The sequence below is a fragment of the Thermoproteus sp. CP80 genome (assembly GCF_002077075.2).
GTDB lineage: Archaea > Thermoproteota > Thermoprotei > Thermoproteales > Thermoproteaceae > Thermoproteus.
On record NZ_LCWM02000001.1, the window covers coordinates 6,724 to 62,091 of the forward strand.

At 61.7% G+C, this 55,368-nt stretch carries 60 protein-coding genes and 2 tRNA genes (1 of these 62 only partly in view); 28 read left to right on the forward strand and 34 right to left on the reverse strand.

Going from position 1 to position 55,368, the window contains the following annotated elements:
* On the reverse strand, positions 1 to 1,202 hold a 1,202-nt coding region (locus B7L68_RS00040), incomplete at its 3' end, for a zinc ribbon domain-containing protein (protein ID WP_081245635.1).
* A gap of 98 nt (positions 1,203 to 1,300) precedes the next feature.
* Between B7L68_RS00040 and B7L68_RS00045 the strand changes: the two genes are divergently transcribed.
* Positions 1,301 to 1,894, forward strand: coding sequence for a peptidase M50 (locus B7L68_RS00045; RefSeq protein WP_081245636.1), 594 nt, complete (start codon positions 1,301 to 1,303; stop codon positions 1,892 to 1,894).
* 18 nt (positions 1,895 to 1,912) lie between these two features.
* Here the strand turns inward: B7L68_RS00045 and B7L68_RS00050 are convergent, their stop codons facing one another.
* Entirely contained in the window at positions 1,913 to 4,384 is a 2,472-nt protein-coding gene (locus tag B7L68_RS00050) for a M1 family aminopeptidase (RefSeq protein ID WP_081245637.1), read from the reverse strand.
* A gap of 141 nt (positions 4,385 to 4,525) precedes the next feature.
* On the opposite strand from B7L68_RS00050, the gene B7L68_RS00055 reads away from it, so the two are divergent.
* Positions 4,526 to 5,641 carry a PhoH family protein gene (locus B7L68_RS00055; protein ID WP_081245638.1) on the forward strand — a complete coding sequence of 372 codons (1,116 nt, stop codon included), beginning with the start codon at positions 4,526 to 4,528 and terminating at the stop codon, positions 5,639 to 5,641.
* Positions 5,638 to 5,916 carry an acylphosphatase gene (locus B7L68_RS00060; RefSeq protein WP_081245639.1) on the forward strand — a complete coding sequence of 93 codons (279 nt, stop codon included), beginning with the start codon at positions 5,638 to 5,640 and terminating at the stop codon, positions 5,914 to 5,916. The genes B7L68_RS00055 and B7L68_RS00060 overlap by 4 nt, the downstream gene beginning before the upstream one ends.
* Positions 5,917 to 5,924: 8 nt before the next feature.
* On the opposite strand, the gene B7L68_RS00065 is transcribed toward B7L68_RS00060, so the two are convergent.
* Positions 5,925 to 6,518: an A24 family peptidase gene (locus B7L68_RS00065; RefSeq protein ID WP_238136241.1), complete on the reverse strand. Its 594-nt coding sequence runs from the start codon at positions 6,516 to 6,518 to the stop codon at positions 5,925 to 5,927.
* Complete coding sequence (locus B7L68_RS00070) at positions 6,518 to 7,417, reverse strand: bifunctional phosphoglucose/phosphomannose isomerase (protein ID WP_081245641.1); 900 nt, start codon at positions 7,415 to 7,417, stop codon at positions 6,518 to 6,520. Before B7L68_RS00070 ends, B7L68_RS00065 begins: the two co-directional genes overlap by 1 nt.
* Before the next feature lie 24 nt (positions 7,418 to 7,441).
* On the opposite strand from B7L68_RS00070, the gene B7L68_RS00075 reads away from it, so the two are divergent.
* The 4 genes from B7L68_RS00075 (at position 7,442) to cobB (ending at position 11,363) form a co-directional block, all read left to right on the forward strand.
* Entirely contained in the window at positions 7,442 to 9,412 is a 1,971-nt protein-coding gene (locus B7L68_RS00075; protein WP_193432442.1) for a DEAD/DEAH box helicase, read from the forward strand.
* A 14-nt stretch (positions 9,413 to 9,426) separates the two neighbouring features.
* Positions 9,427 to 9,606: a hypothetical protein gene (locus tag B7L68_RS00080; protein ID WP_081245643.1), complete on the forward strand. Its 180-nt coding sequence runs from the start codon at positions 9,427 to 9,429 to the stop codon at positions 9,604 to 9,606.
* Positions 9,607 to 10,218: 612 nt separating this feature from the next.
* Positions 10,219 to 10,560 (forward strand): DUF362 domain-containing protein, encoded by a 342-nt coding sequence (locus B7L68_RS00085; protein ID WP_081245710.1) that lies wholly within the window; start codon positions 10,219 to 10,221, stop codon positions 10,558 to 10,560.
* 38 nt (positions 10,561 to 10,598) lie between these two features.
* The gene (cobB, locus tag B7L68_RS00090) at positions 10,599 to 11,363 is read left to right on the forward strand and encodes an NAD-dependent protein deacetylase (RefSeq protein ID WP_081245644.1); all 765 of its coding nucleotides are present in this window, start codon (positions 10,599 to 10,601) and stop codon (positions 11,361 to 11,363) included.
* Here cobB and B7L68_RS00095 read toward each other — a convergent pair.
* Genes B7L68_RS00095 through B7L68_RS00115 form a run of 6 tightly spaced genes read right to left on the reverse strand, consistent with a single transcriptional unit; the run spans position 11,325 to position 14,802 of the window.
* Positions 11,325 to 11,867, reverse strand: coding sequence for a DUF309 domain-containing protein (locus tag B7L68_RS00095; protein WP_081245645.1), 543 nt, complete (start codon positions 11,865 to 11,867; stop codon positions 11,325 to 11,327). The genes cobB and B7L68_RS00095 overlap by 39 nt on opposite strands.
* Positions 11,868 to 12,200, reverse strand: coding sequence for a hypothetical protein (locus tag B7L68_RS00100; RefSeq protein ID WP_081245646.1), 333 nt, complete (start codon positions 12,198 to 12,200; stop codon positions 11,868 to 11,870). It lies immediately after the preceding gene.
* Positions 12,200 to 12,577 carry a hypothetical protein gene (locus tag B7L68_RS00105; RefSeq protein WP_238136247.1) on the reverse strand — a complete coding sequence of 126 codons (378 nt, stop codon included), beginning with the start codon at positions 12,575 to 12,577 and terminating at the stop codon, positions 12,200 to 12,202. Before B7L68_RS00105 ends, B7L68_RS00100 begins: the two co-directional genes overlap by 1 nt.
* 50 nt (positions 12,578 to 12,627) lie before the next feature.
* Positions 12,628 to 12,765 (reverse strand): hypothetical protein, encoded by a 138-nt coding sequence (locus tag B7L68_RS08815; RefSeq protein ID WP_193432443.1) that lies wholly within the window; start codon positions 12,763 to 12,765, stop codon positions 12,628 to 12,630.
* Positions 12,762 to 12,977 (reverse strand): hypothetical protein, encoded by a 216-nt coding sequence (locus tag B7L68_RS00110; RefSeq protein ID WP_238136242.1) that lies wholly within the window; start codon positions 12,975 to 12,977, stop codon positions 12,762 to 12,764. The genes B7L68_RS08815 and B7L68_RS00110 overlap by 4 nt, the downstream gene beginning before the upstream one ends.
* Before the next feature lie 16 nt (positions 12,978 to 12,993).
* Positions 12,994 to 14,802 carry a phosphoadenosine phosphosulfate reductase family protein gene (locus B7L68_RS00115; protein WP_081245649.1) on the reverse strand — a complete coding sequence of 603 codons (1,809 nt, stop codon included), beginning with the start codon at positions 14,800 to 14,802 and terminating at the stop codon, positions 12,994 to 12,996.
* A 43-nt stretch (positions 14,803 to 14,845) separates the two neighbouring features.
* Between B7L68_RS00115 and B7L68_RS00120 the strand changes: the two genes are divergently transcribed.
* From B7L68_RS00120 to B7L68_RS00135, 4 genes are read left to right on the forward strand one after another with little or no spacing between them, the layout of a single operon-like run.
* A complete protein-coding gene (locus B7L68_RS00120; RefSeq protein WP_081245650.1) occupies positions 14,846 to 15,529 on the forward strand; it encodes an NDP-sugar synthase in 684 nt (227 codons plus the stop codon).
* A complete protein-coding gene (locus B7L68_RS00125; RefSeq protein ID WP_081245651.1) occupies positions 15,519 to 17,243 on the forward strand; it encodes a glutamate--tRNA ligase in 1,725 nt (574 codons plus the stop codon). The genes B7L68_RS00120 and B7L68_RS00125 overlap by 11 nt, the downstream gene beginning before the upstream one ends.
* Positions 17,240 to 18,214 carry a DUF354 domain-containing protein gene (locus tag B7L68_RS00130; RefSeq protein ID WP_081245652.1) on the forward strand — a complete coding sequence of 325 codons (975 nt, stop codon included), beginning with the start codon at positions 17,240 to 17,242 and terminating at the stop codon, positions 18,212 to 18,214. Before B7L68_RS00125 ends, B7L68_RS00130 begins: the two co-directional genes overlap by 4 nt.
* A 59-nt stretch (positions 18,215 to 18,273) precedes the next feature.
* Entirely contained in the window at positions 18,274 to 18,654 is a 381-nt protein-coding gene (locus tag B7L68_RS00135; protein WP_081245653.1) for a hypothetical protein, read from the forward strand.
* Here the strand turns inward: B7L68_RS00135 and B7L68_RS00140 are convergent.
* The 4 genes from B7L68_RS00140 to B7L68_RS00155 all read right to left on the reverse strand — a co-directional run bounded on the left by B7L68_RS00140 (position 18,602) and on the right by B7L68_RS00155 (position 21,675).
* Complete coding sequence (locus B7L68_RS00140) at positions 18,602 to 19,195, reverse strand: adenylate kinase family protein (RefSeq protein ID WP_081245654.1); 594 nt, start codon at positions 19,193 to 19,195, stop codon at positions 18,602 to 18,604. The two genes, B7L68_RS00135 and B7L68_RS00140, sit on opposite strands and share 53 nt — an antisense overlap.
* A gap of 1 nt (position 19,196) precedes the next feature.
* Complete coding sequence (asnS, locus tag B7L68_RS00145) at positions 19,197 to 20,492, reverse strand: asparagine--tRNA ligase (RefSeq protein ID WP_081245655.1); 1,296 nt, start codon at positions 20,490 to 20,492, stop codon at positions 19,197 to 19,199.
* A gap of 1 nt (position 20,493) precedes the next feature.
* Positions 20,494 to 20,760, reverse strand: coding sequence for a hypothetical protein (locus B7L68_RS00150; protein WP_081245656.1), 267 nt, complete (start codon positions 20,758 to 20,760; stop codon positions 20,494 to 20,496).
* Positions 20,761 to 20,862: 102 nt separating this feature from the next.
* Entirely contained in the window at positions 20,863 to 21,675 is an 813-nt protein-coding gene (locus B7L68_RS00155; RefSeq protein WP_081245657.1) for an NAD(P)-dependent oxidoreductase, read from the reverse strand.
* Between the two features lie 36 nt (positions 21,676 to 21,711).
* On the opposite strand from B7L68_RS00155, the gene B7L68_RS00160 reads away from it, so the two are divergent.
* The 3 genes from B7L68_RS00160 to prs are packed head-to-tail and all read left to right on the forward strand — an operon-like array spanning position 21,712 to position 24,417.
* On the forward strand, positions 21,712 to 22,752 hold the full coding sequence (locus B7L68_RS00160; protein WP_081245658.1) for an L-threonylcarbamoyladenylate synthase: 1,041 nt from the start codon (positions 21,712 to 21,714) through the stop codon (positions 22,750 to 22,752).
* Positions 22,749 to 23,519, forward strand: coding sequence for a class I SAM-dependent methyltransferase (locus B7L68_RS00165; protein ID WP_081245659.1), 771 nt, complete (start codon positions 22,749 to 22,751; stop codon positions 23,517 to 23,519). Before B7L68_RS00160 ends, B7L68_RS00165 begins: the two co-directional genes overlap by 4 nt.
* A 31-nt stretch (positions 23,520 to 23,550) precedes the next feature.
* On the forward strand, positions 23,551 to 24,417 hold the full coding sequence (gene prs / locus B7L68_RS00170) for a ribose-phosphate diphosphokinase (protein ID WP_081245660.1): 867 nt from the start codon (positions 23,551 to 23,553) through the stop codon (positions 24,415 to 24,417).
* Here prs and B7L68_RS00175 read toward each other — a convergent pair.
* Positions 24,412 to 25,422, reverse strand: a complete 1,011-nt coding sequence (locus tag B7L68_RS00175) for a histone deacetylase family protein (protein WP_081245661.1) — start codon at positions 25,420 to 25,422, stop codon at positions 24,412 to 24,414. The genes prs and B7L68_RS00175 overlap by 6 nt on opposite strands.
* 32 nt (positions 25,423 to 25,454) lie before the next feature.
* Between B7L68_RS00175 and B7L68_RS08560 the strand changes: the two genes are divergently transcribed.
* From B7L68_RS08560 to B7L68_RS00200, 6 genes are read left to right on the forward strand one after another with little or no spacing between them, the layout of a single operon-like run.
* Positions 25,455 to 25,595, forward strand: coding sequence for a hypothetical protein (locus tag B7L68_RS08560; protein ID WP_162008383.1), 141 nt, complete (start codon positions 25,455 to 25,457; stop codon positions 25,593 to 25,595).
* Between the two features lie 50 nt (positions 25,596 to 25,645).
* On the forward strand, positions 25,646 to 25,843 hold the full coding sequence (locus B7L68_RS00180) for a hypothetical protein (protein ID WP_081245662.1): 198 nt from the start codon (positions 25,646 to 25,648) through the stop codon (positions 25,841 to 25,843).
* 6 nt (positions 25,844 to 25,849) lie between these two features.
* Positions 25,850 to 26,494 carry a creatininase family protein gene (locus tag B7L68_RS00185; RefSeq protein ID WP_081245663.1) on the forward strand — a complete coding sequence of 215 codons (645 nt, stop codon included), beginning with the start codon at positions 25,850 to 25,852 and terminating at the stop codon, positions 26,492 to 26,494.
* The gene (locus tag B7L68_RS00190) at positions 26,487 to 27,149 is read left to right on the forward strand and encodes a GTP cyclohydrolase IIa (protein ID WP_238136243.1); all 663 of its coding nucleotides are present in this window, start codon (positions 26,487 to 26,489) and stop codon (positions 27,147 to 27,149) included. The genes B7L68_RS00185 and B7L68_RS00190 overlap by 8 nt, the downstream gene beginning before the upstream one ends.
* Positions 27,146 to 27,799 carry a 2,5-diamino-6-(ribosylamino)-4(3H)-pyrimidinone 5'-phosphate reductase gene (locus B7L68_RS00195; RefSeq protein WP_081245664.1) on the forward strand — a complete coding sequence of 218 codons (654 nt, stop codon included), beginning with the start codon at positions 27,146 to 27,148 and terminating at the stop codon, positions 27,797 to 27,799. The genes B7L68_RS00190 and B7L68_RS00195 overlap by 4 nt, the downstream gene beginning before the upstream one ends.
* A 39-nt stretch (positions 27,800 to 27,838) precedes the next feature.
* A complete protein-coding gene (locus B7L68_RS00200; protein WP_081245665.1) occupies positions 27,839 to 28,480 on the forward strand; it encodes a 3,4-dihydroxy-2-butanone-4-phosphate synthase in 642 nt (213 codons plus the stop codon).
* Here B7L68_RS00200 and B7L68_RS00205 read toward each other — a convergent pair.
* The 6 genes from B7L68_RS00205 to B7L68_RS00230 are packed head-to-tail and all read right to left on the reverse strand — an operon-like array spanning position 28,463 to position 31,911.
* Positions 28,463 to 28,888 (reverse strand): YkgJ family cysteine cluster protein, encoded by a 426-nt coding sequence (locus tag B7L68_RS00205; RefSeq protein ID WP_101957988.1) that lies wholly within the window; start codon positions 28,886 to 28,888, stop codon positions 28,463 to 28,465. The two genes, B7L68_RS00200 and B7L68_RS00205, sit on opposite strands and share 18 nt — an antisense overlap.
* On the reverse strand, positions 28,885 to 29,859 hold the full coding sequence (locus tag B7L68_RS00210) for a D-glycerate dehydrogenase (RefSeq protein WP_101957989.1): 975 nt from the start codon (positions 29,857 to 29,859) through the stop codon (positions 28,885 to 28,887). The genes B7L68_RS00205 and B7L68_RS00210 overlap by 4 nt, the downstream gene beginning before the upstream one ends.
* A 6-nt stretch (positions 29,860 to 29,865) precedes the next feature.
* The gene (gene tsaA / locus B7L68_RS00215; RefSeq protein WP_081245667.1) at positions 29,866 to 30,315 is read right to left on the reverse strand and encodes a tRNA (N6-threonylcarbamoyladenosine(37)-N6)-methyltransferase TrmO; all 450 of its coding nucleotides are present in this window, start codon (positions 30,313 to 30,315) and stop codon (positions 29,866 to 29,868) included.
* Entirely contained in the window at positions 30,312 to 30,800 is a 489-nt protein-coding gene (locus B7L68_RS00220; RefSeq protein ID WP_081245668.1) for a DUF4382 domain-containing protein, read from the reverse strand. The genes tsaA and B7L68_RS00220 overlap by 4 nt, the downstream gene beginning before the upstream one ends.
* Positions 30,801 to 30,839: 39 nt before the next feature.
* Complete coding sequence (locus B7L68_RS00225; RefSeq protein ID WP_081245669.1) at positions 30,840 to 31,487, reverse strand: LysE family transporter; 648 nt, start codon at positions 31,485 to 31,487, stop codon at positions 30,840 to 30,842.
* 1 nt (position 31,488) lies between these two features.
* On the reverse strand, positions 31,489 to 31,911 hold the full coding sequence (locus B7L68_RS00230) for an NUDIX hydrolase (protein ID WP_081245670.1): 423 nt from the start codon (positions 31,909 to 31,911) through the stop codon (positions 31,489 to 31,491).
* A gap of 233 nt (positions 31,912 to 32,144) precedes the next feature.
* On the opposite strand from B7L68_RS00230, the gene B7L68_RS00235 reads away from it, so the two are divergent.
* Entirely contained in the window at positions 32,145 to 33,347 is a 1,203-nt protein-coding gene (locus tag B7L68_RS00235; protein ID WP_369907382.1) for an ATPase domain-containing protein, read from the forward strand.
* Between the two features lie 84 nt (positions 33,348 to 33,431).
* Positions 33,432 to 33,559, forward strand: a tRNA-Asp gene (locus B7L68_RS08565).
* 931 nt (positions 33,560 to 34,490) lie between these two features.
* Here B7L68_RS08565 and B7L68_RS00240 read toward each other — a convergent pair.
* The 7 genes from B7L68_RS00240 to B7L68_RS00270 form a co-directional block, all read right to left on the reverse strand.
* A tRNA-Glu gene (locus B7L68_RS00240) sits at positions 34,491 to 34,611 on the reverse strand.
* Positions 34,612 to 34,680: 69 nt separating this feature from the next.
* Positions 34,681 to 35,091 (reverse strand): translation initiation factor IF-2 subunit beta, encoded by a 411-nt coding sequence (locus B7L68_RS00245; RefSeq protein WP_081245671.1) that lies wholly within the window; start codon positions 35,089 to 35,091, stop codon positions 34,681 to 34,683.
* Positions 35,092 to 35,119: 28 nt separating this feature from the next.
* The gene (locus tag B7L68_RS00250; protein ID WP_081245672.1) at positions 35,120 to 36,307 is read right to left on the reverse strand and encodes an acetyl-CoA C-acetyltransferase; all 1,188 of its coding nucleotides are present in this window, start codon (positions 36,305 to 36,307) and stop codon (positions 35,120 to 35,122) included.
* On the reverse strand, positions 36,304 to 38,295 hold the full coding sequence (locus B7L68_RS00255) for a 3-hydroxyacyl-CoA dehydrogenase/enoyl-CoA hydratase family protein (RefSeq protein WP_081245673.1): 1,992 nt from the start codon (positions 38,293 to 38,295) through the stop codon (positions 36,304 to 36,306). The genes B7L68_RS00250 and B7L68_RS00255 overlap by 4 nt, the downstream gene beginning before the upstream one ends.
* Before the next feature lie 241 nt (positions 38,296 to 38,536).
* Positions 38,537 to 40,192: a long-chain-fatty-acid--CoA ligase gene (locus tag B7L68_RS00260; protein WP_081245674.1), complete on the reverse strand. Its 1,656-nt coding sequence runs from the start codon at positions 40,190 to 40,192 to the stop codon at positions 38,537 to 38,539.
* A 28-nt stretch (positions 40,193 to 40,220) separates the two neighbouring features.
* Positions 40,221 to 41,168 (reverse strand): aldo/keto reductase, encoded by a 948-nt coding sequence (locus B7L68_RS00265; protein WP_369907383.1) that lies wholly within the window; start codon positions 41,166 to 41,168, stop codon positions 40,221 to 40,223.
* Positions 41,165 to 42,892: a long-chain fatty acid--CoA ligase gene (locus B7L68_RS00270; protein WP_081245675.1), complete on the reverse strand. Its 1,728-nt coding sequence runs from the start codon at positions 42,890 to 42,892 to the stop codon at positions 41,165 to 41,167. The genes B7L68_RS00265 and B7L68_RS00270 overlap by 4 nt, the downstream gene beginning before the upstream one ends.
* Before the next feature lie 84 nt (positions 42,893 to 42,976).
* Here B7L68_RS00270 and B7L68_RS00275 point away from each other — a divergent pair, with 84 nt between their 5' ends.
* From B7L68_RS00275 to B7L68_RS00290, 4 genes are all read left to right on the forward strand, one after another.
* On the forward strand, positions 42,977 to 44,209 hold the full coding sequence (locus tag B7L68_RS00275) for an acyl-CoA dehydrogenase family protein (RefSeq protein WP_081245676.1): 1,233 nt from the start codon (positions 42,977 to 42,979) through the stop codon (positions 44,207 to 44,209).
* Complete coding sequence (locus B7L68_RS00280) at positions 44,206 to 45,378, forward strand: thiolase domain-containing protein (protein ID WP_081245677.1); 1,173 nt, start codon at positions 44,206 to 44,208, stop codon at positions 45,376 to 45,378. The genes B7L68_RS00275 and B7L68_RS00280 overlap by 4 nt, the downstream gene beginning before the upstream one ends.
* Positions 45,375 to 45,920 (forward strand): Zn-ribbon domain-containing OB-fold protein, encoded by a 546-nt coding sequence (locus B7L68_RS00285; protein ID WP_081245678.1) that lies wholly within the window; start codon positions 45,375 to 45,377, stop codon positions 45,918 to 45,920. The genes B7L68_RS00280 and B7L68_RS00285 overlap by 4 nt, the downstream gene beginning before the upstream one ends.
* A gap of 127 nt (positions 45,921 to 46,047) precedes the next feature.
* Complete coding sequence (locus B7L68_RS00290; protein WP_081245679.1) at positions 46,048 to 47,199, forward strand: cobalamin-independent methionine synthase II family protein; 1,152 nt, start codon at positions 46,048 to 46,050, stop codon at positions 47,197 to 47,199.
* A 312-nt stretch (positions 47,200 to 47,511) separates the two neighbouring features.
* On the opposite strand, the gene B7L68_RS00295 is transcribed toward B7L68_RS00290, so the two are convergent.
* Together B7L68_RS00295 and B7L68_RS00300 are read right to left on the reverse strand one after the other, a co-directional pair.
* On the reverse strand, positions 47,512 to 47,961 hold the full coding sequence (locus B7L68_RS00295; protein ID WP_081245680.1) for a hypothetical protein: 450 nt from the start codon (positions 47,959 to 47,961) through the stop codon (positions 47,512 to 47,514).
* A complete protein-coding gene (locus tag B7L68_RS00300) occupies positions 47,958 to 48,404 on the reverse strand; it encodes a hypothetical protein (RefSeq protein ID WP_081245681.1) in 447 nt (148 codons plus the stop codon). Before B7L68_RS00300 ends, B7L68_RS00295 begins: the two co-directional genes overlap by 4 nt.
* A gap of 282 nt (positions 48,405 to 48,686) precedes the next feature.
* Between B7L68_RS00300 and B7L68_RS00305 the strand changes: the two genes are divergently transcribed.
* Positions 48,687 to 51,830, forward strand: a complete 3,144-nt coding sequence (locus B7L68_RS00305; RefSeq protein ID WP_162008384.1) for a PaRep2b protein — start codon at positions 48,687 to 48,689, stop codon at positions 51,828 to 51,830.
* Positions 51,818 to 52,282 carry a hypothetical protein gene (locus B7L68_RS00310; protein WP_081245683.1) on the forward strand — a complete coding sequence of 155 codons (465 nt, stop codon included), beginning with the start codon at positions 51,818 to 51,820 and terminating at the stop codon, positions 52,280 to 52,282. Before B7L68_RS00305 ends, B7L68_RS00310 begins: the two co-directional genes overlap by 13 nt.
* A 46-nt stretch (positions 52,283 to 52,328) precedes the next feature.
* Here the strand turns inward: B7L68_RS00310 and B7L68_RS00315 are convergent, their stop codons facing one another.
* The 4 genes from B7L68_RS00315 to B7L68_RS00330 form a co-directional block, all read right to left on the reverse strand.
* Positions 52,329 to 53,594, reverse strand: coding sequence for a hypothetical protein (locus B7L68_RS00315; RefSeq protein WP_081245684.1), 1,266 nt, complete (start codon positions 53,592 to 53,594; stop codon positions 52,329 to 52,331).
* Between the two features lie 12 nt (positions 53,595 to 53,606).
* Positions 53,607 to 54,197, reverse strand: a complete 591-nt coding sequence (locus B7L68_RS00320; RefSeq protein WP_081245685.1) for a MarC family protein — start codon at positions 54,195 to 54,197, stop codon at positions 53,607 to 53,609.
* Positions 54,198 to 54,226: 29 nt separating this feature from the next.
* Positions 54,227 to 54,403, reverse strand: a complete 177-nt coding sequence (locus tag B7L68_RS00325) for a chromatin protein Cren7 (protein WP_081245686.1) — start codon at positions 54,401 to 54,403, stop codon at positions 54,227 to 54,229.
* A 71-nt stretch (positions 54,404 to 54,474) separates the two neighbouring features.
* Positions 54,475 to 55,368: the 3' portion of a cytochrome ubiquinol oxidase subunit I gene (locus tag B7L68_RS00330; RefSeq protein WP_081245687.1), read on the reverse strand. Its footprint extends 219 nt past the window's final position; 894 of the gene's 1,113 nt are visible here — the last part of the coding sequence; the start codon falls outside the window, past its right edge; its stop codon occupies positions 54,475 to 54,477.

Genomic DNA, 55,368 nt, shown 5'->3' on the forward strand with positions numbered 1-55,368 from the left:
GCCGCCGCGTCTCTATCCACGGCGTGGCCGCGGGGACAGTATAAAGTATGCCAACCGCCGTTGTCCCTCAGTAGCGCGAAGTGGATGGGGCACACCCGGCTATTGCGATACGGCGAGACGTAAACTACTACAGAGTCAGTCTCCCTCGCCTTGTCCTCTATTGTCTTGAGCAACTTCCTAAACGGCGTCTGCTTGACGCGGTGTCTCAGCTCTCTTTTCTTCACCTTCTTCTCCTCAAGGCCGATCATCTCCTCTTGCGGGTTTTTGCCCAGCTCCTCGGTAATAATCACGGCTGGTCTCTTCGTCATCTCACGGGCGATATGCCTTACCCGGCCCTCCTTCCGCCCCCTCTCGCGGAGTCTCTTCGCGAATTTTCTAAACTCCCTAGTGTCCGTCACGTTCTGTACCTTCTCTTCGCCGTCTCTCCCGGCGTATGGGTATTTCCGCTTCAGCTCCTCCAGCTTTCTGCCTCTAACCGCCTCGTACCTCTTCGCGAGGCGGCCGAAGTCCGTCCTTATGGAGTATACGGCGGGGTCTACGTATTGCCTATTCCACCGCGCCACGGCGTCTACTGTGGCCAAGAGGCTCACCCTGGCGACTGCGACTGTGTTTTCGTTTACGTCGAAGGTAACTACTTCTGCCGGAGGCTCCCCCCTCGGCTGTACGTCGAATACGAATATCGCATACCACCTGCCCCTCCGCCGCTTCAACATCAACGTGGACGCCAGCTCGGCCTCTCCCCTCAGCGCCTTCCACCAGTAGAGCCAGAACCTCCTGTGGGGCTTTATCCAGACCTCCCTCCTCCCGCCGGGGAGCGACAGCGCCAGCCTAACGGGGGCCGCGGAGCCGACGGCCTTCTTGTAGCTCCAGCTGTCCTTGGCGAATCTTATCGAGACCCGCCTCACCTCGGGGCGGGGCTTGCGGACCCGGCCGTCCCTCCTCGCCTCCAGAAACGACCTCCCCACCTCTATGCCTTGGTTCATGGCCTGCTGGATCAGCTGCGAATGCAACCACGGATACAGCTCCCTAAAACGCCTATACAGCTCGCCGTACTTCTCCCTCTCCAGCCTCCCCCTCTCAGCCACATACACCGCCGTCTCCTCCACGATGCGGCGGTACGCCTCCGCCACGGCGTATAGCTCAGGCGGCGGATCCTCCAGCTCAACCGCTACCGCCCTCCTCATACTCCTCACGTTCTCCATACGCTAGCCTCCCACAAAAAAGCTTGACGAACCGGCACCCCGCCCTAAAGGGCGAGGCTTTCCGCTAAACCTTTATAACGCGGCTGCGCGGACCCCCCATGGGGTGGCCCTATAGGCCCTACAGATCCAGCGAGGCTGTGGACTTCCTCCTCGCCATAGCGTCGGTGGCGGTCGCCTACCTCCTCAACTTCAACAACCCCATAGCGGGCATCCTGTTGCCGACCACCGCGGTGGCTATAGCCATAGTTCCCCACGAGCTTGCGCACAGGCAGATCGCCAGACGCAGGGGCTGTTGGTCTAGATTTGCCCTCTACCGGCCCGGCTTCCTGGTCACCTTGATAGTCAACGGCCTCGTCGGAATCTTCGCGAGGGGCCCGGTGTTGTTCATATCCGGCTACACCCTCATATCTTGCTACAGCTATACGCGCGAAGACGACGGGCTCATCTCTCTGGCGGGGCCCGCGACGAACATGGCGGTGGCTCTGCTATCGCTGGCCCTGCTCTCCCTGCCGGTGGAACTCGGCCTTCTGACAGCCCAGTTCCTGATATATCTGATGAGGCTCAACTCCTTCGTGGCCTTCTTCAACCTGCTACCGCTCGGGCCTCTCGACGGCGCCAAGATATTCAGGTGGAACATACCGATTTGGGCTGTCATGTTCCTCGCCGCGATATACCTCTCGTTCATCATCTAACGCGCCCGCGAGGAGGCCTCACCTCTCGAGGCGCGACAATCTGTCGAGCAGCTTCCTATATTCGTCGCGCAGCTTCTCCACCTCCTCCCGCAGCCTCTGGTACTCCGCGCCGCGGTCCATCGCTTTTCTGATCTTCTCAGCGGCCTCGCGGGCCATCCTCCTGATCCTTCCGTCCACGTCCCTCTCAGCCCGCTCCTGTAGATCGGGCATCAGCCGCGCGTCCATTAGGTCCAGGGCCGCCGTAACGGCGGCAGCCCTTATGCGGTAGTTATCGTCGCGCAACGCCCTGCGCAACGCCTCCAGCACCTGCGGCCTGGGGCCGAACTTGGAGAGCGACTGGACTGCGGTCATTCTGATCCAGGTCGGCTTGTCCTCGCCGGCGTGTGCCAGGACCACCTCAAGAGCTCCGTCGCCCCCAAGCTCGGCGAGCCCCTCTATGGCGCCTCTGGTCACCACGTCCATATGTCCGCCGTACCCTAGAGCCTTTCTGAGGCTATATTCGGCGAATTCCCACTTGGTCTTACCCAGGGCCTTCGCCGCCTCGTACCTGACGTAGTAGCTCTCCGAACCGTCGTGCAGCACCCTGTCCAGAAACTCCGCGGCCTCGCGCCGCCTCGCGTTGCCCAGCGCCTCCATCACCGCGCGCCGGGCCCTCGGGTGGCGTACATCGCGGTAGGCCTCCATCAACGCCTTGACCGAGTCGGCCGTGCCTATGGCGCCAAGCGCGCGCGCCGCCTCGGCGGCGACGCCCCAGAACTTGTCGCGAAGCGCCTTGGCCAGGAACTCGACGGCTCTGTTGCTCCCGTTTCTCCGCAGGGCCTCCACGGCCTGCAACCTGCAGTAGAGATTCGCGTCGTCCAACATGGCGCCGAGCGCCTCTACTGGGAAGTTGAGCTCCACCACCTTGAGCAGCTTGAAGTCCGGGTCTATACAGGCATATCTGGCCTTCTCCCCGAGGGGCACCTCCAGGCGCTTCTCAGAGAAGCTCACCGATATTTTGTCCCGCCGCCCGTCCTCGTAGGCCACCTCGATCTCCAGCGGCAACGTGTACACGGGAAAGCTGTCGTCCGGCTGGGCTTGTTCCAGCACCAGCCTCACTCCGTTGTTCTTGCTCCAGGAGGCCTTCACGACGGGGTGGCCGGCCGAGTAGAAGAACTGCCGCCACAGCCACTCGAGATCCATGCCGCTGGCCTCCTCCAGGGCTTTCCTCAGATCCTCTATATCGGCGTTCCTGTACCTATGGCGCTCCAGAAAGAGCTTGAGCCCCCTTCTGAACGCCTCGTCGCCCAGCAAGCTCCTTATCGTATGTAGGACGACGGACCCCTTCTCGTAGGAATGCCTGTCGAAGACCTCCTCAGGTATAGCGTAGAGGTTGGTCACTATGGGCCTGGCGTAGCGCGTGCTGTACTCGTTGAGGTACGCCTTGAGGTTTAGGTACATCTCGTAGAGGTACTCGTCTCTGCCCTTAGAGCGCTCCGTCCAGAGGGCCTCTATGAACGTGGCGAACGACTCGTTTATGGAGATGTGGCCCCAGTCCTTCGCCGTGACCAAATCGCCGAACCACTGATGGGCCATCTCATGGGCCACGAGGGGATCCGAGGAGAAGTCCTCCTGGAGGCAGGGGAAGTCCTCGTAGGGGCAGTGCGCGTGCTTGTCGTGAAGGGTCCAGTCTGTGAGGATCGTGAACGTGGTGTTCTCCATCCCTCCGTAGACGAACTCCTGGACCACCACCTGCGCGTAGCGCTCGTAGGGGTAAGGAACCCCTAGATACTCCTCGAAGAACTTCATTATGTTGCAGGTGTTCCTGAAGCTGTACTGAGCCACCCCGGCGCGCCCCCTGGGCAACCAGTACTCCAGCTCTACGTTGCCGCATTTGTCCCGAGCTATCTCGAAGTCGCCTGCGGCGAGCGCTATCAGATAGGGCGACATGGGGTGCCTCATCTCCCAGACGAACGTCTGCTTGTCGCCGCCGTCCCTCACCTCCACCAATACGCCGTTGCTCCCCGCGACGTAGGGCTTGGGGACCGTTATGGAGAGCCTCCAGGGGAATTTGATGTTTGGCGTATCGGGCAGAGGGATCCAGTATCTATTGTCCTCGCTCTCGCCCTGCGTCCAGGCCATGGGCACTCTGTAGGGGTGGTGTCTGTCGGGCAGGACGAAGTAGATGCCCTTGCGGGGCTTCGCCCTATACCTTACCTCGAACTCGGCCTCGCGGCCCGCCGGGAGGTTCAGATCTAGGGATATGCTCTCCCCGTCGTAGGAGTAGCCGGTCGATGCGCCCAGCACCTCGAGCTCGGCGGCGTCGAGCGCCAGCCTGCGGAGGTCCCTCTTGGCCCTCACCCTGTATCTCGCGACGCCCCTAACCTCGCGGCTCCAGATGTCTAGCTCTACGTCCAAGTCGAGCTTAACCACGTCGAAGTCGTACTGCCGCGGGAAGCGGGGGACATATTCCGGGAAGGCGAAGTCCCTCCCCACCAGATATCGGGCCATGGCACACTGAGGGGTCTGGGTTTAAAGCATTCCGTTTCTCGGTCCTCCCGCCGGCGGGGCGACGGCCTGCGTGGACTGCGGATGCCGCCCCGGCCCAGGCGCGCGGCCGTATAGCTTTTAAACTGCGCCTCTCGCCAATGCGTGATCGACAAGATAAAGCCGCAGACGGTGGGGCAGGAGCGGGCTCTCAACGCGCTGTCAGACTCGGAGAACGAGATAGTTGGGCTCTTCGGCCCCACGGGCACCGGCAAGTCGTTGTTGAGCATAGCCTACGGCATATCCTCGGTGCAGAGCGGCAGATACAAGCGGTTCGTGATAGCGAGGCCCATCGTCGACGTGTCGACGGGCCGCGCGCTCACGCCTGAGGATCTGGGAGAGATGTACTACAAGCTGGCCGCCGCGTACATCCAAGACATCTTGGGCGAATATGCGACGGGCGGCGAGATAGAGAAGCTGTTGAGGGAGGAGGCCGTCGTGGTGACCGACGTGAACTATCTGAGGGGGAGGACCTTCGACGATACCGTCATGTTCCTCGACGATGCTCAGAACGTACAGCCGGACAGCGCCGCGGAGGTCCTCATAAGGCTGGGCAGAAACAGCAAGTTGATCGTGGCGGGCGATCCAGTGTTTCAACGCGGCGAGGACGGCGCAGACGGCGCGACGTTGTTGAGGGAGGCTCTGTTGGGCGAGGAGAAGGCCGTCGTGGTGGATCTGGGCGTTAAGGACATCGTGAGGCCGGGGGCCAGGAGGGGTATAAAGCTCGCCTTGGAGCTACGCATGCGGAAACGCCGGCTCACCGATTCGGAGAGGTACGTGGAGGACGCCTTCAAGGTCTACGCCCCGGACGCCGACGTGATAACGGCGATAGAGTTCAAGTCGGACAAGGAGTCTCTGGGCATAAAGGGCGATGTCCCCGACGCCTTGGTCTTCGTGAAGGAGGGGCATCTGGGGAGGGCGGTGGGCAGAGGGGGCGAACGAATAAAGAGCATAGAGAACGACGTTGGGCTTAGGCTGAGGCTCGTCGAGATGACCCTCGACTTCAAGAACTGGATAAGGGCCCTGCACCCCGCCGGCTGGATCGCGAAGCACATACTGGATGTGGATTTCGCAGGCCCCGAGCTGTTGGTGTCCGTCAGGCGTAGCGAGTTCGGCTCGTTCGTGGGCCATAGAGGCGCCTACGTGAGGCTTATGGACAGGGTCTTCAGGAGGCTTCTGTCCATAGGAGTCCGCGCGGTGGAGGCGGAGGAGGAAAGGTGAAGGTCCGTCTCCATATATTCATAAGAGGAGAGCTGAATCTGCCTGGCGTGCCCTTTAGGCAGATAATGAGGGAGGTGGCGAGGAGGAACAACGTCGTCGGGTGGGTGCGTTTCCTCTCCGACGACGTGGCCGAGGCGGTGCTGGAGGGCGAGGAGAGGGACGTAGACGCGGTGCTGAGATGGGCCTACGCCGGTCCGCAGGGCACTAAGGTCAGGGAGGTCGAGATATCCAGGGAGGAGTATAGAGGGGAATATAAGGACTTCGGGGTTCTGTAGCGCCTCCGCTACGGAGGTCCGACAAGCCCGTATAGCGCCAAGTACAGGGCAAATCCAAGCGCCATGTGGGCCACGTACGGCACGCCGTATCTAGCCACCACGTAGTCGCCCTCTATCCTTTCCGGCGGCTTGTACTTCTCGACGTCCCTGACCTCGCCTATAAGATATCTATGGCTCCTCCTGAGGGCCTCCTCGCGGGTTATGCATATATGCGTGAACTTCTGAGTCAGAGTCATCCTGCACGGCCTCCTGTTGTTGATCAAAAGCAGCCATATGGACGTCCCCAGCACCGATATGCCGGCGCCCAGCACCACGACCGCCGGAGTGGGCAACGCGGGCGAGAACGGCGGGAATAGGGACAGCGCCGCTATGGCCAACGAATCCGCGTATCCGCTCCCGGTGAGCCGCATGGCCAGGGCCAGCACGAGGCCCAACATGGGCGACATTATGTACAGAGGCGCGCTCCACGAGAGGTACGCCGCGGCGAGGGCCGGCGGAAATAGAAGCGCTATAACCCAAGCGTCTATCTCTCTCGTCTTTACGTCCTGGTAGGACGCAAACCCCAGGACGGCCAGCTCGGCCAGTCCGAGCGCCTCAAGCATCACGGAAGCCTTCTCTTCAGCTCGTCTATCCTCGGGGTCTTCAGCGGGTCTATCCCTCTGGCCAACGCGATCTTCACGGTGGCTATGCCCACGTGTTTTAAGAACGTCAAGATCCCGCCGACGGTCATAGGCACCTCGAAGACCTCGCCGGACAGCAGATCCACGGTGAGCCTCACCCTGGTTCTGTGCTCGGCAGGTATGTCGGGGCTCGTCATGGCCATTATGGGGCCTGAGGCGCCCTCTATCCAGTTGTGGTGGGCCTCCGGCAGGACCTCGACCGATGGATCCAGCTTGGCGTTTTCGTTGGCCTCGTTCTTGACTCTATAGGCCAGGCCCTGCATGGATACGGGCGCCACTATGGTGGGCCTCGCGCCGAGGGTTTTAACCAGCCTATCGGCCAGCCTCTCGTCGTAGGGCAGTGAGGAAGGCGTGTCGAAGTTCACTCCATAGATCTTCCTCAAGGTCCATAAAGCCGCCGTCAACATCTGCGGCAGGGCGGCGCGGGGCGCCGAGGCCTTCGGCACCTTGATCGTCGGGATGCCCATCTCGGCCAGCTTGCCGCCCGTGGTTATGGCGATGACGGGCATGCCCCGCCTCAGCGCGGCCGCCGCGGCTGTGATGGTCTCGACCGTGTTGCCCGAATAGGACACGGCGAGCATGAGCCCGTCGCCCCCCCTGAAGAAGTAGTCCTTGACGACGACCGCCTCGAAGGGCCACCCCCAGACGAAGGAGAGGTCCCTTATTAGGTCCCCTACGACGCCGGAGCCCCCCATCCCGGCTATATACAGCCTATCCGCCGGCGCCAGCCTGTAGAGGCGTCCTTGGTACTGATACTCCTCGGGCAGATCCACCTCAGACGTAATCAGGTACCTCTCCCAGTTTAGGTAGTCGTCCAACACGTGTCAATTAGGCCTAATTAATATATGCCACATCCCTCTGTGGAGTTTCGCGTAGTTGTTAACGGCGTGGAGATAGTGAGGGAGTGGAGCTGGGACAGGGTATCTAGAGTGAAGGAGGAGCTGAAGAGGATGGGGTTTAGGTGGACGGGCGGCGGATGGGTAGGCAGATTGAGGGATCCCGCGTCTCTATATGCGCTGAAGGCGTTGCTCGACCTCAGCGACGAGGAGCTGGACGAGGTCGCGAAGGCCAGCGGCGTCGGCTCCGGCGACGCGGTGCTGGTGGTGGGGAACATAGCCGACCGCCTGAGGCCGTACGTGGCGGCTTCCTACGGCTCGTCCCACCTCGTCTCCGTGACTAGGTTCATCAGAGACTTCATAGCGTCGGATCGAAAGGCCATAGCGGAGGTCTCCTCCTATGAGGAATACGTGCGGCGTGCGGCCGAGGAGTTCAGGTCGCTGGTTAGAGGCCTGGAGATCAGAGGCGATCTAGAGGCGGCCGTGAGGAGCGCCGTTGAGATAGCCCTCAGCTCGGAGCGCCTCAAGTCCCTCTACGAGCGCCGCGTCGCGTGGAGGCGCGTGGAGCTCTGGCCGACGAAGGCCGTGCTCAACTTCGCCGGGAGGGAGCTGGCCGCGGAGCTGGGCAACTTCAAGCTGGCCTATAACGTGGTCGAGAAAGACGGCGAAGTTAAACAGATATTTATAAAACTTGTTAAAATGTCAAGAGAAAATGATAAAATAATTATAAAATATCCAGTATTTATTAGAGAGAAAATTTCGGATGTGTTAAGGAAATATGGCTATATCGTCCTGAAGAGAGATCTGGAGTATGGACGGGTTGAGTATAGACAGAATATATCTCTCCACGATTTCCAGAGGAGGGCGGTCGACAGCTGGGAGAAGGCGGGGAGAAGAGGCACTATAGCCGTGCCCACCGGCGGAGGTAAGACGTTCATAGCATTGGCCGCATTGGCGAGGGCGTCAACCACGGCGCTCGTGCTGGCCGTCACGCAGGAGCTGGCAACCCAGTGGGCGGAGAGGCTTAGGAGGCATCTGGGAGTGAGCCCCGGCATGTTGGGGGCAGGTAGACACGACGTGAGGGACGTCACCGTGGCTATCTACAACTCGGCGGTGAAGTACATAGACGAGCTGGTGGGGAGGTTCGGCGTGGTGGTCTTCGACGAGGCCCACCACGTCCCCGCCGAGACCTTCAAGGAGGTGGCCCTAGCCCTCGACTCGCCCTTCAGGCTGGCCATATCCGCAACGCCTAGGCGCGAAGACGGCAACGAGATGTTGATATATGAAGCGGTGGGTCCCCTAGTATATAGAGCTACATATAGCGAGATGATCGAGGCGGGCCTGGTGGTGCCCGTGGAGCATTACAGGATATATATCAAGCCTAGCCCCGAGGAGGAGCAGAGCTATAGATCGGCGCAGGCCGCCACAGACAACGCAATAGTCCTTAGAAACATCGCGTCGCAGATCTCGTCGAAGATCCCGATAGCCGTCGAGGTCGTCAAGAGGGAAGTCGCCCTAGGCCATAAAGTGCTCGTCTTCACCCAGTTCCTGGAACAAGCCAAGGCCGTATACAATAGATTGCGCGAGGAGTCCATACGTTCCGAGCTGATAACGTCCGAAGAACGCGACAGGGCCTCTGCTTTTTCGCGGTTCCTGTCGGGAGCCTCCAAGGTGGTGGTGACCACCACCGTATTGGACGAAGGCGTGGATGTGCCCGACGCCGACGTCGCCGTGGTGGTCAGCGGCAGCGGCTCCAAGCGGCAGATGTTGCAGCGAGTGGGGAGGGTGGTGAGGAGGGCTCCCGGCAAGACTGTGGCTCGCGTGTACGAGCTAATCGCAAGAGGCACCATAGAGGAGGCTCTGTCGGAAGCCCGACATATGGATGACGTAATTGAGGAGTCCATATGCAGAAAGTTCTCGGAGCAGACCCTCAGAGAGTTTCTGCGCGCGACGAAGCTCACCGATTTCAGGAGCTTTTAAGGCGCAGTGGGATCGTGGAGACGGTTGAGGAATATCTCTATCTGCTTCTGGAGTCCGCCATAGCGGCGGTCCTCATAGCTGTGGCGGTCGCCATCGGAAGCAACTTGATAAAGGATATATCTTCAATATATGAACAAGGATTTAAAGATATAAAATATATGATAAATATTATAAAATATGCGAATATTGTATAATATAGTTATAATAATATTGCTACTAATGTTGCTGTGGATGGCCGTGGAGGCGGAAAAAATAGCGGCGATGCTCAACATCTTATTTAAATGATATCACAGATTGAAGCGATATATATAATTATTATTTTTATATTATCGTTATTTATATTTATATTGTTTATGAATGTTGCTATGTCTTTATCTATAGATAGATATCTTTTTCTTCTTTCCGTATACGCCAGGTGTAATCAAACGTATATATATACCTATTATTCCACCAATTATTCCATCAGCTCGCCGCTTATTTGTATCAACATAACATCGAGCCGCGGGAATTTAACTCTCTCTGTGCGATATCTAGTACTGGCGCGGCCCTAGCGTCGGTTCGTCTAGCTTCTTCATCGGTCGTCCAGGCCAGACCTCCCCATCCGCCCCTCTCAGGTCATATCTACATAAAGATTGCGAACCTGACGTCTTATCGCTACATTTATTGCATATAAAAATGTTATATAAATTAATTATGAATTTTATCTATTAATAAAAAGTTTAGCTTTAATATTAAAATAATATAAACGCTATATTAATAGTTTAAAGAGCAAGTAAGAATTAAAAAGAGCACCTATGAGGTTGGCCATGGCCGAGCAGAAAGACCTGTCGCAATACCAGAGAGTGGTGATAGACCAAGACCTCTGCATATCGTGCGGCGCGTGCGTAGCCGTATGTCCCTGGCAGGCCCTCGAGCTGGACGAGAACGCGAAGGCCCGCCTAATCTGGGAGAAGTGCTACGACGACTTCAGCTGTGTGGCCGCCTGTCCAGTTAAGTGTATATACAAGACTAGCGAGGCGCCGGACGACGCCAAGAAGAAGCCCAACTGGTATAGGCTTGGCAAGCAGCTGAGCCCCGACGAGCAGAAGATATTGAACGACTGGAAGGCGAAATTCGGCATACCGGTGGACCCGTTGCCTCCGTCCTAGGAGGGTTAATTTATAAAACGTTTTTGTATAGATTGCAGATGGACAAGGTTTTTCAAGTCGCAGATCTATTGAACAGAGCGAACTGCGCCGTGGCTCTCACGGGCGCGGGCATATCGACAGCCAGCGGCATACCGGACTTCAGAGGCCCTCAAGGCATCTGGAGGAAGGTAGATCCGTCTAAGTTCGAGATCTCCCATCTCTACCGAAATCCCGACGAGGTCTGGAGACTCTTCGTCTCCATCTTTGCGCCGAAGGAGACCATAGCCCCCAACCCCGCACATAAGGCCTTGGCCCAATTGGAGTCAATGGGGAAGCTCTGCGCAGTGATTACACAGAACGTCGATGGGCTACACCAGGCGGCCGGCTCGGCTAGAGTCGTGGAGCTCCACGGCTCTCTGAGGTACGCCGTATGCACCAAATGCGGCATGAAGTACACCCTCGGCGAGGTGTTGTCCACGTACAACGGGTCGGCGCCTAGATGCAGGGTCTGCGGCGGCGTCCTGAAGCCCGACGTGGTCTTCTTCGGAGAGCCTCTGCCCCAGGAGGCGCTCAACGAGGCGGTGTTGCTATCGGAGCTCTCCGAGGTCTTTATGGTCATAGGCTCCTCGCTCGCCGTGGCGCCGGCAAACCGGTTGCCGCTAATAGCCAAGAGGCATGGGGCCAAGATAGTGATAATAAACTCGGGGCCGACCGAGATGGACGAGATAGCCGACGTGGTGATAGAGGGGAGAGCCGAGGAGGTGTTGCCCAGAATCGTCGAGGCCCTAAGGGCAGGCTATAGAGAAGGGGCTTTTCGAGACTAGGGACCTCGCGAGCTGTTCCCTCAGCTTCGGGATGTCTATACAGCCGATCCTCTCCGGGGCATCCTCGAGAAGTCTAAGCGCCTCCCCGGCCAGGAGGACGAACTTGTCCGGGGCCCCCTCCTGCAGTTTGACGAATGCGGCCGACATAAGGATTAGGCCCTGCAGAGATCTGTCGCCGCTTCTACGCCAGGCCGGCTCTATCTCGGCATGCGCCTCCCAGAACCTCTCCGAGTTGAATAAGGCCACGAATCTGCCTATATCTCCGCTGCCCAGCGCGTCCTCGTTGGTCACGTCTATGGCCGCGTAGACGCGCCCGACCGCCTCCTCCACTCTACGTCTGGCGTCCTCGACGTCTACGCCTCTCACCAAAATCTCTAGATGGCGCGAGGCCACCCGCACGTTCAACACGGGGAGGAGGCCCCGCAGGTCGCGTAGCAGCTGAGCCCTCTGAGAAGGCGTATAGCCCGGATTCTCCGCAATCAGAAGATATCTTATATTATTCATTTATATTTTAACAATTATTTTATTAAGATTAAACTGAATATCTACTATCACTTTTAAATCACCATAACTTTGTTTTATGCGCCTTACCGTGGCTAACGCCTTGTTTATGCGCTCCAGAAGCTCCGTGTTGTCGGGAAGCTCGCCGCCTGTATAAAGCTCGACGCCCTCGGCGAGCTTCAGCTCGACGCCAAACGCCTTGGCGAGCTCGACGAACTTGAGATATCTCTCCTCCATGGCCGCAAGGGCCTCCCTTCTGTTTCTATAATGTTCTGCGTGGTCCTTCAGCGATGTAAGGATGTTTTCGAGTTCGCTGAGGGTGAGGAAGAGGGACATTATTCCTGTCCTCCGTAGTAGTACGCTATCTCGACGTTGCCTACACAGAACTTTATATAGCCCGGCGTAATGTCGCGGCAACCCCACATATCTAGCTCCACCTCGGGCGCCTTCAGGGGCTCAGCGGGCTTCGCCCTGGGGAAGGGCGGAATCACCTCGGGGAGATCTTCCGGCGTTATGTGCGTGCCGGACGAATCGACGATTATGGAGTAGCTCGTCAGCCCTAGCTTATCTGCCATGTTGCTGGCGGCCACTATGCGTTCCATCAATTCGCCGACAGCCCCATATAGATGCCCGAGGGAGCCCAGCTGGACTACATACTGCCCCACCTGTCTACGTCCGAACACTACAGGCGTCGCCTCGATAGAATATTGCACCTCCCTCAAAGTCCATAGTATTTGATCTATATTTTTGGAATTTATAATAATCATAGTATTATTCTAATTTTTTCATAATATTGTTCTATATATACTATTTCATTTTCGCCGAGCACTTCTATCAGCTTCTGCTTTATCGAGGGGTCTATATTGAGCGAGGAGACCCTCGCCCTTCTTAGGTTCCTCATGGCACAATCGTTATCGTGTTGCCCCGTAGTATGACGTACGTGCTGGCGGGCATAATTTCGAGAAGGCTCATCGGCAGATTGGGCGCTCTAGGAGGCCACACGAAGTCGATGCCCTCCCCCCTTATGACCATTTGCTCGGCCTTCCGCGAGTTTAGCACCTGCACTACTTTTCGTATCAGATCCAACTGGTCCGTATAAATTATCACAGCCACGACTATAGGCAATATATTAATAGTTTGTCCCTCCGTCGCCCCGGCCCCCCTCGTCGAAGACCCTGTAGACCAGATATTGGGCCGAGGGGCATGCCTTGGAGCAGAGGAGACACCCTATGCATCTGCCCTCATCGACGGCGAAACGCCCATCGGAATCCCTCCTGAGGGCCCCCGTGGGGCACCAGCTTATGCAGAGGTCGCAGTGGCCGCAGATGGAGGCGCGTACCACGAGCGCCGCCGCATCCAGAGCGCCGCGGCCCTCTATCCTAGAGAGATCGCCGGAGAGCCGCAGGTGGCCGTCTCTCCGCGCCACCCTTACGCCGTCGCCCTCCAGTCTCACTTCGCCGAGCATCTTCAGCAGCTGTAGGGCGGTCGCCGCGTCGGGCCTTACGCCGATCAGCTCCAGCCCCTCCTCGGTCCGTCTGATCTTCACCGGGTACTCCGCCTTGATGGACAGCTTGACGAACCTCTTGAGGTCGCCCGGGATATTCCTCCACCGCCATAGCCCATACCTCAGGTAGTTCTCGTCCCCGTAACGCTCGGAGATCTTCTCCTCAAGCCGCTCGTAGATGTTCGGGTAGCTGATACGCACCAGCTCCAGCTCGGCCATCTCGTTGGCCGGACACACCACGCATCCGAGCCTGTCGAACCCTCTCTCGTACGCCTTGTTGTAGGGAAGGCCGTGGAGGAAGATATAGCCCCAGACCTCTAGGGCGGTCCAGTCCTGGAGGGGCGCCGCCACGATGGTCTTGGCCACCCATCTGCTGGCTGAGATCGGCTTCAGTCTCGCCCTCTGGAACGATTCGGCGGCCCTCTGGCCCACAACAGATATAGCCCCCTGGGGGAAGCGCTCGAGCAAGGTCTTCGTTATGGGCGCCATCTTTATCACCTTACAACACCAGCGGTAGTCGCGGGCGGGGGGTCCGAACTCGTCCAGGGCCCTCCAGAATCTGTCGCCGGCGGACGCGACCAAGAGCTCCGCCCCATACCTCTCGGCCACCTGGCCCACGTTCTGATACGTCTCGGGCGCCTCGAGGCCAGTGTCGTTGAACAATATAGCGAACTGATGGCCTGTCCTCGCGGTGAGGTCCAGCGCCACCAAGCTGTCCTTGCCTCCCGAGTACGAGACCACGACGGGCAGCTTGTATCGAGATATGACGCCGTTCAGGAAATCCACAGCCCTCCTTGCCTTCCTCTCTATGTAGGTCCGGTTGATCTCGGCGAATAGCTTCAAGTCGCTGGGCCTGCTCGGCGGTAGCCGCGGCCTCGCCCTCCAGGACTTGATTATGTGGAGCCTCCTCCCTCTGAACAGCTTAGCCACGCCGTGTATCGACCCCCCTCTGGTGGAGACGGCCACGTGGGCGTACCTCCTCTCGGGGAGAGATCCCTCCAGGACTCGATCCCCATGCACGTCGTAGCCCGCCGGCAGTTCGTCCATGTCGACGACGGCCCACCACCCAGCCCTCCTGGCCAATATCTCGCTCACGCCTTCGAACAACGGCCTGAACCTCCACCTGCCCTCGACCACGTCGTAGAACCTATGCCCCAATATCCTTCCACGGACCACCACCTCGTCGGCTTGATCGGCGTACCCCGGTATTTTGTTCAGCAAAACCACCTCGTCTGCCGGTATCATATCTGCGAGGGAGCTGTCGCCCAGCTCGTACTCGACGGCCCGCCTGGTTATCTCTATATCGACCTTAAAGGCGGGCCTCACGTCGCCCGGTTTAGTGACATAGACAGGCACCAGTCTGCTGCATCTATCGGCCACGTCGTGGGGATCCAGCACGGGCACGTTGAGGTCGTCGCACCAATACAGCCGCACGTCAACCACGTTTTCCTATTTAAATAGGGTTGAGAGCATCTACATGCGCGCCCTGATACTGGCTGGGGGCTTTGGGAAGAGACTTGCGCCGCTGACCAACGAGGTGCCTAAGCCGCTTCTGCCGGTGGCGGGGAAGCCCATACTCGTGAGGCAGATAGAGTGGCTCAGGGGGCAGGGCTTCTCGGATTTTGTGCTGGCGGTGGGCTACCTGCGGCATAAGGTCTTCGAGACTCTCGGCGACGGCAGGAGGCTGGGCGTCAGGATCTTCTACAGCGTGGAGGAGGAGCCCCTCGGGACGGCGGGGGCCATAAAGAACGCCGAGCCGTTTCTAGAGGACGACGTGTTCGTGGCCACCAACGGCGACGTGGTGACGGATCTCCCCGTCAAGCCTCTGCTGGAGGCCTTGGCCGACGCCGATGCGGCAGTGGCCCTGGTGCCCCTGAGGAGTCCCTACGGAATTGTGGAGTTCGACGAGTTGGGCCGCGTGGTGAGCTTCCGCGAGAAGCCGGTCCTAGGGGGCTACTTCATAAACGCCGGGGTCTACGCGATGAGGAGGGAGCTGCTCAAGGTCCTGCCCTCTAGGGGCAACATAGAGGAGACGACCTTCCCCCAGCTGGCCGAACGCAAGCGCCTGAAGGCGGTGGTATATAGCGACGTGTTCTGGCGGTCTATAGACACCGTGAAGGATCTGGAGGAGGTGGAGAGGATTCTTGGAAATGGAAATTGAGGACTTGGTGCTGAAATACGCCTTGATAAACGCGGTTAGGTACGGAGGAAAGGCCGACCCCAAGGCCGTTATGTCGAAGATGATGGCCGAGAGGCCCGATCTGAGGGGACGCGCCAGGGAGGTGAAGGCGTTGGTGGACTCGATCGTGGAGAGGGTCAACTCCATGGCGCTGGAGGAGCAGAGGGCGTTGCTCGCGTCCAGATGGCCCGAGGCGCTGGAGGAGAGGCGGGAGAGGGAGGAGAGGCGGCCCAGCGTAGAGGCGCTGCCGCCGTTGCCCGAGGCGGGCGGGGGGAAGGAGGTCGTGGTGCGCTTCGCGCCCAATCCGGACTTCGTCCTGCATCTAGGTAGCGCGCGGCCCGCCGTGCTTAACTACGCGTACAAGCTGAAATACGGCGGGAGGTTCATACTTAGGTTCGAGGATACGGATCCCAGGATCAAAAGACCGCTGGTGACGGAGGAGGTGAACGCCTACGACGCCATAAGGGAGGATCTGAGGTGGCTCGGCGTCAGGTGGGACGAGGAGTACGTGCAGTCGTCGAGGATGGAGGTGTACTACGAATACGCCAGGAGGCTGATAGAGCTCGGCGGCGCCTACGTCGATCTGTGCAGTCCTGAGGAGTGGCGCCGGCTTAGGGACGCGGGCAAGGCGTGTCCCCACAGGGATGCCCCCGTCGAGAGGAACCTGGAGCTCTGGGACCGGATGTTGAGGGGGGATTTCCGCGAGGGCGAGGCGGTGCTGAGGGTCAAGACGGACTTGGCGCATCCAGACCCCAGCGTGAGGGACTGGGTTGCCTTCAGGGTAATAGATACCGAGAAGACGCCGCATCCTCTCGTCGGGTCGAAGTACAGGGTGTGGCCTACCTACAACTTTGCCGTGTCCATAGACGACCACCTAATGGGCGTGACGCACGTGTTGAGGGCGCAGGAGCACAGCGTGAATACCGTCAAGCAGTCCTATGTCTTCAAGCACCTCGGCTGGCGGCAGCCCTTCACGATCCACTTCGGGAGGCTGAAAATAGAGGGCGGCTCGCTGAGCAAATCCAAGCTCAAGGCGCTGAAGGCGAGATTCGACGACATAAGCATGCCGACGCTCTCGGGGTTGAGGAACCGCGGAATTCTCCCGGAGGCCGTATGGGAGCTGGTGTTGAGCGTGGGCATAAAGCCCTCCGACTCCACGGTGTCCGTGGCGAACCTCTTCGCCATAAACCGGAAGTTGCTGGACCCGACGGCCGATAGATACATGTTCGTGCCGGATCCGGTGAGGCTGACGCTGGACCTCCCCTCGAAGCTGGTCGCCAGGCTTCCGCAACATCCGAGCTTCCCCGAGCGCGGCCACCGCGTGTACGAGCTGGGGCCTGGACGCACGGCCGTCTACATATCTAGGAGGGACGCGGAGCTGGGCGAATTCAGACTTATGGAGCTCGTCAACGTGGCGGCGAGCCGGAGGGGGGATGAGTACATCGGCGAGGTGGTCGGCACGACGATCGAGGAGGCGCGTAGGCGAAAGATGCCCATAGTCCAGTGGGTGCCCGACGGCTCGCCCGAGGCCGTGGTGATAAAGCCGGTGGCCATCGGGAGAAAGACCGAGGAGCGGGGCCTCGTCGAGGCCAAGGCGTTGGAGCTCAAGGAGGGCTCCATAGTGCAGTTCCTGCGCTACGGGTTCGTGAAACTCGCGTCGCGCAGGGATGGGGTCTTCACCTATGTGCACGAATGAGGGCTCTTTTCGACGCGCTCACGCCTAAGCAGGCCAGAATAGCGGCGCTGTTGAGGCTTGAGGGCGGCTTGGACTTGACCATCACGTGCCGGGAGTACTACCACGTCAGGGACATGCTCGACCGATACGCCGTGGGGTATAGATGTATCGGCAGATACGGCGAGACTCCCTACGAGAAGCTTGTCGAGGGCCTGCGGCGCCAGCTGGAGCTCGCCGAGCTGGTTAAAGACCTCGACGGCGTCTTGTCGTTCCCGAGCCCGGACGCCGTTAGGGTCGCCTTCGGCCTCGGCAAGAAGTCCGTCGTGTTGAACGACACCCCGCACGCCTACCATGCCAACAGCTTGACGATACCGCTGTCCGAATATCTGATAGCCCCCGCGGCGATACCCGAGGAGGCGTGGAGGCCGTACTGCCCCAGACGCGTGGCGGTTTTCGACGGCCTTTTCGAGTACATGTGGGTCTCGCGGCACCGCCCGGACGTAGAGACGGTCAGAAGGCTGGGCCTGGAGCCGGGGCGCTACGTGGTCTTTAGGCCGGAGGAGGCCAAGGCGGCGTACTATAGGTGGAACAACGTGGAGCTGAGGCGCAGGCTCGTGGATCTGGCTAGAGGTCTGGGGTATACCGTGGTCAACGTGCCTAGATACGACGACCAGATAATCGAGGGCGCCATAAATCTGACCAAGGCGGTCGACCACCTGGATCTGGCGTACTACGCAGCCGCGGTGATAACGGGGGGCATGACCATGGCCACGGAGGCCGCCCTGCTGGGGACGCCCGCTTTGTCGTACTTCCCCGAGGGCCTCTACGTGGATACGTACCTCGAGATGAAGGGCGCCCCGTTGCACAGATGTAGAGACGTCGACGGATGCGCCGCCGAGCTCAGAAGGGCTCTCGACGAGGGTAGAAAGCCGGCGATAAGGCTGGAGGACCCCGTCAAGTTGATAGTCGATATAGCTCGCGCCGTATTTTAAAAGCTACTTATGTCTATATTGAGCCTCAAGCTTTATATGTCCCGAGGATCTAACGGTCGATGGGAGTTCGGTCGGTGGTCCTTCTGAGAGTCGGCAAGGACTTCGGCGTCGTCATGTTGGAGATGAAGGTCGTGGGCTTGAGGGAGCTCGACGAGGAGCCCAGGGACGTCGTAGGCGATATCCTCGAGATAGAGCGGGAGGTGCTCCGCATTATGCCCGAGCTGTCGTCAATGTCTCACGCCGACGTCGTCGTTGAGGACGGAGGCAGGAGGTTCTACGTGGCCCGGCTGTATCTCAACGACGCCCGCGTGGAGTACGTCCTCCTCATATCGCCTAAGAACAGCTTGAGGGGTCTCCTGCGCAGATTCGTGGAGCAGGGATGGTCCGTCAAGTTCTTGGTGGAGAAGAGGACCGCCGCGAAGAAGTCCTATTGGAGATAGACTCGAGCCGCTCCAGGAATCCGCTCTCCAGCGAATAGCTCAGCCAGTCGACTCTCTCGTCTATGCATACGCCGCCCTTTAGGCAGTCCACGACCGCGTCGGCGGTCTCCAAGCTGGATCTGTCGGTCACATCTATCTGGTGGACGCGTCCCCACCTATCCCTGGCCTCGACGTATATGTAGTCGAGGAGCTCGGCCCAGACGTTGTCGAGTATCTTATGTAGAGGCCAATCCCTGCCCGAGAGATCTCTGAGAAGCACGTCAGGCCGCTTACGGAGCACGAAGACTCTATCCACATCGCCCACTAGGTCCAGGACGTGCGTATCAAGTATGTAATCGCCAGCTAGCTCCCTTGAGAGCTCTCTACGGGCGGCGTCCACATCGATTATATCATATGTCAAGGAGTATGGATCCCAGGAGGTGAAGGGCTTGCCGGCGAGCACGGCGGCCGCCTCGACGCATCTGACGCCGAGTCTCCGCGCCGCTATTCTGCAGACAGTGGTCTTCCCGACCCCAGGCGTGCCCGTTATGAGGACCTTCAAGCTATGGGTATTTCCTCCTCATATCCCTCGGAAACGGCACCGCGTCTCTTATGTGGTCAAGGCCCGCTATCCACATGACCACTCTATCCACGCCCAGCCCGAAGCCCGAGTGGGGAACCGAGCCGTAGCGCCTAAGGTCTATATACCACTGGTAGTCCTTGGGGTCAAGCCCGAAGCGCTCAATCTTGGACACGAGCTCCTTTTCGTCGTATATCCTCTCGCCGCCTCCTATGATCTCGCCGTATCCCTCGGGCGCCAGCACGTCCACGCTTAAGGTGACTTCAGGCCTCTGCGGGTCGTTTCTGTGGTAGAACGCCTTGACCTTCTCAGGAAATCCGTAGAGCTGGATCGGCCTATCGAACTGGAGGGTCAACACGCGCTCCTCGTCCGAGCCCAAGTCGTCTCCCCACTTGATGTCGACGCCCTTGGCCCTCAGGATGTTCAAGGCCTCGTCGTAGGACACCCGATGGAAAGGCGGCTTGACGGCGTCCAGAGGCTCGGTCTTTCTGCCCAACAGTTTTAGCTCCTCTAGCCGCTCCTCCAGCACCTTGGACACTATATGCGAGACCAGCTCCTCGTTGACCTTCATGAGGTCGTCGAGGTTGTACCAAGCCATTTCGGCCTCGGCGTGCCAGAACTCGGTCAGATGCCTTCTGGTGCGCGAAGGCTCGGCCCGAAAGCTCGGCGCGATCGTGTACACCTTCTCAAGGCTAAATATAAAGGCCTCCAGGTAGAACTGCGAGCTCTGGGTCAAGTACACGTGGTCGTCGAAATACGGCACCTTGAAGAGGGTGGCGCCGCCCTCGACGGCCGCGGTTATGAACATGGGGCCCTGGACCTCGTAATAGCCCCGCGACCTGAAGTACTCGTGTATCGCGCCGAAGACGGTGTGGCGTATCTTCAAGACCGCCTGCATCTTCCTGCTCCTCAGCCAGAGGTGCCTGACGTCGAGGAGGTACTCGCTGTCGGCCTGCGCGGCGTCCTCGTTTATGGGGTACGGCGCGCCCTCGTAGTACCAATCGACCGACTGGACGTGGAGCTCCTTGCCGCCGGGCGCCCTCGGCTCATCTCTGACGAGGCCGGTGGCTACCAGCGACGACTCCAGGTTCAGCCTCTGCGCCACGTCGAAGGCCTCCGTGTTGCGGGCGAACACAAGCTGGAGGATGCCCGTGGAGTCCCTGAGGACCAGGAATATCTTGTCTTTCAGCTCCCTTTTCCTGTACACCCACCCCCTCACCGTCACTACGCCGGAGGATTTAAGGGCGTCGGCTATGCTCACAGCGCGTCTATAGGCCATATCACCTCTCCTGGGAGGTCTCCTTGTAGATGCCCACGACGACTCCATCGGGGCAGTCGTCGGCCCTAGAGCCGACGTAGTCCCCCTCCCTGTAGTCCCTCGTCTTCTCGTTGCCGTCTCCGCACTTAACCACAGTGACGACGCGCCCCTCCCTCCTCGCCTCCTCCGAGCTGATGCGCTCGCTCGACCTCATAAATAGGTATACCATCACGCCCAGCACAGCCACGGCGGTTATGAACATGGCGATTAGGCCGTAGTCTATCGGCATAGAGTCCTAGAGTCCTCAATATTTAAAATGAATTCCGTATGGCGTACGCTCTATACGGGATAAAATAGCATTGTTTATATATAATGATGATTTCTCTATATATTACTTTCTTTTAGACTCTAGAATACCAGCTCTTATATAATAACTATCTCCATAGCCCAGCACCTCGAGCATCTCGTATAGAGACCTCACGGCGGAAAGCACCACTGTGCTCGACCTGCCGGCGGCCGCGGCCGTCGCGTACCTCACGTCCTTGCCGGCGTGCCTCAAGGCGAATGTGCCCGGCTCGTCGGAGTACATCCTGTCTATATATACGGACCCTATCTCCTTGAATATAGTCTGCGACAGCAGCTCCTTGAACTGGCTCGGCGGTATTCCGTGGGCAGCCGCCATGGACGCCGCCTCGCCCAAGACGGCGACTGTGCCTATCAGCAGGGAGTTATACGCCAGTTTCAACACGACGGCCTTCTCGAACTCGCCTACGTGCATGATCCTGCCCAACTCGGCGAATAGTTTGGAATATCTGCTGTAGACCTCGGCGTCGCCTCCGACTATATATATGGCGTCGCCCCTCTCCACGTTGCCGGGCCCTCCGACTATAGGCGACGCCAGGACCCCGATCCCCCTCGCGGCGAGAGCCCTACGGGCGGCGGCCGCGCCTGCGAGGGAGTACGTGCCCATCAGGAAGACGGCATCTCCGCCCACCTCGTCCACCAGCGACAGCAACGCCTCGTCGTCGGCTACAAACACGGCGACAGGCCCCCGAGCCTCGGACGGTCTGGATATCGGCGTGGCGGGGAGCCCCTCGAGCCTCCCGCGCGTTCGATTCCAGGCGTAGACCTTATGGCCCAGCTGGGCCGCCCTCTTGACGAAGGCGGCCCCCATCCTCCCCGTTCCGACCACCGTCAGCTCCATACAAGGCTTTTAACCGGTCGTAATATCTGTTTCGCCGTGGTTAGGATATTGAGGGTGGATCCTCTGAACCCGCGGGGCGAGGACGTGGCGGAGGCCGCCGCGGTCATAAGGTCGGGGGGCCTCGTGGCGTTCCCCACGGAGACGGTGTACGGCCTAGGCGCCGACGCCTTCAACGCCGAGGCCTCCGCGAGGATATTCAAGGCCAAGGGGAGGCCCGCCGACAATCCCCTCATAGTCCACGTGTCGTCCCTAGACATGGCCCTGGAGATAGGCGACATGCCGGATAGAGCCGTCGAAGTGGCTAAAAGGGCGTGGCCCGGCCCGATAACGTTCGTAGTGAGGAAGAGGGCCGAGTTGCCGGCGGTGGTCACCGCCGGGCTTCCGACGGTGGCCTTGAGGTGCCCCGCCCATCCGGTGGCGTTGAGGCTGATAGAGGCGGCGGGCACGCCCATAGCGGCCCCGAGCGCGAACAAGGCGGGGAGGCCTAGCCCCACCGAGGCCTCGCACGTGGTCGAGGACCTCGGCGACTCGGTCGACCTGGTCCTAGACGCAGGCAGGACGTTCTTCGGGGTTGAGTCCACCATCATAGACGTGACGAGGGAGCCTCCGGTTCTGCTGAGGCCCGGCCCCTTCACCGTCGAGGAGCTCAGGGACATATTGGGCGATGTGGAGATCCCGCCCTTCGCCAGAGGGCTCGGCGAAGCCGACGTGGCGCTCGCGCCGGGCATGAAGTACAGACACTACGCGCCGGAGGTCCCCCTGATACTTGTCGACTTCGATCTTGCGTCGGCAACCGAGGCCGTCCGCGGGCTCGGCTTGAGGGTCGCCGTATTGTGCCTCGCCGGGAAATGCGCCGATGCGGACGCAACGATATACGTCGGGTCCGATCCATACGAGATAGCGAAGAATCTCTACGACGCGCTCAGGCGTCTCGACAAGACCAAGGTAGATATTGCGCTCGTCCCCACAGTGGCCGAGAGGGGGATAGGGCTAGCGGTTATGAACCGGCTGAGAAAGGCCTCGGGCTTCAAGCTGGCCAAGAACGAGGCCGAGCTGAGGGGGCTGTTGGGGAGATGAGGTGGGCTGAGGAGTTCTTCGACGATATATATAGGGACTTCATGGAGCACTATAGGGGGCCCGAGATCAGCGCCAGGGAGGCGCGGTTCCTGGCCGGGGCGTTGGGCGTGGAGCCGGGCAAGCGCTTCCTCGATGCTGCGTGCGGCCACGGGAGGCACATGCGGCATATGCCTTCCGACTCCGTGGTGGGACTCGATATAAACATACGCTACCTCTCCGAGGCCAAGAGGTACGGCGACGTGGTGGCGGCCGATCTGAGGATGCCGCCGTTCAGACGCCGTGCGTTCGACGGAGCCTACATAATGCACAGCACGTTGGGGATGTTCGGCGACGAGGAGGACCTGGAGATCTTGATGTGGCTGTCGGGCTCCATAAAGCCCGGCGGATCTCTGGCGCTGGATCTGGCCAACAGGGCGAAGGTCGACAAGGCGTATGCGGCGCTGGGGGAGACCTGGAATATGTGGATCTCCGCGGGTCCGTACAAGGTCCTGTCGGTGGCCACCTACAACCCGCTCGCCGGCAGGATAAGGGAAAGCAGGCACATCTACAGAAACGGGGAATATATAGGGACGAGGACGCTCGAGCTCAGGCTATACTCGCCGAGCGAGCTAGGCCTGATGCTGCGTAGCGTCGGCATGGCCGTTAAGGCGGTCTACGGGGATTTCGACGGATCGCCGTATTCTGACAGCTCGGAGAGATATATCGCAGTCGCCGTGAAGATCGGCGGAGCTCCGGAACACCTGAAGACGGCCATATCCTGGCCGTAATGATATATTTGCCCCAAAGCCACCTTCCCCCATGAGGCTCTATTATTTCAAAAACGCCGAAGATCTCGCCAAGCCCATAACGGGGGCGCTGGGCCTAGACGCCAGGCCCCTAGAGGAGAGGGATTTCCCCGACGGAGAGGTGTTGGTGAGGGTGGAGCCCGCGAGAGAGGCGGTCTTGTTGGCCAGGCTCTATCCCGACGTAAATAAGAACTTGGTCAAGTTGCTGCTTGCGCTAGACGCGTTGAGCGACTACGGGGCCGACAGGGTGGTTCTCGTCGTGCCCTATCTCCCCTACGCCAGACAGGACAGGCGGTTCCGCGAGGGGGAGCCCATAAGCGTGAAGACGATGTTGGCCCATCTGAGGCGGTATCCGGTGTCGCATCTCGTGGCCGTGGATCTCCACAAGCCGTATATAGGCGATTATGTGGCCGGCATGCACGTCGTCAACGTGTACCCCGCTGAGAGGTACGCCAACGCCGTGAGGAGGTGGGGCGTGGACGTCGTCCTCAGCCCCGACGCCGGGTCTCTTCACAGGGCGTCTACGTTGGCCGGACTGCTGGAGGTGCCCTACGACCACTTCGAGAAGTTCAGAGATAGGGAGACCGGGGAGATATACATGAAGCCCAGCGGGGCCATGAACCTACAGGGCAAGGCTGTGGCGCTGGTGGACGACATATTGGCCACAGGCGGCACTCTCGTCGATGCCTGCAAGAACGCAAAACTGTTGGGGGCATCTGCGGTATATGCGGTGGTCTCCCACTGCCAGCTGTTGGGCAACGCCAGGGAGAAGATAAGGGGATGCGTCAACGCCCTCTATTGCACCAACACCATACCGTGTGAGTACTCCAACGTGGACGTATCAGAGGACCTCGCGAGGGCCATCTCGGCGGTCCTATAGCCGCCAGTACTTCGACTGGATAGACCGAACCTCGGCCAGGACCCTCGACATCCTCCCCCAGACGGAGTGGTCGCTGGCGCTGGGCTCCTCCGGGGGCGCGCGGCCGAGACCTGCCAGCTCCATCGCCAGCATCTTGGACCCCTCACGGATCACCGAGTAGTTGTAGCCGCCTTCGAGCAGAAAGACGGCGGGCACGTTGAGAGACAGCAGGGACTTGATGGCATATCTATAGCCGTTTAGGGTGAGGCCCATATCGGCGAGCGGATCCTCCTTGTGGGCGTCCCAGCCGAGCGACACGACCAAGGCCCTCGGGCCGTACTGCCTCAATATGGGCATGACTACGTCGTCGAAGATCTCCTTGAACCCGTCGTCGCCGAGGCCTGGAGGCATGGGCACATTGACGTTATACCCCTCGCCCCTCCCCCTCCCCACCTCGTCGGGGAAGCCGGTGCCGGGGTACAACGTCAGCGGGTCTTGATGGGTCGATATATAGAGCACGTCCCTATCGTAGAGTATCTCCTGCGTGCCGTTGCCGTGATGCACGTCTATATCCACCACGGCTACGCCCTCTCCGTAGAGAGCCCCCACGGCCGCCGTGTTGAATATGCAGAAGCCCTGGGTGGGGGCGGTCAGAGCCCTCCCGGACCTGCCCGCGTGGTGACCTGGAGGCCTCGCCAGTATGTACGCGTGTTCCTTTGAATCCAGCGCGTCGAGCATCGCCGATACGGCCGCGAGAGCCGCGGCGCAGGTGCCGGGAGATACCCAAGTGTCGCCGTCCAGCTCCGTGAGGTTGCCCAAACTACATAGATCCTCTACGTATCTTATGTAGTCTCTGCCGTGGGCCGTCTCGAGACGTTGGGCGACGTCGTCTCTGGCGCGAGGGGCCGAGAGGGGGACGCCCGCCTCCCTGACCCCCGCCAGGGCGTAGTCGAGACGGCCGGGGTTCTCGGGATGTCCAGGCCCTGTCTCGTGCCCCTTGAAAACATCGCCGTAGTACACCTTCACGGATGGATCTGTCCATCTATTAAAGAAAGGGCATGACGAGGAAGCGGTGGGCGTACCGCATGGAGGACGGCACGATGATGGTCGTGTGCTACGAAGGGCGTCCGGAGGGCTTCATGAGCTACGCAGAGCTCTACGAGGCTATGGCGAGATGGCTTAAGGAGGCAGGTCGGTGAGCCCTTACCCTGGAGCTGAGAACAGTAGGTTTTATTTTTGATCAGAGTACATGATGTTGAAGAAAAAGAAGAAGGAGGAGCTCGACGAAGATGAGGAAATAGAGAAGTTGCTCCGCGATGCCGACGATGCGCCGGAGAGAGATGACGGGGATAGATATCTCAGGGTCAAGATAGAGGTCGAGGGGCTTAGGGAGCTGGCCCAAGCGCTGGAGGAGCTGGTTGAGGCTATAAAATCGAAGGAGAAGTAGCTATGCATGTACTGCGTTCTGCCCATAGGCTCGTACGAGCAGCACGGCCCGTACCTCCCGCCTACTGTGGACGCCGAGGTGGCCATCTACGTGGCGGAGAGGTTGGCCGAAAGACTGGGGGCCCGGGTCCTGGCGCCGATATACTATACCTGTAGCAAAGAGCATCAAGACCTCGCCCCGACCATCTACGTCGAATGCGAGACGTTTATGTCCTATGTAAAAGAGGTTTTGAGGAGCGCGGCCAGGTGGTGCGACGGCGTGATAGTGGTCGCGGGCCACGGCGGAATAGCCGACGCCGGCAACGCGGTCGCGTCGCAGCTGGACTACGAGCTGGGGCCAAAGATACTCTGGCTGAACATATGGAGCCTGGCGCCCGTGAGGGACCACGCGGGTTCGGACGAGGCAAGCATATATCTAGCGGTGGGCGGCCGGCTCGTCGATACGCCCAGGGAGAGGATATGCGAGGGCGACGTCCACATGATGAGGTATCTACGGACGGCGTGGATGTCCAGATCAGGCGTGGTGGGATGCATAGATCCTGCCGAGATCTCCGCGGAAAGGGGCTCCGAGCTGCTGGAAACTATAGTTGACAAGGCCTACCAACGGGCTAATGTTTTTTTATCATCAATTCGGGCCGTCTATCGTGCATAGCGTGATGCAACTAAAGTTGATAGGGTATAGGGAATGGACCGAGACGTTGGGTTCCAGGCGGGAGCATCTAATCCAGCAGGTGCAGGCGGAGCTGCACAAGAGGGCCTGGGCCGAGTACACATCGGTGGACGCCCTCCCGCACCACATGCGTTACGACTATCTGCTGATATACTCCAACAACGTGCCGCCGAAGGCTCTGGCGGACAGGGCCAAGTCCCTGGAGGAGATATCGCCGGTGCCGATCGAGTACTGCATAGGGCGCGGCGACACTCCGCTGGAGGCGTACGAGACGTGCGGCGAGGAGGATACGACGAGCGGCTCGGCGGTCGTGGGCCACATGGATATAGTCAACAGCACGCGGCAGACGGAGAGGATGGGGCCGTACGACCTATACGTGGTGGTCGGCGACCTCATAAACAAGGCGAACACCATCTGCAGGGGGCTGGGCTGCCTGGCCTTCTACCTGGGGGGCGACAACATCATGATTTTCCTCCCCGACGTAAAGACCGGCTATCTGCTCTACGACCAGATATATATCGACGTTCGGCTGGGCGTAGGCATCGCCGAGAGGCCCTACACGGCGTTCGCCAAGGCCACAGAGGCCCTCGACTCGATGAGGAGAGACGGCGTTGTTGGAGTCAGAGTTCTGAGATGAGGCCCTACGTCTATCTGGCCGCCGCGATCACCGTCGACGGCAGAATAGCCAGCAGGTCCGGCTACTCCCGCCTCTCATGTCCCATAGATCTGAAGAGGCTGCACGCGCTCCGCGCCAAGGTCGACGCCGTGGTGGTCGGGGCGGGGACCGTCAAGGCGGACAACCCGCGGCTGACCGTTAGATACGTGCAGGGGCGGAACCCCATGCGGGTGGTCGTCGACGGGTCGTTGAGCGTCCCCACGTCTGCCAGGGTCTTCGACAGCTCGGCGCCGACAGTCGTGCTCACCACCGAGAGAGCTCCAGACGAGAGGGTGGCTGCGCTGAGGGAGCGCGGTGTGGAGGTGATACGGTTCCCGGGGGACTCGGTGCCGCTACGCGAGGCGTTGGAGAGGCTCTACGCCTCGGGCGTGCGGAGCGTCTTGGTGGAGGGCGGCGGGCACGTCAACTGGCAGATGTTGAGCCAGTGCCTAGTCGACGAGCTGATAGTGACGGTGACGCCCTACGCGTTCGGGGCGGGCACCTCGTTGCTTGAGGGGCCGGGCTACGACGACGCGGAGTCGGCCCCCTTCAAGCTGAGGCTCCTGTCGGCGGAGGTATGCGAATGCGGGCAGGAGGTCGTCCTGAGGTATAGGGTGGAGTGTAAACAATAGTTTACATAAGGCATATATATGGATGAACTTCGGTTTACGATGACGTTGGAGAGGGCGATAGAGGCGCTGAAGGCCGGCCGGCCGGTCCTCATATACGACGGCGACCACAGGGAGGCCGAGGCCGACTTCGTGGTGAGGGCAGACGCCGTAGGTCCAGGCCTGGTCAGATGGCTGAGGCAAAACGCCGGCGGCCTTCTGTGTTTCGTGACCACCGAGGAGGTCGGGAGGGCGCTCGGGCTCGAATTCCTCTCTGAGTATTACCGCAGGCTGGGCCTCGCGGCGTTGCCTAGATACGGCGACGAGCCCGCCTTCATGGGGTACGTCAACCACAAGAAGACTAGGACGGGAGTCAGGGATTCGGACAAGGCGTTGACCATACGGGAGCTCGCGAGGGTCGTGGCGATCGCCCTACGCGATCCCGACGGCGCCAGGAAGACCTTTATGGACGAGTTCTACGGGCCGGGCCACGTGCCCATCCTCGGGGCGAGGATAGGGAGGAGGTGGGGCCATACGGAGCTGTCGACGCTGCTCGCCAAGGCCGCCGGCCTGCCCCCCGCCTTGGCGATCGTGGAGGTCCTGGGCCCGAGCGTCGACGCCATGCCGTACGGCGAGGTCGAGGAGCTTGCGAAATCGCTCGGCGTACCTCTGTTGAGGGGCGAGGAGCTAAAGGCCCTTGCGTAGCTTAACCACTATCCTGGCCCTCCTCGCGTCGTCCACGAACTTGACGACGTAGGGGGCCAGCCTCTCGAGCTCCCTACGGGACACGGTGTCCCAAGTCGGACATGTCCTGTCCACATACACCTCCCGCCCGTCGTAGACCAGCGGATAGAGCCTACAGCCCACGGGCCTGTTCTCGTAGATCTTGCAGCTGGCCGTGGCGGGGTCGTAGAAGACGCAATGTCCGTCCACGTTCTTAAGCCTCAGCATCTCGCCGTCGGCTACGGCGAAGTCCTCGATCCTATATCCCAGGGCCTCGATGCGCTCCACGTCCTCCGGCAATAGCTCCATCTCGGTCCCCAGGCAACATATCCCGCACCTTATGCATTTGAACCTCACCTCGAAGAACGAGGGGTTGGACCAGACGCTCACTCCACCACGTAGAGCGGCCTTCCCTCTCTGAAGAACCTCACGACGTTCTCCGCGGCGATTTCAGCCATCTTGGCCCTAGTCTCAAGCGCGGCGCTCCCTATATGGGGGGTGAGGACCACGTTCGGCATCCTCGCCAGCTCGTGGGTATGGGGGAGAGGCTCCACTTCATACACGTCGAGGGCCGCGCCGGCCAGGACGCCCTCCCGCAGAGCCCTCAGAAGGGCCTCCGTATCCACGACGGGCCCTCTGGACACGTTGACGAGATAGGCGCCGCGCTTCATCCGCGAGAGCCTCTCCCAGTTCATCAGATGCCGCGTGTCCGGCGTCAGCGCCACCGAGACCACGACGAAGTCGCTGGTGGCGAGGAGCTCCTCAAGCGGCAGATACTTGATGCCTAGGGCGAACTCCACCTGAGGCTTCCTGGTGCGCGACCAATAGACCACCTCAGCCCCGAAGGCCAGAAGGCGTCTCGCTATCGCGGCGCCGAGGTTCCCCAGCCCCACTACGCCGGCCCTCTTGCCCCTTATGTCCGAGCCCATGAGGGCGCCCCACACGTCGTACGCCTTGCCCTCTCTGATCAGGCGATCGCCCTCAACTATCCTTCTGGCAAGAGCCAGCAGAAGGCCCACGGCCAGATCCGCCGTGGCGTCGACCAGCACCTCCGGCGTGTTGGCGACCACGATGCCCCTCCGCCTAGCCTCGGCGACGTCTATGTGGTCGTACCCCACCGAAACGGTGGAGATTATCTTCAGATTTACGGCGTTGGAGAGAACCTCCCTGTCCACTACGTCCCCCACAAAGACAACCATGGCGTCGCACTCTGCGGCGGCCCTCTTAAGGGCCTCCTTAGGGATGCCGGAGGTCAACCAGGCCGGCCGTCCGTAGGGATATGCCCTTACCTCCCCGACCTCGGCCAACCTCCTGTAGAGAACCTCGGGGAAGGTGTCCCTGCTGACGAATATACAGACCACGGAAGATCACTGGTCTATATTAAGAAGTCGCCTAAGCCACTCGGGCATCCTGGGGCTCGGGACCACGTCGAGTACGTCGTAGGGCTTTATGTCGAGCACGGGGCTTCCGGTCCAAGCGTCCAGGTTCCTCACGCGGAGCCGAGGCGGCTCCACGGCCACGATCTCGGCGACGGTGAGGCCTATGGGGTTGGGCCGCGGCGGGAATCTCGTCGCAAATATGCCGACCTCCGGCGCGTCCTGGAGGCGTCTAGGCCTCACCCTAAGCTCGAAGCGCTCAACTCTGTCCATATACCATATGATGAAGACGTGGCTGTACTCCTCAAGGCCCAGCAGGCCGTCGGCATACTCGTCGAATATCCTGACCGTGGACACCAAGCCCCTCCTGCCCGCCCCGCGCCCCTCCTGCGGAAGCCCCTCCTCGACGTACCCTATGGCCTTAAGCCTCACCTCCCTCAAGGGATCGCCTGCGCCGTGATCGACGGGCTGATTATTATCTGGCCTCCGGCGTGTGTCACGTGCGGAAACGATATGAGCAGCTTCTCCGTCGAGCCGCCGCTGAGCCTCATCCCGCCCGTTATATGGACCTTGAAGACGCCGCTGGGGACGCGGGCGGTGACGTTATGTCCCCCTATCTCGACGGTGGCGCTCGACACCGTGAAGAACACCTCGTCGTACTCGCCGGCAGGCGCCGAGGCCGAGACGAGCAGTTGCGGCGCGCGGCTCAGCGCCACGGTCTTGCTCCCGTTGAAGATAGCCACCCAGCCGGAGCTGTTGCCGACCCTATGCAGCGCCACAGACGTGAACGTAAGATATATCGCCAGGCCTGGCGCCGGGGGGTCGGACACGTAGACGTCCACGCGGCCCTGGGATAGGTGGAAGTAGAGGAGGGCGACCGCGGCGAGGATTACAGCCACAAGCAACGCGACGAGCCAGGACCTCATGAGGGGGACGGATCGGGTTGCTTATAAACCCTTGCCCCCCTAGAGGCCGAGGAGCGCGATCCCGGCGAACGCCTTGAGGAATATATTCAGGCCGAAGAGAGCCAACAGCGCGGCCAGCGCCACCAGAAGATATCCATACCCCCTATTGCTCAAGAGCCGGGACGCGCCTCCGCCCAGCGAGGCCATGAGGGATAGCCACAGATAGTCCATCCACACGTGTGCGCCGTACATCGCGGCCACGCCGAGAGGACCCAGCCTGAACGCCTCGCCGACCAGGGGAAGGCCGACGGTGGCCCACCACATCAAGAAGTAGGGATTCGCCCCCGTGAAGACCACGCCGGCCAGGAAGGGCGGTGGGGAGAACCGGCCGCCGGGCGTCTGCCCCGCGCCGCCTCTCATGGATCTCAGCCCGCCTCTGGCGGTTAGGTACGCGAAGAAGAGCGAGAACGCCAGCGAGACTGCCGCCAGAGGCTTCTGGAAGGAGGCCAGCGCCGTCGCCACAAGCCCGAGCGCCAACACGTAGGGCAGCTCGAAGGCCATGTGGCCCGCGGCCACGGCGAGCCCCGACCTGGCCGCCGAGCTGGGGCGAACGGCGCCCGCGACGACCGACGCAGTCGTGAGGGGGCCCGGCGAGAAGGCGCCGGACGGCGTTATCATCAAGGTCTGGACGACCAAGTCGGCCAGCATGTCACCGCACCGCCGAGAAGGCGCGTCTGAGCACCTGCCGGACATTGGTGTACGTCTTCAAGCCGTCCAGCTCCGCCTCGGATATCCACATGCCGTTGTTTAAACTCCCCCCCAGCCGCCTGACCAAGAAGACGAGGTCGTAGTGTATATGCGTCTCATGGGGATAGCGCACGGTCTCCCTCAGGACGGCGAAGGGCAGAGGCTCCTCGACCACGCCGTCGCCGGAGATCCCGAGGGTGGTGCCGACCGGCTCAACTACGAGCCCCGTCTCCTCCCGGAACTCCCTCACCACGGCCTCGGACGGCGTCTCGCCCTGCTCCACGTGGCCGCCGGGATAGAGCCAGACCCCCAGCCTCTCGTGGTAGACCATCAGCGCCCTGCCGCCCTCTATAAGTATGCCCGACGCCACGACGCATTTCCTCACAGACCTCCGCAGTACAGCCAGCTAAAAAAGTTGCCCCGCGCCGCCTCCTCCGGTCCGCGTATTATATAGCCAAGCGGGCGAACTTCGTCGCCATGGGCGAGCTGCATTTATAGCCGTTGAGGCCCGGGCGGCGCCAGAGGCCGTCTTGCCGAGGCCCTAGGCACGCCTCAGGTTCGAGGTAATATGCAATCCCCCCGTCCATTGCCCCTGCAGAAAAATTAATAGGAGCGCCTATGGAGGCCGTGATCGAGCAGATCTTCGAGGAGGGGTTGACTCTGATCAAGGGGCCGCCGGGATCCGGCAAGACCGCGACGGCCGCGTGGGCCGCCAGCAGGCACAAGAACTCCATCTGGTTCACCTTCTACGAGAGCGAGTCGCGCCTCATCAGATTCCTCTCGTCGCTGGCGCTGGAACCGCCGCGCCATATCTTCGACATGTTGTCGACCGGCAACCGCAAGGAGGCGGTCGAGGTCATCCTGAAGAAGATACAGGAGGTGAAGCCGGACTTCGTCGTGGTGGACGGGCTCAACGCCCTGACGGCTGAAGGCGAGAGGGAGCTCGTGCACAACCTCTTCTACCACCTGCTCTCGTCGTTCGTGCCGGTCGTCTTGATACGGGAGGGCGACGAGGTCACGGCAACGGACTACATAGCCGACAACGTCCTCCTCCTGAGCTACAAGCCGTCCGATAGGGGGATGGTGCGCTACCTCACCGTGCTCAAGAGCAGGGGGAGGTCGGTGGAGCCCAACGTCTTCCGCATGATCTTGGCGAAGGGAGGCCCCAGGCTCATATCGGCGCCGCGCGAGGCCAGGAAGATCCCCTCCCAGCGCCTGACGACAGGCGCGCCCGAGATAGACAGGGAGATCAACGGAGGCGTCATCGCCGGAAGCTACGCGGTTGTGGCCGGCCCTCCGGACGGGCTGGCCAGCAAGCTGATGGTGCTGACCGCGGCGGCGCTGGCCGGATCGGGCAGAAAAGTCCTCTACCACCACCACAAACAGATACCTACGTTCATGAAATTTGCCGAGTCTCTCGGCGTAGACCTCAGCTCCAAGAACTTGCTCTGGTACTACCACCCCGTGGAGGAGCACGGAGACGTGGCGTGGTGGTACAGGTCGGCCGAGATGGTCAACGAGATGGGGGTCGATGTGCATTTCGCCGACAACTACGAACAGGTGCTGGCCGTGGCGGGGCTCGAGAGGGTGGCCGAAGCGGCCCAGATATACCAAGCATCGCTCCGCAAAGAGACGACGACAGTTCTCGTCATCAACTCGCTGACCGTGTGGCGGAGCGCCTCAAGGCTGTTGGGATCCATCCCCGACTACGTCTTCGTGTTCAAGCGCGGCCTCCTCACGGCATATACGCCGGAGCGCATAGAGCCGCTACGGTTCAGATACAAGCTGGTCGGACGCAGGGTCGTCTTCGAGAAGATTTAACCCCAGGCAGGATGGGCTCCGTCCCTCGGGACGCCAAAGCCGGCAGCAGGAAAAATTTAAAAACGGTTCGATGGAGTCAGCCGTGCCCCGGTCGTATAGTCCGGTCAGCCAGCCGGCCCGGAATAGTATGCGGGCCTGAGCGTCCCTACGCGGCTAGTCGAGCCCGTGACCCGGGTTCAGGGGAAACCCGCCTAAGAATCCCGGCCGGGGCGTCCAGCGAGCTCTTTCCGGCTGTCGTCGGAGCGGTCCGACCGAACACCGGCTGATTCCGCATGTCGGCCGTCGTCGGCTCCGTAGCTCCATATGTCATGTTCCTCTCCATATCTAGGCCGGAGGAGGTCGTTTTGTGATCCGATGCGCCGTCGCCCAGAACCGCGGCGCATGCGGGGCGCCTAGCAGATTTCGAATTGAGCGCCGTCCGGGCTGGCGCCGGCTCGGCCTTTTTGCCGTCTTTACGGCGGTTCGCCGACTTCTCCGCCGCGACTTGCGCTGCGGCACGTCGACCCCTTACAGGGAGCGCGGAGAGGAGCAACCTGAGGGCGAACCCCATAGGGGATACCCCCTGTCGAGACTTCCTTCAACGTACTCCCTGTAGGCGACCGTCGGGATGCCCACGTAGGGGATTGGGGATGCGGCGTAGAGACCATTCGAGATCCTCCCGCGAATAGGCCGAGGCGGGGCTCAGGCGGGCCTCCGAGGTTCCTACGACATCTTTTTCTCTTCTCTACCTCCTATGTCTGTACCGCCAGATACGGCGAACCCCGTTTTTATCGGCGATCGGCCCCCGCCTTCTCCCCGCCGCCTCAGCGACGGGCCGTCCCCTCAAGGCCCGAGGAGAAATCCCGAAGGCGCGGACGAGGCTAAGGAAATGACGCAGACGGAATCGAGACGGCGGGGGAGGGAGGCCGCGACCGTAAATGGAACCGAAACGTCGACCGTCCGGACGGCGCGAAGCATTACGGCCGGATCCCGGCCATAACCGTTTCGCTGTTTCCTCGAAGCAGGCATCGCCATGCGCAGAGTTGCCTCACACAACGTGAAGCCGACTCCGTATAGAACGCCGTATGAGATCATCGTCTTCGGCTGACGACCATGGAACAGATAGGTGGATGGAGACAACCCAGATAGGAAGAGTTCGGTACATGCCCCGGCCGGGATTTGAACCCGGGTCTTGGGCTCTCTCCGACGCGCGAGGGCGCGTCCCGAGAGGCCCATATCCTTGACCGGACTAGACGACCGGTTGGAGTGGCCGGCGTGCCACGGCTCCCCGACGTCCGGGGCGTCCCCTACACTCTTCGCAATTTTTAAACTTTTTGTCGGCGTCGCGCTAAGCCTAGAGGGGCTTGACGGGCGTGACTGCGCCGCAGGCGGTACACCTCAGCACGTAGATGCGCTCTTCCTTCTGCAGCACCGTGTCTATGGATCCGCATACGGGACATATCACGTAGAACTTTAGGTATCTCTCGTAGACGGCCTCCACGACCTTCTGGGTCCTCTCGCCTGTGAGGATCAACGCGTCTCCGTCGATCATGCCCGGAGTTGCGAGCTCCTTCTGGAAGAACTTGGCTATGTGGGTCGGATCTCTGTTGAGCCTCTTGGCTATCTGGCCTAGGTTGGCCACCACGGTCCTGCGCGGGAGGTTCTGCACTTCGAGCTTGGGTATCTCGGCCCTCCTCTGGGCCTTAGGCGTGACGATCCTGTAGGCCCGCTCAAGGAGATCCATGTATTCCTTTTCCGACGACACGCAGCCTCCTCAGCCTCACTTAAAAATCTTATACCCTCTCTATGACCACTGCGGCTCCCTGGCCTCCGCCAACGCAGAGCGTCGCGACCCCTCTGTCCTTGCCCTCCAGCTGCAACTGCCTCGCAAGCGTGCCTATTATCCTCGCGCCGGTGGCGCCCAGAGGGTGCCCGATGGCTATGGCGCCTCCCCGCCTGTTGACTCTGTCCTCCTCTATCCCGAGCTCCTTTATGGCGTAGAGCGTCACCACGGCGAAGGCCTCGTTTATCTCCCAGAGGTCTATATCCCTCACGGTAAGCCCGGCCTTCTCGAGCGCCTTCCTGGAGGCGGGGACAGGGCCTTTGCCCATAACCGCCGGCGGAACTCCGGCGAATCCGTAGCTGACCAGCCTCGCCATGGGCTGGAGGCCGTACCTCTTCACGGCCCTTTCCGACATGAGGAGGACGTAGGACGCGCCTGTGTTGAGCGGCGACGAGTTGCCCGCGGTGATCACTCCGTCGGCTCTGAAGGCAGGGGGTAGCTGGGCCAGCTTCTCGAGGCTGGTGTCGGGCCTCACCGACATGTCTCTATCCACGACGACCTTCCTCCCCTCCTGCTCCGCTTCGACGGGGATTATCTCGCCCCTGAAGTACCCCTCTTGCTGGGCCCTGTAGGCCAGCTGGTGGCTCCTCAAGCTCCACCTGTCCATCTCCTCCCTGCCGATCTTAGCCTCCTCGGCGAGCCTCTCGGCGGTTAGCCCCATGACGTACCCCACGTTCAGCTCGTAGAAGGCGTACTCGTCGGCGAAGAACTTGGGGTTGAGGACTATATGGGGGTTGTCGTACATGGGCACTCTCGACATATGCTCGACGCCTCCCGCTATCACCACGTCGGCCATGCCGGTGGCTATCTCGTTGGCGCCCATGACGACGGAGGTTATCGAGGAGGCGCACTGGCGGTCGACCGCCGCCGCGGGCACGGTCACCGGCAGCTTGGCGGCGAACACCACGTGCCTCCCGCCGTAGAGGAAGCCCTCGCCGGTCTGGAGGGCCATGCCGGTTATGAGGTCGTCCACGTCCTCGGGCCTTATCCCGTTCCTCTCCACGATATCTCTGACCACTATGGCGGCTACCTCCTCCGGCCTCTTGTCGTAGTAAATATCCTTCTGCGGCTCCTTCCTGGTGAGCCTGCTGAAGGGGACGCGCCGGAAGTCGACTATATAGACGCCTCTGAGGCTCATCTCCCCTTGTACTGCGGCTTTCTCTTCTGCAGGAACGCGCTCACCCCCTCGAACAGATCCTCGGTGGAGAAGACGACGCCGAAATGGGCGGCCTCCAGATCCAGCGCGGCCCACAGCGGCGCCTCGTAGCCGTAGTTGACGGCGTATTTAGCCATCGCGAGCGCTATGGGCGGCTTCTCCGCCAGCTTCAACGCGAGGGCCCTGGCCTCCTGCTCCAGCCTCTCCGGCGGCACGACCTTGTTGACCAAGCCCATCCTCTCCGCGTCTCTGGCCGATATGTTGTCGCCCGTGAATATGATCTCCTTGGCCCGGGCCAGCCCGACCAGCCTGGCGAGCCGCTGCGTCCCTCCGCCGCCTGGGAACAAGCCGATATTGACCTCGGGTTGCCCCAGTACGGCGGTCTCCGAGGCTATCCTCAGGTCGCAGGCCAGCGCCAGCTCCAGGCCGCCGCCGAGCGTGTAGCCGTTAAGGGCGCATATGACAGGCCTGTCGAGCTTCTCCATCTTCTCGGTCAGCTCGTGGAGCCCTCTGGACAGCTTGTAGGCCAGATGCGGCGTCGTGCCGACGAAGCCGGTGATGTCGGCGCCGGCTGAGAAGGCTCTGCCCACGCCGGTTATCACCACGGCCCTGACCTTATCGAAGTCCAGCTTGGAGATCTCGTCGAGTGCTGACGACAGCTCCTCGACCATCTTGGCGTTTATGGCGTTGAGGCGCTCGGGCCTGTTCAGTATTATCCAAGCTATGGGCGGCTCGTAGCGGATTATCAAGGTCTCCAGCCTCTTCTCCTCAGCCTTTACATATGTATAGAAGCCCTCCCCCGACTTCCTCCCGAGCTTCCCAGACTGGACCATCTGCACCAGGAGCGGATCCGGCGCGAACTCCTCGAAGCCCGTCTTGTTCCTCCAAGCCTCCAGCGCCTTAACTACCGCGTCTAGGCCGAGCTCGTCGGCGAGCTCCAGCGGGCCCTTAGGCCAATTGAGGCCGAGCTTCACGGCCTTATCCACGTCCTCCCTAGTCGCTATGCCCTCTCTGACCAGATAGGCGGCCTCGTTCACGGCCGGCGCAAGCAGCGCCGTTATGTCCAGCTTCTCGCCGGGCTCCTTGGGTATGTCGGGCCACTGGAACTTGCCCGGCGCCGGGTATTTGTAGAAGCCCTCGCCGGTCTTCACGCCGTATTTCCTCTGTTGGCATTTCTCCACGATCAAGGGACAGGGATGGGTCTTGAAGCCGCGTTTAGCCATGGCGTCCCCTATGAAGCAGATGACGTCTATTCCGGTGTAGTCCATGAGGAGGAAGGCGCCCATGGGGAGCCCCGCGCGGTATCTCAGAGCTGAGTCGACGGCCACTATGTCGGCCTCGCCTCTCGCCGCCATCCAGCAAGCCGCGTCGTTGACCCTTGCCAGAATTCTGTTGACTATGAAGCCGGGCACGTCCTTGTTCACCACGACGGTCTGTTTGCCCAGCTGGGCCGCATACTCGGCGACCCTCTTGACGGCCTCGTCGCTGGTGTATCTGCCCTTGATTATCTCCACCAGCGGCATCAACGGCGGCGGGTTGAAGAAATGCATGCCGACGACGAGAGGCCTCCTCTCGGGCTTGACCGCCTCCGATATCTCGGTTATGGGGAGGCTGGACGTGTTTGTGGCCAGTACGGCGTTGGGCGGGGCGCATCGGTCGGCCTCCGCGAAGACCTTCCTCTTGGTCTCTATCTCCTCTATGACCGCCTCGACCATTATCTCGGCGCCTTCAACCGCCCTGCAGATGTCGTTGACCACCGGCTTTATTCTGCCCATCACGGTCTGGACGTCCTCCTTCAGCTGGCCCTTCTCGGCGAATTTCTTGAGGGACCACTCGATGTTTTGGAGGGCCCTCTTCAGGAAATCCTCGGCGACGTCGACGAGGCTCACCTCGTAGCCAGCTATGGCGAAGAGCTCGGCTATTCCGTGGCCCATGGTGCCGGCCCCTATGACAGCCGCCTTTTTAGCCATGGCTAGGGCGGGGGACCTGTTTTTAAAGAAGAACTACGTCTATTGGCTAAATAGAAATATATATCACTATTTAGTTACTCCCCCATAGTGGCCACAAGCCCCGGCGTCTTTAATCGCCGTTGCGGCCCGCCCGACGCCGACCTTCGGGCCAGGATTTCCGACGGCCGTCCCGACTGACGACGCATTCCGCAGACGGCTGCCCCAAGACGCTGGGGGCTAGTTGGAGGTCGACCTAAAAAAGTTATTGCCTTAGTAGATCTCTATATTTATCTCTCAGTACTTTCTTGTCTATCTTGCCGGTGCCTGTCATCGGCAGATCGGAGACGACCACGACCTTGTCCGGTAGCCACCACTTGGGTATCTTGCCGGCGTCGACGAACCTCTGCAGGTGGGCAACTATCTCGTCGGGGCCGACCGACGCGCCGGGCTTCGGCACCACAAAGGCGACCGGCCTCTCGCCCCATTTCTCGTGGGGCAGCCCCACAACCGCCGCTATGCCTACGGCCGGATGCGTCATGATGAGGTCCTCCAGCTGTAGCGACGAGATCCACTCGCCGCCGGACTTTATGACGTCCTTCAGCCTGTCCACTATCTTTATCCTGCCGTCGGGGCACCAGACGGCGGCGTCGCCGGTGTGGAACCACCCGTTGCGCCAAGCCACCTTGGTCTTCTCGGGGTCGCCCATGTACTCCGGAGTTATCCAGGGCGCCCTCAGGGCCAGCTCGCCCGCCGTCTTGCAGTCCCTCGGCACCGGCCTGTCGTTCTCGTCCACCACCGCGAACTCGGCCAGCGGGTTGGGGAGACCCGTCATGACTATCAAGTCGTAGGCCCTGTCGGGATCCTCCGGCAGCCTCTCGGTGGGCTTGAAGAAGCCGAGGGACACGACGGGCGCCGTCTCGGTCATGCCGTAGCCTACCCTAGGCACGAAGCCGGCGTCCGCCGCCTTCCTGGCGAGCTCCTTGGGCAACGCGGCGCCGCCGACTATATATATTGGCGCAAGCCGCCTTATCCCCTCCACGTATTTAGGCAGATCCGGATGGGTCACGAGCATGTAGAGTATCGTGGGCACTCCCGCCATGGCCTTCACCTCCTCCTCGACGATTAGCCTCAGTATGTGGCCGTAGTCGAACCTACCCGGCATGACCTGCCTCCAGCCCATGAGGGCGTAGACCCAAGGAAGGCCCCAGGCGTGGACGTGGAACATGGGGACGAGGTAGAGGGCCGTGCAGGGCTTCCCGTCTATGCCGGCGCAGTCGTTTCTGGCCAGGCCTCTGTAGCCGATGGCGGCCAGCGCGACGCTGAAGGTGTGGAGCACCAGTTGCCTGTGGGTGAAATAAGCCCCCTTGGGCCTCCCGGTGGTGCCCGACGTGTATAGAACCGTCGCGACCGCGTTCTCGTCCAGCTCGGGCAATTCCCGCTCTTCGCCGGACTTTATCACGTCCTCTATCTCGGGATCCTTCCCCACGGCCCCCATGCCGTCGGATATCTGGACGTACAGCCGAACCGACTTGAGGTGGGGCCTCAGCTTGTCGACCAGCGGGGCGAAGTCCCTGTGATATATGAGGGCCTTGTCGCCCGCTTGGTTCACCGTATAGGCTATGTCCTCGGGCGCCAGGCGCACGTTGACCGTATGCAGCGCGGCGCCTATGCCGGGCACGGCCCAGTAGAGGTCCCAGTGCCATATGGTGTTCCAGTCGAGGGTGGCGACGCGGTCTCCGGGCCCTATCCCCAGCCGCCTCAAGCCGTCGGCCAGCCTCAGGATGCGTCGATACTCCTCCCCGTATGTCGACCGCCTATCGGCGCCGTGTGGAGGCCTATGCACTATCTGTACATCGCTAAATACATAGTTTATATATCTCAACAAATTATTCAACGTTAGATTGTATTTGTAGGCCATAATAGAGAGGACGGGCCTTCCTTTTAAGTTATAGGGGGGAGAGCCTCAGCGCGAGCTCCTGGAGGAATCCCGGGACGTACCTAATCCCGCCCATGCCTACGCCGCCTGCGATGAAAGGCGCGGTGGCCTCGTCCAGAAGCCTGAGGTCCTCCTCGGGCAGTTGAAGCCGCAGCGCGCCTGCGGCGTCCTCGGCCTGGGCCGCGTTCTTCACGCCGGGTATGGGCAGGGCCCCCCTGTGCTTAAGCCACGCGAGGACCACCGCGGCGGGCGACGCGCCTCTCCTCTGCGCCACCGACCTCACGGCCTCCACGACCCTCCGCCCGGCCTCGGTCGAGGCCTTTTTGAACGAGGGATCCATCCTCCTGGCCCTGTCGGGCCCCCACTTGCCCAGAGCCGCGCCCTTGGCTAGAGGCGACCACGCTATTATCTTCACCCCAAGCTCGCCTAGGGCCTTCCTGAACTCGTCGGCGTCCGCCGATCTGTTGAAGGGGTTGTACTCCACCTGGTCCGAAACTATCTCATGGCGTTTTAGGCACTCGGCGGCGCGGCGGAGCAGCCGCGCATCGAAGTTGCTGACGCCTATCTCGGACACAAGCCCCGCCTCCTTCAGACGCTCGAGGTCTCTGACGACTCTGCATAGAGGCGCATATACAGGCGGCGGCCAGTGCAGCTGGAGGAGGTCTATACGGCCGAGCCGCGCCAGGCTCGCCCTGGCGGACTTCTCGACCGAGCCCCAGTGGAAGCCCGCCACCTTGGTGGCCACTATGACGTCGTAGCCGCGTATCGCCTCCCCCACCAGCCTCTCGGACTCGCCCCACCCATATATCTCGGCCGTATCGACGAAGTTTATGCCGAGCTCGAAGGCCCTTCTGTAGGCCTTGAGGAGCTCAGCCCGGTCCACCGTCCACGCCCTGCCCCCTGCCTGCCAGGCGCCCAGGCCTACGTCGCTCGCCTTGAGGCTCCCGAGCTCCATCATGCCCTCCTTGTAGCCTCCTCCCTCAAGGCCTTCTTCAGCACTTTGCCTACGGCCGTCTTGGGCAGATCGTCTCTGAACTCCACGAGCCTGGGGCGCTTATATGGCGCAAGCCTCTCGGAGGCCCATCTGACGATGTCGCCTGCCGAGACCTTGCCCTTGCACTCGTCCTTCAGCACTATGTAGGCCTTGGGTATCTCCCCCGCGTCGGGGTCCGGCACGCCGATCACGGCGGCCTCCTTGACGCATGGATGTTGGTACAGCACCTCCTCTATTTCTCTGGAGAAGACGCTGTAGCCCTTGTACTTTATCATGTCCTTCTTCCTGTCGACTATATAGAAATAGCCCTCCTCGTCCATGTAGGCCACGTCGCCGGTCCTCAGCCACCGCAGGCCGCAGCAGGGGAAGAACGCCTGGGAGTTCTCCTGGGGGTTGTTGTGATAGCCCTTCATGACCTGGGGGCCGGATATGACCAGCTCGCCCGTCTCGCCCGGCGGAAGTAGCTCCGGCTCGTCGAGATGGGCTATTGCGGCGTAGGTGCTGGGTATCGGCAGCCCGATGGAGCCGGGCTTGTGCCTCCCGTTGAACAGAGGGTTCAAGTGCGTCACCACGGCGGTCTCCGTCATCCCGTAGCCCTCCCTCAGGGGGGCGCCGGTCAGCTCCTCGAACCTCTTGGCCACCTCGACGGGAAGGGGCGCCGAGCCGGATATGCAGAGGACGAGGCTCCGCAGATCGTGGCGGCGGGCCTCGGGGCTGTGTATCATGGTGTTGTATATGGTGGGCACCCCGTGGAAGACCGAGGCTCTGTATTTAGCCACGTCGGAGAGGATCCTCCGCATGTCGAACCTCGGATAGACCAACACGGTGTGGCCGTCGAAGATGGCGTAGTGCATAACTGTGATCTGGCCGTATATGTGGTACCAGGGGAGCACCCCGACGATCACCATGGGCCTGTCGGGCGGCATGCCCTTGGCCTTCCTAGCTATATCGTAGAAGGGCTTCAGCTGCTGTAAATTCGCCGATATGTTGGCGTGGGTTATCTCGGCGCCCTTAGGGACGCCGGTGGTCCCTCCTGTATACATCAAGGCGGCCAGGTCCTCCTCAGGCCTTATCGAGGCCCTGCCGGCCTCCCGCTCGTGGCGCAGTAGGTCCGTATATCGCTGGAAGACGCCGCCGTATTTGACCTTAGGCGGCCCTATCTGCCTCCTGGCCAGCGGCTTGAGCCACGTCGGCATGTACTCGGTCATCTCGACGACGTAGATCCTCTCGAACCTGTACTCCTCGGCGGCCTTGACCACCTTGTCGTAAAGCACGTCGGCCGTGAAGAGGACTTTCGCGGAGGAGTCCCTGGCCTGTCTGAGGACCTCGCCGGGCGTGTAGAGCGGATTCATGGGCGTCGCGGCCGCTCCTATCTTCAACGCCGCGTAGAACGCGACGGCGTAGGCCGGGTGGTTCGGCATGTATATGGCGACCACGTCGCCCTTGGAGACGCCGGTCTCTCTAAGCGCCTTGGCCACCCTATCGCTGTGGTCCGCCAGAGTCGCGTATTTGACCTTGCCCCCGAAGTATATATACGCCGGCCTGTCGCCGTACGCCGCGGCGGCTCGGTCCAGATACGCGAAGAGGGGCTCCGGCCTTATCTCGACCTCCGGCGGCACGCCGTCGTCGTAGTTCTTTGTCCAAGGCCGCGGCCTTATATATTTTTCGAATACCTCTTGGGAATCCACCCCAATACCTACGTTAAACATTTTAAAAATTGAGTTAGCCGCCCGACGGAACGAACTTTTAAAAGCGGCCTTCGGGGTCGCTCCATGGTATTCCCGCTGGACTCCATAACCGACTACTCCATAGCGTTGACGCCTGAACACGAGATGTTCAGAAGGGCCGTGAGGGAATTCGTGGAGAGGGAGATAGCGCCTAAGGCCATGGAGATAGAGGAGAGGGATCAGCCCCCGCTGGATATAATCAGGAAGATAGCAGAGCAGGGCTTCTACGGAATAGGGATCCCGGAGAAGTACGGGGGACAGGGCGGCGACCACCGGATGGCCGCCATAATGAGCGAGGAGTTCTGCAGGGTCCTCCCCGGCCTCAGCGTGTACTTCGGCACCAACGAGCTGTTCCTCACGCCGATCCTGCTGTTCGGCACAGAGGAGCAGAGGCAGAAGTACGTGCCGCCTATAGCCAGAGGCGAGAAGCTGGGCGCCTTCGCCGTCACCGAGCCCTGTTGCGGCTCGGACGTGGCCGGCATCCAGACCAAGGCCGAGAAGAGGGGCAACAGGTGGGTGATCAACGGCAGGAAGGCCTTCATAAGCAGCTCCGACGTGGCCGACTACTTCATAGTCCTCGCCCGCACCTACCCGCCGCCCGATAGGAAGACCCGCTACCTCGGTCTGACGTACTTCATAGTGGAGAAGGGCACGCCCGGCTTCAAGGTGGAGCAGTGCTACCACAAGATGGGCCTCCACGGCGACAACGCCTGCGAGCTGGTCTTCGAGAACGTGGAGGTTCCGGACGAGAACAGAGTCGGCGAGGAGGGGATGGGCTTCATCTACGCCATGGAGACCTTCGACAGGACTAGAATAGGCGTGGCGGCCCAAGCCGTGGGCATGGCCCAAGGCGCCTTCGAGAAGGCGTTCCAGTACGTCCACCAGAGGCAGGCCTTCGGCGTGCCCGTCGCCTACTTCCAGGCCATACAGTTCTCGCTGATGGACATGGCGGCCAAGCTCATGTCGGCGAGGCTCCTCACGTACCTCGCGGCGAAGCTGGCGGACGAGGGCAGGAAGGAGTTCACCTTCGTGGCGTCGCTCGCCAAGTTCTACGCCACCGAGGCCGCCGAGGAGATAATATCTGAGGCCATAAATCTGCACGGCGGCGTCGGCGTGATCGTCGAGACGGGCATAGAGAGGTTCCTCCGCGACGTCAAGATAACCCAAATATACGAAGGCGCCAACAACATCCAGCGCCTGACCGCCTACCGCCAGCTGATCCGCCTCCTCCGCGAGAAGGGCCAGATACCGGAGGAGGTGGCGAAGCTCGTCACATGAGGAGGGTCGCAATAGTCGGCGTAGGGGTCTCCAAGTTCGGCTACAGGCCGGACGTATCTCTGCCCGAGCTTGCCTGGGAGGCCGTCAAGGAGGCCCTGGACGACGCTAGGCTCGACGCGAAGGACGTGGAGGCGTACGTGGTCGGGAACGTGGGCGGCTGGTCCAGCGAGCCTCTGCCCGCGGTGGTCGTGGGGGAGTACTGCGGCCTGGCGCCCAGCAGCGGCATAAGGGTGGAGGCCGCCTGCGCAAGCGGATCCTCGGCCGTCAGGACGGCGTACCACATGGTGGCCAGCGGCGAGGCCGATATAGTCATGGCCATGGGCGTGGAGAAGATGAACGAGTCGCCTACGCCGACGGTGGTGGAGTTCATAGGTCGGGCGGGGAACTACTTCTGGGAGTTCGAGAACTTCGGCCTCACCTTCCCGGGCTACTACGCGCTCCACGCCACGGCCTATATGAACAAGTACGGCGCCACGGAGGCCGACCTCTGCGAGGTCGCCGTCAAGAACCACTACTACGGCTCGCTCAACCCCAAGGCCCAGTTCCAGAAGCCCATAACGGTCGAGGAATGCCTCAAGTCCAAGTACGTGGCGTGGCCCCTCAAGCTCTACGACTCCTCGCCCATAACGGACGGCTCGGCCGCGGTCATACTGGCCGGCGAGGAGGTCGCCAAGAAGATCACGGACACCCCCGTGTGGATAAAGGCCATCGGCGCCGCCAACGGCACCAGCAATCTCAGCAAGAGGGAGGACTTCGCTGGGCTGGAGGCGGCGAGGCTTGCGGCCCAGAGGGCCTACAGGAGGGCCGGGATAGACCCCAGCGAGCCGGTGAAGCATCTCGACGTGGCCGAGGTACACGACTGCTTCACCATAGCCGAGATAATGGCGTATGAGGACTTGGGGTTCGCCAAGAGGGGCGAGGGCTACAAGCTCGCCAGAGAGAAGCAGACCTATATCGGCGGCGTGATACCGGTGAACTTAAGCGGCGGCCTCAAGGCGAAGGGCCACCCCATAGGCGCGACCGGCGTAGCCATGATAGCCGAGCTGACGAGGCAGTTGAGGCAGGAGGTCGAGAGGGGCAGGCAAGCGCCGATAAGGAAGGGCATGGCGTTGGCCCATAACGTAGGCGGGACCGGCCACTACGCGTTCGTGACCGTGCTATCGCTATGAGCACGGTAGTGGAGAAGCTCAGGGAATATCTGGACAGAGCGGAGGCGGAGCAGATAAGGCAGCTGGACCAGCTGGTCGCCGCCACCGGCCTCCCGGTGTATAGGGACCCCAAGACCGGCGCGTTGATCTGGGTGGACGTCAGAGAGCTGAGGCTGAGGTTCCAGCTATCCGTCAACAGGATAGCTAAATTCGTAGAGGGGCTCTCCCAGGAACGGCTTTACTACACCGTATGCAGAAGGTGCGGGGCTAAGTACTTCCCGCCGCAGGCCGACTGCCCCAGGTGTAAATCCTCAGACATGGAGTGGAGAGAGGCGTCGAGGGAGGGCGAGCTGGTCACCTGGACCGTCATAAACGTCAAGCCGGCCAGCTTCGCCCACAACAAGGACTACGTGGTCGGGATCGTCAAGATGCCCGACGGCTTCAACGTGACCGCCTGGATAGACGCCGACCCATCGACGCTTAGGCCGGGCATGAGGCTGAGGCTTTTCGTGGGTAAGAGGCCCGGCGAGAACTACATAACCTATTGGTTTAGGCCGGTCTAGCGAGGTCCGCCTGGCGGTTTGGAGGACCTCCCAGGCTGGCGGACGCGCGCGTCGGCCGCCGGCGCCTACAGTTCGCCGTGGGGACTAAATAGGGACAATATTTTTAACTGGCGCCTCACGAGGGCCAATGTTGCCGAGGGCGTTCGTAACGAGCGTGGTCGGGTCGTGGCCGAGGCCTAAATGGCTTCTAGAGGCCTTCGAGAGAAGGGAGGCGGGCCTCATCGACGACGAGACCCTGAAGATATATATGGACGACGCGGCCCGGCTCGCCATAAAGGACCAGGAGGAGGCGGGGATAGACGTGGTGACGGACGGCGAGCAGAGGAGGACCAGCTTCGTGGCGTTCGTGGGCCAGAAGCTCAAGGGCTTCAAGATAGCGAAGGCCGAGGAGCTCCATCCGGAGGCCCGGGAGATCATGAAGCGACACAAGGCCCCTCTGACCATATGGCGTCCCGTCATATCGGGGTACATAGAGGATAGCGTCATAGCCGCCGACGAGGCCCGGTTCGCGCGGGCCGTGGCCTCGAGGCCCATCAAGGTCACTCTGCCGTCGCCCTACCTCATCATGTGGGAGAGCTGGCACTCCAGGATCTCAGCGCCGTACTACCCCAAGCCGGAGGATGCGGCCGAGGCGTACGCCAAGGTGCTCCGGAGGGAGATCGCGAGGCTTGTGGACGCCGGCGTGGCCTTCATCCAGCTCGACGAGCCGATGCTGGGCGATCTGCTGGAGGCCTCCGAGAACGAGCCCGACCGCTACAAGAAGGTGGCCTCCGAGATATACGGCCAGAAGTACAGAGGGCTTCGGGACGAGATCAGGCTCGCCCTGGATCTGGTCAACGAGGTGGTTCAGGGCTACGAGACCTCGGTGCGCATAGGGATGCACCTAGATAGATGGCCTGCCGAGGACTCGCCCGTGGTGGGCTACGAGAAGCTGGCCCCCGCCATCTTCGACGCGAAGGTGAGGCAGTACGTGGTGGAGTACAAGGCGCCGAGGATGGGCGACCCCGTCGAGTTCGCCAAGTTGCTTCCCAGCGACAAGGAGATAGGGCTCGGCTCCGTCGACGTGAGGGACCACAAGAGGGTGGAGACCCCCGAGGAGATCATGGCCCACGTGGAGAGGATAGTGAGGTACGTGGATCCGACCAGGATCTGGCTCAACCCCGACTGCGGCTTCGCGCCGGGCCAGTTCAGGGCTTTCCCGAGGGACGTCGCCAGGGCGAAGCTGAAGGCCATGGTCGAGGCGGCCAGGAGGCTCAGAAGATCGTACTGGTGGGCGTGACATGGCCCCGGCCGAACCCTCAAGGCCGACCAATGCCCCTAGGAAAGCCCACTTTTAGTTTTCGCAAAACCTCTATAATGATAAGCTATATTGATACATAGTTATCAAGTATGCCGAAATCCGTGCAGTTTAAGACGTCGCATCTTAAGTTAAATAAATTATGCAAAGTCCCCGAGGGGTATGCGGTTTAAGCCGCCGTCTTTTCGGCTTGACGTAAAAGTTTAGCCGAGGCCGGCAGGGGAAAAGAAGGGGAAAAAGAGGGGTTTCATCCCGGCGGGGCCTCGCACGCCCGGCCCTCCCGACGCCCGCGCCTCACAGGATCCGTATGTACTCCTTGGCCCTCGCGAATATCGACCGCCTCTTAGGCCTGTAGACCTCCCTCACCCCGCCCTCATGGGGCTCCAGTCGGCTGAACTCCAGCTCAAGCCTCCTGACGTTGACGCCCCCGTCGGCTGAGCAGTAGGCCCAGCCGAATAACGATATACACGCCTCAGAGCCGTCCCTGGCGACGTAGGCCTCCACGGAGTACGGGTTCACGAGGCCCACCGGCCCCTGCCCTATCAGCTCCGCCATCCACGGAAACCTCCGCAGAACCTTGGCTATCCCCACGATCTGCTTCTCCGCGCGGGGGGCCCACGTCCTAAGCCAATCGACGCCTAAGGCGCCCAGCTCCGGATACTCCTTTAGGAGCCGTTCGACTGGGTCGGCCGGCTCGGGAGGCCTCCTCACCGCGCCCGCGTCCACGCCGTCGCCCGAGCTCATGCCCTGATGCGCCTAGCGGCGCCCTTGACGCCCACGACGGCCGCTCCCGCCGCCTCCGCCAGGCGCATCAGCATCCCGTGCTTCCTGTGGGTAGCGAGCCATAGGGACGCCGCGGCCAGGACCCAGGGGTTCCTGCCCACGACGGCTTTCCTGTTACCCTCAAGGATCTCAAGGGCCCTCCTCACCACGGGAGCCGGCAGTCTGGCCCTCGCGGCCACTATCTTGACGTAGTCCTCAATTGGCGGCCTCCTCCCCCTAACGAGCTCATCGAGCCTCCAGGCCGCCCTCTTGACGGCCGACCTGTCCGCCTTACTGCATTTGAGGAAGTCGCCCAACGGCCTCGGCCCGCCCAGATCCCTCGCCGCGAGCCAGAGGGCCGCCACAGCGACGGCCCCGGCAGAAAGGCCCTCCAGCTCGTATATGTGCCTCCTCACCAGCGCCATCGCCGCCTCGGCTACGCGGTGCGGCGCGCCTGCGCACTCCCTGACCCTGCTGACCTCCGCCCCTAGGAGGCGAGCCGCACCTCCCTCCAGTTAAGGGTGTCCCTGTCGAAGCCGGCGAGAGCCACCGGGGGCCGTGCTCCGCCTTCACGCCGATCTCCGTCTTGTTCACGAGCCTTGAGGGGAGCCGCGCGGATGCGCGCAAGCTGGACGCGCCGCTCCGGCCCCGTATCGACCACGCTATCAGCCGCACGGCGAAGGAGCTTTTCGAGGGGGCCAGGAGCCGTGGAGGGGCCGGCGGAGCTCTTCGTCGAAGCAATAACGAGGGTTCTGGCTTGGATCGACGCCCACAAGGCCCACCTCTTCCTGGCCGCCGCGGTTGCGGCCGGGCTTATCGCGCTGTCAGCCGCCATGAACCTCTGGGGCCTTATCGAGCTGGGCAGGCTCGCCTACGCGGCGGCCGGCCTGCCGCTCTTCGCCGGGCTCGCCGACGCGGGAGAGAGGGCGGCGGAGAGGTTCAGGGCCCTGGCCGAGAGGTACATGAGGTGGAGGATCGACGAGGGGGCCGTCGACGGGGTCCTCAAGGCCCCTCTGAATAACGGAAGGCCGTACACGGCGCTTTCGAGGCTGGCCGAATCCAAAAGCCTGCCCAGGCCCCTCGCGGAGCTGAGGGAGGCGCTGAGATCGGTGGAGGGCGAGGCGGAGAAGGACGCCGCAGTTGTCGCCGCCCTCGTGCTCTACAAGGCGCTCGTGAAGAACGCAGAGGCGTATAAGGAGTGGGCCGAGCTGTACCGCTGGGCGAGGGGCCTGGCCGGGAGGCGGGAGTTCGCGGTGGCGGCCGGCGAGATCGGGAGGCTCCGCGGGGCGCATGGGAGGCTTGAGGAGGCGGCTGAGGAGTTGAGGAGGGAGCTGAACGTCGTGCTGGCGTCCTACTCGCAGAGGCGCGACGTATACGAGAGGCTCAGGCCCCTCCTGGAGGTTGACCTGAAGAGGGCTGAGGGGCTGGCGGAGGCCAGCCACAGGGGGCTTTCGGACTACTCCGACGCCAGCATGGGGACCAAGGCCTACGCCGCCCTTCTCTCGATCGCCAGGGGCGGGATATACGGCCATGTCGCCATGCTGCTCGCCGTGGAGGGCGCTCTGGCCGACATAGTGATTTCGGCGCCTGGAGGCGCCTACGAGAAGGCCAGTGGCATCGCCGGCAACCGCGGCGAGGCGGTCGATCCGTCCCGCTCGCCTAAGGGGGCCGCGGTCTGGGAGGACAAGGCCGCCTCCGCCCTCCTCCGCTACCTCCTCGGCAGAGCGGATGAGGCCGACCTCAAGTTCAAGCGCGTTGAGGGAGGCTTCGAGGTGTTCAAGGCCTACGGCGGCGTCGAGTCGTATTTAGACGCTCTGAAGGTGGGAAAGACGGTGGCCAGCTCCAAGGCCGGCGAGGAGGAGGTGAGGCGCTTCGTGGAGGAGGCAAAAGAGCGTAAGCCCGACCTCTCGGGGCTCAGCAAGATATGGCAGGCGTTGCCGTGGCTTGCCACGGACGTGTCGTTTTCCAAAGGGCGGATAGTGGCCGGCACCGCCCATCCTTGGCAGCTGGCCTGGTACGTCGCCCTCTTCGGCGAGCCGGAGTCGATCAGGGGCGGGGCCAGCGTCACTGAGGAGGGCATCAAGCCCAACGTCACTGCGTACTGGCCCAGGGAGGTCCTCGACCGAATCATCGCCGAGGAGAGCAAGGAGCTGGAGCCCCTCCTCGGCCGCCCGGTCAAGAGCTGGCGGGAGCTGGTGGACTCGATAGGCTGGAGCCAAGTCCTGGAGAGGGTCGGGGAGCTGGCCGATGCGTTGAAGCCATGGATAGGCCGCAAGGATGCGAAGGACGCGGAGAGGGAGGGCCTCATGAGGAGGATGCTCAGCGAGCTGGCGCTGTTCGCCCACTTCGCCGAGGCGAGGAGGGGGCTGGGCGACGGCGAGTGGCGTAAGGAGCGGGCGGTGAGGCTGTCGAGGGCCATGGAGGCGCTCAGCGGCGGGAGGATAGGGGGCGAGTACGCCGAGAGGCTGGCCAGGCTGATCATCTACTACGCCGAAGGGCAGAAGAAATATGCAGAGGAGCGCATCGAAAACCTGGCCGAGGAGCTCGCCGGCGTCCTCAAGGAGGATGTGGAGAGGGCTAGGGGAGAGGTCTGGGGCGTCGTGGACTTCGCCCTAAGCGATATGTACTGCCTGGCGAGGGACTGCGCCAGGGATGAGGTCGCTAGGAAGTTCGTCGCCCCCGCCCTTGAGCTCATCATGCTGGACAAGGCGGCGAGGGGCGGGTTCGATAGGAGGGAGGCGTTGCTGCGGTTCGGCGAGATGTACGCCACCGCGATAGCGGGGGACGGCACGGTGGAGTCGAGGAGGGTCGAGCCGGCCTTCGGGGAAGGGCTGGGCGGCGCAACGGAGGTCGTGCTGGTCGTAGGGGGCGAGCTGGGCGGCGGCGCCGCGCTCCTGCGGCTGGCGGCCCTTCGCCAGCTCAACGAGCTCCTGTCCAAGGACTTGAAGTTCGGCGTGAGGGCGTACGTGAAGAGGGGCAGATACTACGACATAGCCGCCTACGGCGAAGATGCCGCCAGGCTGATGCGCCTTCTTGCCGTGTCTGCGCCCTCCGCCGGCGGTGGGTACTTAAGCCCCAAGTTCGATGGTTTCGTGGGGGAGGCCCGGGCGGAGGTGCGGCTCGACGAGGGGAGCATAAGGCGGACCGAGCGCGGCGTCGCCGCCGATCTGATAATATCGGAGGGCGGCGTCGAGGTGAAGTACAACGTCTATCTGCGTGGGGATCACATCATGCTCCAGTTCCGCTCGAAGGATCGCGGCCGCGCAGAGCTCGCGGCTCGCCTCCTCAAGCTTGCGGGCGTCAACGCAGAGGTGAGGAGGGAGGGCGGCAGGGACGTATGGTACGTCGAAGCCACCACAGACAAGCTGGCGGCTGGGCGTAAGGAGCTTAGGGACGCCATCGCCGAGTTCGTCAGAGCGGCGCGCGGCAACGACCTGGTGGACGCCGGCAAGGCGGAGCGCTGGCTGGAGAAGCTGGAGAGGGGCCTCACGCTGAGGGAGGGCTGGCCGAAGTACCTCGTGAGGCTGGCCAAGGGCGCGCTGGTGATCAGATACATGTCCACCAACCCCGGCAACATAGAGCGCGAAGTCCAGCGGCTTGAGGCAATGGGCCTTGAGGAGGACAGACACTTCACGGTGAAGAAGCCGGAGGGCGGGAAGGCGGGCTACGTTTCAATACTCAAGGAGGGCCTTGAGCGCGCCGCTTGGCTTTCAGTCCACGGCTCCGGCGACCAACAGGAACTTGCGGCGGACTTCGTAGACCTCATATTGGAGAGGGCCAGGAAGAGGGGCGGCGCCGTGTACAAAAAGGCCCTGGAGGTCGTGGAGAGAGGTAAACAGTGGGCTCCCTGAGGCTTATAGACGTAAGGGGAGTTGAGGTTGACGTCGGGGACAGGAGGCACGTGGTGGACGTCCTCGGCGGAGGGGCCCAATCCGAGGAGGGCAGGAGCGGCAGGACCCTCCTGAGGATCACGATAGCCGCCGAGGTGGACGGCGTAAGGCGCGACTACATAATGACCTTCGGCAGGTATGGCAGAAACAACGCGGCCGTGGGCTACGCCGTAGCGAGGGCCGACGCGCCGGGAGGCAGGGAGGCAGACGCCGAGAGGCTCTCGGCGCTGATCAAGGCCCTCACGGGGAGGGAGCCGAGGATACGCCGAATGAAGGACGGCACAATAATGATAGAATGCGGCAGAGAGCATCTGGAGGGCTTCATGCGCTACGCCGAGCTCGCAGAGGCCATAGCGAGGTGGCTGGAGGAGACGGGCCGCCGAGGTGGCCGGAGAGCGGGTGCAGATAGATGAAGATACCGGCCTCCGCCGACGGGGGCGCGTCGGGCGTAGCAAACCTCTACAGAAGGCCTCTTTTCCTCCTCAACACCACGTCCAGGAAGTCATCCCTGACGGGCTCGTAGACCCTTTTGTAGAAGCGCTGCTGGCTTTCGAGGACCTCTCTGGGGAACGACGAGACGTACTCGACGGCCGCCTCCCAGGCTCTCTGGTACGGCACCACGACGTCTATCTTCCACGCGACCTCCCTGTCGTAGTCCTGCGGCCTCTGGGGCTTGCCGCCTATCGTGAAGAGGCCGGTGTCCCCATCTATCTGCACCCGCTCTCCGGCCACCTCGGCGAATTCCCTCCTCGCCTCGCCCCCGCCTGCGGGAGGCGCCGCCCCTCCTCCGGCGCCCTTCCTAACGACGGAGGGGCCGTAGTGTTTAGCCCAGGCGTAGAATATGGCCCTGTTGAGGCCGAAGGACTTGGCCTTGTCGAGATCGCCGTAGAGGACGAAGTAGCGCGCCGCCTGGAGCAACGCCATGACTTGAAACCGCCCGATCCTCGCGGAGACCTCCCGCCCGCCGACGGAGGCGCGTCCGCCGGCCGGCTCGTACTCGGCCAGGGCCGTCTCGACGAGCGTGGCCGCCTCGCCGGGCTCCACGCGATTGTAGCACCCCTCCTCGTGCCTCGGGCTGTCTGGATTCGCCCAGTCAGGGGAGAAGGCCGGGAGCTTGTCCACGGGTATGCAGACCGCGGCGTAGTTCAGCGCCCTATGCAGCGAGAGCGGCGCGGTGAAGACCCTCTTGGGGTCTATCAAGTCCTCCACCTTGAGGACGCCGCCCGAACGCTCGGAGAGGTCCTTGAGGGCGGGCCCGGCCCTCCTGAGGACGTATCTCACCAGCGCGCGGGCCTCCTCGAAGGGCCTCCTCCCGGGCAGAGCGCCTTCGTTTATCCTGACGTGTATCCCCTCGCCGGACCAGAGGACGTACACGGATCTGGATACGCCGAGTCTATCCAGCTCCGAGATGACGATCTCGGCGGCCCTCACGGCGAATTCCCACCTGTCTATGGTCGCGTCTATGTCGAAGAAGGGCGTGTACGCCTTTATCCTCGCGTCGTCCACGTCCTCTCTGCCCTCCACCTTTCCGTAGAGGGCCGCAGTCGCGTAGAAGGACCTGGCCCCCAGCTCCCCGGCCAATCTGGCTACGTCGTCCGGCGACTTAATCGAGAGAGGTCTCCCCGACTTGTCGTAGCGGGTGAACGCCTTGCCGTAGACGGCGGCCCAGCGGCCCCGCGAGAAGTTGAAGATCTCCCTCTTGACCGTCTCCCTTGCGTAGTACATGTATGTGCCGGCCTAGGCCTTTATTAGGCCGAGGAAGCCGTCTGCGATCAGCTGGACGGCCCAGGCGGCCACTATGAGGCTGAAAAACCTCGAGAATATCTTGAGGGTATTACTTCCCACAAGCTTGATCAGCAGGAGGGAGTACCTCATCGTGGCGTAGGTCAGCGCGGAGGCCACCGCTATGGCCAGCACCAGCGAGAAGAGGTTGTAGTAGGTGGCCATCACTATCACCGAGGTTATGGCGCCCGGCCCCACCAACATGGGGGTGATTATGGGCACGACCACGTAGTCCTCGGGGTTTATGCCCATGGTGCGCGGCGCCCCCTCCCTCAATATGTCCACGGCTATGACGAGCAGGAGTATGCCGCCCGCCGCCCTGAAGCCGTTGATGTTTATATTGAAGACGTAGAATATGTAGGGGCCGGCCAACGCGAAGAGCAGGAGCAGCGCCGGCACCGTCGCCGCGACGAGCTTGAGGAAACGCCCGTAGAGCCTCTCGTAGTTGGGGATCACGGCCAGCAGAGGCACGGCGCCGAGAGGGTCTATTATGGCGTAGAGCTGTGCCGCGCCGATAAGCGCATCCGCCAGCGAGAACGGCTCCACGCGAGGGGCGGCGCCCGCCTATTTAAGCCTCACGGCGGCAGCCTCGCCACGACCTTCCTCACCCTCCTCCCGTCGGGGGTTTTGAACGACGCTATGACGACGCCCGGCTTCCCGGGGGGCTGGAGCACCCAGACCTTTTCGGGCTTGAGGAGGTACTTCTTGCCTCCCACCTCCACCTCGAACTCCCTATCCAGGAGCTCGGACATATGGAGTATTGTGGAGAGGATTTAAAAGCTAGATCCGGCGGCCGAGGCGGAAGGCCGGCTGAAGACCTCGCTCAATCTTCGGACAGCAGCCGCCTCACCACGGCGTAGTAGAACGCTGTGCTGAACAGCGCCGTGAAGAATAGAGTGGAGGCGAGCGCCGTGTAGATGGTTGCTGGAGGCATCTCGATCAGCTGGTTGACCAACTGCGCCACGGGGATCCCGCCGCCTCCGGACACGAACATGTAGGGGTATCTAGCCCCGTCGTTGACGTACTCCATGAGGACCATGACAGCCTCGGCCAACACTCCCGCTACAACTGTCGCCAGCTTGGCTACTCTGCCCCTCAGGGCCTCGTAGAAGGCGTAGAGGGCGACCGCGCCGAGCGCCACGACCAGCGCCAACGCGGCGTAGAAGGCGGGGTAGAAAAGAGCGCTGGGCGGATCGTAGCCCAGGAGAGGGCCGGCGATGTTGGCCGCTATGTAGGGGTCGTATCTCTCCAGCACCGCGAAGTAGTAGCCGCCGGCAACGGCTTGAGGCACCAGCAGGGCGAGCCCCACGCCAAGCGACATCTTTATCCCCTCTAGGCCGGCCTCCTTCCTGGCGACCAACACGGCGGCTAGGACGAAGGCGCCTATATCGACCGCGCCTATTATGGTGTGGGCTATTAGGGGCGGGTACAAGGGGTTCGCGAAGGCGTCTATGGGCTCGAAGCCGGGGTTTAGGAACTGGGGGTTGTTCAGCTCGGCGAATAGGTACCTAAAGCCTATGGGCACCAGCAACACGGAGGCCGCCAGGGGGATGCCCAACGCGCTGTGCGCCCTAGGCCCTATCCTGCCCCAGAGGTGCCAGTAGGCCGCTATAAGCGGTATGCTCGCAACTATCCCCACCAACGCTATGGCTATGGGGTAGAAGTCGGCCCTCGTGAATATGGCGGTCATGGAGGGGAAGGCAGAAGCCATATATAC

Coding starts and splice junctions, on each gene's coding strand:
- B7L68_RS00065 (WP_238136241.1), bottom strand. CDS start 6,518: ATGCTTGAGGCGCTCGGACTGGCCGAGCTGGCCGTCCTGGGGTTTGCG.
- B7L68_RS00050 (WP_081245637.1), bottom strand. CDS start 4,384: ATGGCCCGATATCTGGTGGGGAGGGACTTCGCCTTCCCGGAATATGTC.
- B7L68_RS00220 (WP_081245668.1), bottom strand. CDS start 30,800: ATGAGGTCCTGGCTCGTCGCGTTGCTTGTGGCTGTAATCCTCGCCGCG.
- B7L68_RS00275 (WP_081245676.1), top strand. CDS start 42,977: ATGGTATTCCCGCTGGACTCCATAACCGACTACTCCATAGCGTTGACG.
- B7L68_RS00200 (WP_081245665.1), top strand. CDS start 27,839: ATGACGTTGGAGAGGGCGATAGAGGCGCTGAAGGCCGGCCGGCCGGTC.
- asnS (WP_081245655.1), bottom strand. CDS start 20,492: ATGGCCTATAGACGCGCTGTGAGCATAGCCGACGCCCTTAAATCCTCC.
- B7L68_RS00085 (WP_081245710.1), top strand. CDS start 10,219: ATGGCCGAGCAGAAAGACCTGTCGCAATACCAGAGAGTGGTGATAGAC.
- cobB (WP_081245644.1), top strand. CDS start 10,599: ATGGACAAGGTTTTTCAAGTCGCAGATCTATTGAACAGAGCGAACTGC.
- B7L68_RS00235 (WP_369907382.1), top strand. CDS start 32,145: ATGGAGGCCGTGATCGAGCAGATCTTCGAGGAGGGGTTGACTCTGATC.
- B7L68_RS00095 (WP_081245645.1), bottom strand. CDS start 11,867: ATGAATAATATAAGATATCTTCTGATTGCGGAGAATCCGGGCTATACG.
- B7L68_RS00250 (WP_081245672.1), bottom strand. CDS start 36,307: ATGAGCCTCAGAGGCGTCTATATAGTCGACTTCCGGCGCGTCCCCTTC.
- B7L68_RS00125 (WP_081245651.1), top strand. CDS start 15,519: ATGGAAATTGAGGACTTGGTGCTGAAATACGCCTTGATAAACGCGGTT.
- B7L68_RS08560 (WP_162008383.1), top strand. CDS start 25,455: ATGACGAGGAAGCGGTGGGCGTACCGCATGGAGGACGGCACGATGATG.
- B7L68_RS00120 (WP_081245650.1), top strand. CDS start 14,846: ATGCGCGCCCTGATACTGGCTGGGGGCTTTGGGAAGAGACTTGCGCCG.
- B7L68_RS00315 (WP_081245684.1), bottom strand. CDS start 53,594: ATGTACTACGCAAGGGAGACGGTCAAGAGGGAGATCTTCAACTTCTCG.
- B7L68_RS00260 (WP_081245674.1), bottom strand. CDS start 40,192: ATGGCCTACAAATACAATCTAACGTTGAATAATTTGTTGAGATATATA.
- B7L68_RS00130 (WP_081245652.1), top strand. CDS start 17,240: ATGAGGGCTCTTTTCGACGCGCTCACGCCTAAGCAGGCCAGAATAGCG.
- B7L68_RS00265 (WP_369907383.1), bottom strand. CDS start 41,168: ATGATGGAGCTCGGGAGCCTCAAGGCGAGCGACGTAGGCCTGGGCGCC.
- B7L68_RS00155 (WP_081245657.1), bottom strand. CDS start 21,675: ATGGAGCTGACGGTGGTCGGAACGGGGAGGATGGGGGCCGCCTTCGTC.
- B7L68_RS00255 (WP_081245673.1), bottom strand. CDS start 38,295: ATGGCTAAAAAGGCGGCTGTCATAGGGGCCGGCACCATGGGCCACGGA.
- B7L68_RS00185 (WP_081245663.1), top strand. CDS start 25,850: ATGTACTGCGTTCTGCCCATAGGCTCGTACGAGCAGCACGGCCCGTAC.
- B7L68_RS00325 (WP_081245686.1), bottom strand. CDS start 54,403: ATGTCCGAGCTCCTGGATAGGGAGTTCGAGGTGGAGGTGGGAGGCAAG.
- B7L68_RS00290 (WP_081245679.1), top strand. CDS start 46,048: ATGTTGCCGAGGGCGTTCGTAACGAGCGTGGTCGGGTCGTGGCCGAGG.
- B7L68_RS00295 (WP_081245680.1), bottom strand. CDS start 47,961: ATGAGCTCGGGCGACGGCGTGGACGCGGGCGCGGTGAGGAGGCCTCCC.
- B7L68_RS00165 (WP_081245659.1), top strand. CDS start 22,749: ATGAGGTGGGCTGAGGAGTTCTTCGACGATATATATAGGGACTTCATG.
- prs (WP_081245660.1), top strand. CDS start 23,551: ATGAGGCTCTATTATTTCAAAAACGCCGAAGATCTCGCCAAGCCCATA.
- B7L68_RS00045 (WP_081245636.1), top strand. CDS start 1,301: ATGGGGTGGCCCTATAGGCCCTACAGATCCAGCGAGGCTGTGGACTTC.
- B7L68_RS00135 (WP_081245653.1), top strand. CDS start 18,274: ATGGGAGTTCGGTCGGTGGTCCTTCTGAGAGTCGGCAAGGACTTCGGC.
- B7L68_RS00100 (WP_081245646.1), bottom strand. CDS start 12,200: ATGTCCCTCTTCCTCACCCTCAGCGAACTCGAAAACATCCTTACATCG.
- B7L68_RS00300 (WP_081245681.1), bottom strand. CDS start 48,404: ATGGCGCTGGTGAGGAGGCACATATACGAGCTGGAGGGCCTTTCTGCC.
- B7L68_RS00285 (WP_081245678.1), top strand. CDS start 45,375: ATGAGCACGGTAGTGGAGAAGCTCAGGGAATATCTGGACAGAGCGGAG.
- B7L68_RS00180 (WP_081245662.1), top strand. CDS start 25,646: ATGATGTTGAAGAAAAAGAAGAAGGAGGAGCTCGACGAAGATGAGGAA.
- B7L68_RS08815 (WP_193432443.1), bottom strand. CDS start 12,765: ATGAGGAACCTAAGAAGGGCGAGGGTCTCCTCGCTCAATATAGACCCC.
- B7L68_RS00075 (WP_193432442.1), top strand. CDS start 7,442: ATGCCACATCCCTCTGTGGAGTTTCGCGTAGTTGTTAACGGCGTGGAG.
- B7L68_RS00195 (WP_081245664.1), top strand. CDS start 27,146: ATGAGGCCCTACGTCTATCTGGCCGCCGCGATCACCGTCGACGGCAGA.
- B7L68_RS00225 (WP_081245669.1), bottom strand. CDS start 31,487: ATGCTGGCCGACTTGGTCGTCCAGACCTTGATGATAACGCCGTCCGGC.
- B7L68_RS00280 (WP_081245677.1), top strand. CDS start 44,206: ATGAGGAGGGTCGCAATAGTCGGCGTAGGGGTCTCCAAGTTCGGCTAC.
- B7L68_RS00150 (WP_081245656.1), bottom strand. CDS start 20,760: ATGCCGATAGACTACGGCCTAATCGCCATGTTCATAACCGCCGTGGCT.